Source organism: Burkholderia gladioli (assembly GCF_000959725.1).
Taxonomy (GTDB): domain Bacteria; phylum Pseudomonadota; class Gammaproteobacteria; order Burkholderiales; family Burkholderiaceae; genus Burkholderia; species Burkholderia gladioli.
In genome coordinates this window covers 3,233,620-3,290,429 of record NZ_CP009323.1, presented here as the reverse complement: position 1 = coordinate 3,290,429, position 56,810 = coordinate 3,233,620, and the positions used below count along the sequence as shown (strand labels likewise).

Annotated in this window: 47 protein-coding genes and 1 pseudogene (2 of these 48 only partly in view); 17 read left to right on the top strand and 31 right to left on the bottom strand. The window is 69.4% G+C overall.

All coding sequences use genetic code 11. The features are described 5' to 3' along the window. Positions 1-1,284, bottom strand: partial view of a UvrD-helicase domain-containing protein gene (locus tag BM43_RS31550; protein ID WP_036051832.1) — the 5' portion only. It extends 1,086 nt beyond the left edge of the window; the window shows 1,284 of its 2,370 coding nt (coding positions 1-1,284); its start codon is at positions 1,282-1,284; its stop codon lies off the left edge, out of view. 342 nt (positions 1,285-1,626) lie between these two features. Between BM43_RS31550 and BM43_RS31545 the strand changes: the two genes are divergently transcribed. Continuing rightward, entirely contained in the window at positions 1,627-4,494 is a 2,868-nt protein-coding gene (locus tag BM43_RS31545) for a valine--tRNA ligase (RefSeq protein WP_017921636.1), read from the top strand. A 132-nt stretch (positions 4,495-4,626) separates the two neighbouring features. Continuing rightward, entirely contained in the window at positions 4,627-5,508 is an 882-nt protein-coding gene (gene galU / locus BM43_RS31540; RefSeq protein WP_013697727.1) for a UTP--glucose-1-phosphate uridylyltransferase GalU, read from the top strand. Positions 5,509-5,611: 103 nt separating this feature from the next. Here galU and BM43_RS31535 read toward each other — a convergent pair whose 3' ends face one another. From BM43_RS31535 to BM43_RS31485, 11 genes and pseudogenes are all read right to left on the bottom strand, one after another. Further along, the gene (locus BM43_RS31535) at positions 5,612-6,268 is read right to left on the bottom strand and encodes a DUF4136 domain-containing protein (RefSeq protein WP_036051833.1); all 657 of its coding nucleotides are present in this window, start codon (positions 6,266-6,268) and stop codon (positions 5,612-5,614) included. Positions 6,269-6,357: 89 nt separating this feature from the next. Next, the gene (locus BM43_RS31530) at positions 6,358-8,883 is read right to left on the bottom strand and encodes a CHASE2 domain-containing protein (protein ID WP_036051834.1); all 2,526 of its coding nucleotides are present in this window, start codon (positions 8,881-8,883) and stop codon (positions 6,358-6,360) included. Between the two features lie 9 nt (positions 8,884-8,892). Further along, complete coding sequence (locus BM43_RS31525) at positions 8,893-10,308, bottom strand: FecR domain-containing protein (RefSeq protein ID WP_036051835.1); 1,416 nt, start codon at positions 10,306-10,308, stop codon at positions 8,893-8,895. Further along, positions 10,305-11,009 (bottom strand): response regulator transcription factor, encoded by a 705-nt coding sequence (locus BM43_RS31520; protein WP_013697723.1) that lies wholly within the window; start codon positions 11,007-11,009, stop codon positions 10,305-10,307. Before BM43_RS31520 ends, BM43_RS31525 begins: the two co-directional genes overlap by 4 nt. 402 nt (positions 11,010-11,411) lie before the next feature. Continuing rightward, positions 11,412-11,771: pseudogene (locus BM43_RS31515) on the bottom strand (hypothetical protein); the annotation flags it as partial. Positions 11,772-12,302: 531 nt separating this feature from the next. After that, entirely contained in the window at positions 12,303-12,788 is a 486-nt protein-coding gene (locus tag BM43_RS31510) for an SRPBCC family protein (protein WP_036051837.1), read from the bottom strand. Next, positions 12,760-13,164, bottom strand: coding sequence for an ArsR/SmtB family transcription factor (locus BM43_RS31505; RefSeq protein ID WP_042283666.1), 405 nt, complete (start codon positions 13,162-13,164; stop codon positions 12,760-12,762). The genes BM43_RS31510 and BM43_RS31505 overlap by 29 nt, the downstream gene beginning before the upstream one ends. Before the next feature lie 121 nt (positions 13,165-13,285). After that, on the bottom strand, positions 13,286-13,513 hold the full coding sequence (locus tag BM43_RS31500) for a sulfurtransferase TusA family protein (protein WP_013697719.1): 228 nt from the start codon (positions 13,511-13,513) through the stop codon (positions 13,286-13,288). Positions 13,514-13,671: 158 nt separating this feature from the next. Continuing rightward, the gene (locus BM43_RS31495; protein ID WP_036051838.1) at positions 13,672-14,709 is read right to left on the bottom strand and encodes a Gfo/Idh/MocA family oxidoreductase; all 1,038 of its coding nucleotides are present in this window, start codon (positions 14,707-14,709) and stop codon (positions 13,672-13,674) included. 10 nt (positions 14,710-14,719) lie between these two features. Continuing rightward, entirely contained in the window at positions 14,720-15,739 is a 1,020-nt protein-coding gene (gene iolG, locus BM43_RS31490; RefSeq protein ID WP_036051839.1) for an inositol 2-dehydrogenase, read from the bottom strand. Continuing rightward, positions 15,732-16,616, bottom strand: a complete 885-nt coding sequence (locus BM43_RS31485; RefSeq protein WP_036051840.1) for a MurR/RpiR family transcriptional regulator — start codon at positions 16,614-16,616, stop codon at positions 15,732-15,734. Before BM43_RS31485 ends, iolG begins: the two co-directional genes overlap by 8 nt. Before the next feature lie 215 nt (positions 16,617-16,831). Here BM43_RS31485 and BM43_RS31480 point away from each other — a divergent pair, with 215 nt between their 5' ends. The 7 genes from BM43_RS31480 to iolB all read left to right on the top strand — a co-directional run bounded on the left by BM43_RS31480 (position 16,832) and on the right by iolB (position 25,695). Then, complete coding sequence (locus tag BM43_RS31480; protein ID WP_036051841.1) at positions 16,832-17,908, top strand: sugar ABC transporter substrate-binding protein; 1,077 nt, start codon at positions 16,832-16,834, stop codon at positions 17,906-17,908. Positions 17,909-18,004: 96 nt separating this feature from the next. Further along, entirely contained in the window at positions 18,005-19,150 is a 1,146-nt protein-coding gene (locus BM43_RS31475) for an ABC transporter permease (protein ID WP_013697714.1), read from the top strand. 11 nt (positions 19,151-19,161) lie between these two features. Beyond that, complete coding sequence (locus BM43_RS31470; RefSeq protein WP_036051842.1) at positions 19,162-19,962, top strand: ATP-binding cassette domain-containing protein; 801 nt, start codon at positions 19,162-19,164, stop codon at positions 19,960-19,962. Between the two features lie 12 nt (positions 19,963-19,974). After that, positions 19,975-21,951 carry a bifunctional 5-dehydro-2-deoxygluconokinase/5-dehydro-2-deoxyphosphogluconate aldolase gene (locus BM43_RS31465; RefSeq protein WP_036051843.1) on the top strand — a complete coding sequence of 659 codons (1,977 nt, stop codon included), beginning with the start codon at positions 19,975-19,977 and terminating at the stop codon, positions 21,949-21,951. An 11-nt stretch (positions 21,952-21,962) separates the two neighbouring features. Then, a complete protein-coding gene (gene iolD / locus BM43_RS31460) occupies positions 21,963-23,924 on the top strand; it encodes a 3D-(3,5/4)-trihydroxycyclohexane-1,2-dione acylhydrolase (decyclizing) (RefSeq protein WP_036051844.1) in 1,962 nt (653 codons plus the stop codon). Continuing rightward, entirely contained in the window at positions 23,921-24,841 is a 921-nt protein-coding gene (iolE, locus tag BM43_RS31455) for a myo-inosose-2 dehydratase (protein WP_036051845.1), read from the top strand. Before iolD ends, iolE begins: the two co-directional genes overlap by 4 nt. Continuing rightward, a complete protein-coding gene (iolB, locus tag BM43_RS31450; RefSeq protein ID WP_036051846.1) occupies positions 24,841-25,695 on the top strand; it encodes a 5-deoxy-glucuronate isomerase in 855 nt (284 codons plus the stop codon). Before iolE ends, iolB begins: the two co-directional genes overlap by 1 nt. A gap of 104 nt (positions 25,696-25,799) precedes the next feature. On the opposite strand, the gene BM43_RS31445 is transcribed toward iolB, so the two are convergent. From BM43_RS31445 to BM43_RS31425, 5 genes are read right to left on the bottom strand one after another with little or no spacing between them, the layout of a single operon-like run. Further along, positions 25,800-26,507 carry an ABC transporter ATP-binding protein gene (locus tag BM43_RS31445; RefSeq protein WP_036051847.1) on the bottom strand — a complete coding sequence of 236 codons (708 nt, stop codon included), beginning with the start codon at positions 26,505-26,507 and terminating at the stop codon, positions 25,800-25,802. Beyond that, the gene (locus BM43_RS31440) at positions 26,504-28,798 is read right to left on the bottom strand and encodes a branched-chain amino acid ABC transporter ATP-binding protein/permease (RefSeq protein ID WP_036051848.1); all 2,295 of its coding nucleotides are present in this window, start codon (positions 28,796-28,798) and stop codon (positions 26,504-26,506) included. Before BM43_RS31440 ends, BM43_RS31445 begins: the two co-directional genes overlap by 4 nt. Further along, entirely contained in the window at positions 28,791-29,726 is a 936-nt protein-coding gene (locus tag BM43_RS31435; RefSeq protein WP_036051849.1) for a branched-chain amino acid ABC transporter permease, read from the bottom strand. The genes BM43_RS31440 and BM43_RS31435 overlap by 8 nt, the downstream gene beginning before the upstream one ends. A gap of 7 nt (positions 29,727-29,733) precedes the next feature. Next, positions 29,734-30,180, bottom strand: a complete 447-nt coding sequence (locus BM43_RS31430; protein WP_036051850.1) for an acyl-CoA thioesterase — start codon at positions 30,178-30,180, stop codon at positions 29,734-29,736. Positions 30,181-30,219: 39 nt separating this feature from the next. Continuing rightward, the gene (locus BM43_RS31425; RefSeq protein ID WP_036051851.1) at positions 30,220-30,450 is read right to left on the bottom strand and encodes a hypothetical protein; all 231 of its coding nucleotides are present in this window, start codon (positions 30,448-30,450) and stop codon (positions 30,220-30,222) included. A 185-nt stretch (positions 30,451-30,635) separates the two neighbouring features. Here BM43_RS31425 and BM43_RS31420 point away from each other — a divergent pair, with 185 nt between their 5' ends. Next, positions 30,636-30,977, top strand: a complete 342-nt coding sequence (locus BM43_RS31420; RefSeq protein ID WP_013697703.1) for a YbjQ family protein — start codon at positions 30,636-30,638, stop codon at positions 30,975-30,977. A gap of 100 nt (positions 30,978-31,077) precedes the next feature. On the opposite strand, the gene BM43_RS31415 is transcribed toward BM43_RS31420, so the two are convergent. Beyond that, positions 31,078-31,614 (bottom strand): NUDIX domain-containing protein, encoded by a 537-nt coding sequence (locus BM43_RS31415; RefSeq protein WP_013697702.1) that lies wholly within the window; start codon positions 31,612-31,614, stop codon positions 31,078-31,080. Positions 31,615-31,932: 318 nt separating this feature from the next. After that, positions 31,933-33,279, bottom strand: coding sequence for a YbfB/YjiJ family MFS transporter (locus tag BM43_RS31405; RefSeq protein WP_036051853.1), 1,347 nt, complete (start codon positions 33,277-33,279; stop codon positions 31,933-31,935). Positions 33,280-33,397: 118 nt separating this feature from the next. Here BM43_RS31405 and BM43_RS31400 point away from each other — a divergent pair, with 118 nt between their 5' ends. Then, positions 33,398-34,369: a LysR family transcriptional regulator gene (locus BM43_RS31400; protein ID WP_036051854.1), complete on the top strand. Its 972-nt coding sequence runs from the start codon at positions 33,398-33,400 to the stop codon at positions 34,367-34,369. Positions 34,370-34,420: 51 nt separating this feature from the next. Here BM43_RS31400 and xylB read toward each other — a convergent pair whose 3' ends face one another. The 4 genes from xylB to xylF all read right to left on the bottom strand — a co-directional run bounded on the left by xylB (position 34,421) and on the right by xylF (position 39,071). Continuing rightward, the gene (xylB, locus tag BM43_RS31395) at positions 34,421-35,188 is read right to left on the bottom strand and encodes a D-xylose 1-dehydrogenase (RefSeq protein ID WP_036051855.1); all 768 of its coding nucleotides are present in this window, start codon (positions 35,186-35,188) and stop codon (positions 34,421-34,423) included. Between the two features lie 63 nt (positions 35,189-35,251). Then, positions 35,252-36,454, bottom strand: coding sequence for a sugar ABC transporter permease (locus BM43_RS31390; RefSeq protein ID WP_013697698.1), 1,203 nt, complete (start codon positions 36,452-36,454; stop codon positions 35,252-35,254). After that, on the bottom strand, positions 36,451-38,010 hold the full coding sequence (gene xylG / locus BM43_RS31385; protein WP_017920101.1) for a D-xylose ABC transporter ATP-binding protein: 1,560 nt from the start codon (positions 38,008-38,010) through the stop codon (positions 36,451-36,453). Before xylG ends, BM43_RS31390 begins: the two co-directional genes overlap by 4 nt. Positions 38,011-38,042: 32 nt before the next feature. Next, complete coding sequence (gene xylF, locus BM43_RS31380) at positions 38,043-39,071, bottom strand: D-xylose ABC transporter substrate-binding protein (protein WP_013697696.1); 1,029 nt, start codon at positions 39,069-39,071, stop codon at positions 38,043-38,045. A gap of 344 nt (positions 39,072-39,415) precedes the next feature. Here xylF and BM43_RS31375 point away from each other — a divergent pair, with 344 nt between their 5' ends. After that, positions 39,416-40,639, top strand: coding sequence for a XylR family transcriptional regulator (locus BM43_RS31375; RefSeq protein WP_013697695.1), 1,224 nt, complete (start codon positions 39,416-39,418; stop codon positions 40,637-40,639). Next, complete coding sequence (locus BM43_RS31370) at positions 40,636-41,718, top strand: aldose epimerase family protein (RefSeq protein ID WP_036051856.1); 1,083 nt, start codon at positions 40,636-40,638, stop codon at positions 41,716-41,718. The genes BM43_RS31375 and BM43_RS31370 overlap by 4 nt, the downstream gene beginning before the upstream one ends. A 100-nt stretch (positions 41,719-41,818) precedes the next feature. Here the strand turns inward: BM43_RS31370 and BM43_RS31365 are convergent, their stop codons facing one another. Continuing rightward, positions 41,819-43,237: an aldehyde dehydrogenase family protein gene (locus BM43_RS31365; RefSeq protein WP_036051857.1), complete on the bottom strand. Its 1,419-nt coding sequence runs from the start codon at positions 43,235-43,237 to the stop codon at positions 41,819-41,821. Positions 43,238-43,366: 129 nt separating this feature from the next. Here BM43_RS31365 and BM43_RS31360 point away from each other — a divergent pair, with 129 nt between their 5' ends. After that, positions 43,367-44,311: a LysR family transcriptional regulator gene (locus tag BM43_RS31360; protein ID WP_036032282.1), complete on the top strand. Its 945-nt coding sequence runs from the start codon at positions 43,367-43,369 to the stop codon at positions 44,309-44,311. Between the two features lie 96 nt (positions 44,312-44,407). On the opposite strand, the gene alaS is transcribed toward BM43_RS31360, so the two are convergent. After that, positions 44,408-47,032, bottom strand: a complete 2,625-nt coding sequence (gene alaS / locus BM43_RS31355; RefSeq protein ID WP_036051858.1) for an alanine--tRNA ligase — start codon at positions 47,030-47,032, stop codon at positions 44,408-44,410. Between the two features lie 386 nt (positions 47,033-47,418). Here alaS and BM43_RS31350 point away from each other — a divergent pair, with 386 nt between their 5' ends. Next, the gene (locus tag BM43_RS31350) at positions 47,419-48,639 is read left to right on the top strand and encodes a CaiB/BaiF CoA transferase family protein (RefSeq protein ID WP_013697690.1); all 1,221 of its coding nucleotides are present in this window, start codon (positions 47,419-47,421) and stop codon (positions 48,637-48,639) included. A gap of 369 nt (positions 48,640-49,008) precedes the next feature. Here the strand turns inward: BM43_RS31350 and BM43_RS31345 are convergent, their stop codons facing one another. After that, the gene (locus tag BM43_RS31345) at positions 49,009-49,218 is read right to left on the bottom strand and encodes an ornithine acetyltransferase (RefSeq protein WP_025099792.1); all 210 of its coding nucleotides are present in this window, start codon (positions 49,216-49,218) and stop codon (positions 49,009-49,011) included. 224 nt (positions 49,219-49,442) lie between these two features. Between BM43_RS31345 and BM43_RS31340 the strand changes: the two genes are divergently transcribed. After that, positions 49,443-51,149, top strand: coding sequence for a glutamine--tRNA ligase/YqeY domain fusion protein (locus tag BM43_RS31340; RefSeq protein WP_036051859.1), 1,707 nt, complete (start codon positions 49,443-49,445; stop codon positions 51,147-51,149). A 93-nt stretch (positions 51,150-51,242) separates the two neighbouring features. Here BM43_RS31340 and BM43_RS31335 read toward each other — a convergent pair whose 3' ends face one another. The 3 genes from BM43_RS31335 to BM43_RS31325 form a co-directional block, all read right to left on the bottom strand. Then, positions 51,243-51,719 (bottom strand): NUDIX domain-containing protein, encoded by a 477-nt coding sequence (locus tag BM43_RS31335; protein WP_036051860.1) that lies wholly within the window; start codon positions 51,717-51,719, stop codon positions 51,243-51,245. 5 nt (positions 51,720-51,724) lie between these two features. After that, a complete protein-coding gene (locus tag BM43_RS31330; RefSeq protein ID WP_029950839.1) occupies positions 51,725-52,105 on the bottom strand; it encodes a hypothetical protein in 381 nt (126 codons plus the stop codon). Between the two features lie 106 nt (positions 52,106-52,211). Then, positions 52,212-53,609: a cytochrome-c peroxidase gene (locus BM43_RS31325; protein ID WP_036051861.1), complete on the bottom strand. Its 1,398-nt coding sequence runs from the start codon at positions 53,607-53,609 to the stop codon at positions 52,212-52,214. A gap of 200 nt (positions 53,610-53,809) precedes the next feature. On the opposite strand from BM43_RS31325, the gene BM43_RS31320 reads away from it, so the two are divergent. Beyond that, positions 53,810-55,435 carry an acid phosphatase gene (locus BM43_RS31320; RefSeq protein WP_036051862.1) on the top strand — a complete coding sequence of 542 codons (1,626 nt, stop codon included), beginning with the start codon at positions 53,810-53,812 and terminating at the stop codon, positions 55,433-55,435. Between the two features lie 106 nt (positions 55,436-55,541). Here the strand turns inward: BM43_RS31320 and BM43_RS31315 are convergent, their stop codons facing one another. Both BM43_RS31315 and BM43_RS31310 read right to left on the bottom strand, forming a co-directional pair. Beyond that, on the bottom strand, positions 55,542-56,039 hold the full coding sequence (locus tag BM43_RS31315; RefSeq protein WP_230676335.1) for an ATP phosphoribosyltransferase regulatory subunit: 498 nt from the start codon (positions 56,037-56,039) through the stop codon (positions 55,542-55,544). Positions 56,040-56,425: 386 nt separating this feature from the next. Next, positions 56,426-56,810, bottom strand: the 3' portion of a protein-coding gene (locus BM43_RS31310) for an ester cyclase (RefSeq protein ID WP_036051864.1). 2 nt of this gene lie beyond the right edge of the window; the window shows 385 of its 387 coding nt (coding positions 3-387); its start codon straddles the right edge of the window (only 1 of its three bases is visible, at position 56,810); it ends in the stop codon at positions 56,426-56,428.

Sequence of the window (56,810 nt, the reverse complement as noted above, 5' to 3'; positions counted from 1 at the left end):
GCGCGCGGCGTCGGCCAGTTGCTCGATCGAGCGCGCGCCGATCCCGCGCGTGGGGAAGTTGACCACTCGCGCGAAGGCGGTGTCGTCGCTCGGATTGTCGATCAGGCGCAGGTAGGCCAGCGCGTGCTTGATTTCCTGGCGCTCGAAGAAGCGCAGGCCGCCATAGACGCGATAGGCAATCCCCGCCGTCATCAGGGTGTGCTCGATCGCGCGCGACTGCGCGTTGCTGCGATAGAGCACCGCCACCTCGCTGCGCGCCATGCCGCCGTTGATCAGCGAGCGAATCTCCTCGACGATCCAGCCCGCTTCCTGCGAATCGGTGGCCGCCTCGTAGACGCGCACCGGCTCGCCGTGCCCCGCGTCGGTGCGCAGGTTCTTGCCGAGCCGATGCGAATTGTGCGAGATCAGGTGGTTGGCCGCATCGAGGATGTTGCCGTGCGAGCGGTAGTTCTGCTCCAGCTTGATCAGGTTGCGCACCCGGAACTCGTCCTCGAAGTCGCGCATGTTGCCGACGTTCGCGCCGCGAAAGGCGTAGATCGACTGGTCGTCGTCGCCCACCGCGAAGATCGCGTTCTGGCCGCCCGCCAGCAGCTTGAGCCAGGCGTACTGCAGCTTGTTCGTATCCTGGAACTCGTCGACCAGGATGTGTCGGAAGCGCGCCTGGTAATGCGCGCGCAGCGGCGCGTTCAGGCTCAGCAGCTCGTAGCAGCGCAGCAGCAGCTCGGGGAAGTCGACCACGCCCTCGCGCTGGCATTGCTGGTCGTAGGCCTGGTAGAGCTCGACGAACATCCGGTTGAAGTTGTCGGTGGCGTCCACCTTGTCCGGGCGCAGGCCTTGCTCCTTGGCATTGTTGATGAAGTACTGGACGTTCTTCGACGGGTACTTCTCGTCGTCGATGTTCGAGGCCTTCATCAGGCGCTTGATCGCCGAGAGCTGGTCGGCCGTGTCGAGGATCTGGAAGGTCTGCGGCAGGCCGGCGTCGCGATAGTGCGCGCGCAGCATGCGGTTGCAGAGGCCGTGGAAGGTGCCGATCCACATGCCGCGCGTGTCGATCGGCATCATCGCCGACAGGCGCGAGAGCATCTCGCGCGCGGCCTTGTTGGTGAAGGTCACGGCCAGCACGGTGGGCGGCGAGGCGAAACCCTGCTGGATCAGCCAGGCGATCCGCGTGATCAGCACGCGCGTCTTGCCGCTGCCCGCACCAGCGAGGATCAGCGCCGGCTCGTTCGGCAGCGTGACGGCAGCGTATTGTTCGGGGTTCAGGTTGGCGAGCAGATCGGGCATGAAGAAGCGGGTATCGAGCGGGACGGAAGAAGGGAGGTGAAGCGCCAGGGCCGCCATTATAGAACGGTCGCGCCGGCACGATCGGGCCGCCGCGGCGAGCGGTTCGCGGGCCGCCGGGCCGCGCCCGATCCGGGCACGAGCCAGGCACCATCCAGGCACGACCCGGGCCCGGCGCGAGCTCGCAATCGACCCCGCGATCGCCCCTGCAAGCAGGCCCCTCGACCCGCCCCGCCACCGCCGCGCGCGCCCGGCCCGACGCCGCGCCGGCCCCGGCGCGATGCGCATCCATTTATAATTGCCGGTTTCCGCATCAATCACGCATTCTTTCAGGCATTTCCGACCATGAGCGACAGCACGCTGGCGAAGAGTTTCGAGCCCCAGACCATCGAATCCCATTGGGGGCCGGAGTGGGAAAAGCGCGGCTACGCCGCCCCGAAGATCGATCCGGCCAAGCCGGATTTCGCGATCCAGCTCCCGCCGCCGAACGTCACCGGCACGCTGCACATGGGGCACGCGTTCAACCAGACCATCATGGACGGCCTGACGCGCTACCACCGCATGCGCGGCGACAACACGCTGTGGGTGCCCGGCACCGACCACGCCGGCATCGCCACGCAGATCGTGGTGGAGCGCCAGCTCGACGCGCAGAAGATCTCGCGCCACGACCTGGGCCGCGAGAAGTTCGTCGAGCGCGTCTGGGAGTGGAAGGAGAAATCGGGCTCGACGATCACCGGCCAGGTGCGCCGGCTCGGCGCCTCCACCGACTGGAGCCGCGAATACTTCACGATGGACGACAAGCTCTCGAGCGTGGTGCGCGAGGTGTTCGTGCAGCTCTACGAGCAAGGCCTGATCTATCGCGGCAAGCGCCTGGTCAACTGGGACCCGGTGCTGATGACGGCCGTCTCCGACCTGGAGGTGGTGAGCGAAGAAGAGGACGGCAGCCTCTGGCACATCAACTACCCGCTGGTCTCGGGCGAGGGCCACCTGACGGTGGCCACCACGCGCCCGGAAACCATGCTCGGCGACGTCGCCGTGATGGTGCACCCGGAAGACGAGCGCTATCGCCACCTGATCGGCCAGTCGGTGCGCCTGCCGCTGTCGAACCGCGAGATCCCGATCATCGCCGACGACTACGTCGATCGCGAGTTCGGCACCGGCGTGGTCAAGGTCACGCCCGCGCACGACCTCAACGACTACCAGGTCGGCCAGCGCCACCAGTTGCCGCAGATCGAGATCCTCACGCTCGACGCGAAGATCAACGACAACGCGCCCGAGGCCTATCGCGGCCTGGACCGCTTCGAGGCGCGCAAGCGCGTGGTGGCCGACCTGGAAGCGGCCGGCGCGCTCGACTCGGTCAAGCCGCACAAGCTGATGGTGCCGCGCGGCGACCGCACCGGCGTGGTGATCGAGCCGATGCTGACCGACCAGTGGTTCGTGGCGATGACCAAGCCGGCGCCGGAAGGCAGCTTCCACCCGGGCAAGTCGATCACCGAGGTGTCGCTCGAGGTGGTGCGCGACGGCCAGATCAAGTTCGTGCCGGAGAACTGGACCACCACCTACTACCAGTGGCTGGAAAACATCCAGGACTGGTGCATCTCGCGTCAGCTCTGGTGGGGCCACCAGATCCCGGCCTGGTACGGCGAGAACGGCGAGATCTTCGTCGCCCGCGACGAGGCCGGCGCGCGCGCCAAGGCCGACGCGGCCGGCTACGCCGGCGCGCTCAAGCGCGACGAGGACGTGCTCGACACCTGGTTCTCCTCGGCCCTGGTGCCGTTCTCCTCGCTCGGCTGGCCCAGCGAGACGCCCGAGCTGAAGCACTTCCTGCCCTCCTCGGTGCTGGTCAGCGGCTTCGACATCATTTTCTTCTGGGTCGCCCGGATGGTCATGATGACGACGCATTTCACCGGCAAGGTGCCGTTCCACACCGTCTACATGCATGGGCTGGTGCGTGACGCGGAAGGCCAGAAGATGTCGAAGAGCAAGGGCAACACGCTCGACCCGATCGACATCATCGACGGCATCGGCCTGGAGGAGTTGGTCGCCAAGCGCACCACGGGCCTGATGAACCCGAAGCAGGCGGCCTCGATCGAGAAGAAGACGCGCAAGGAATTCGCCGACGGCATCCCCGCCTTCGGCACCGACGCGCTGCGCTTCACGATGGCCTCGATGGCCACGCTCGGGCGCAACGTCAACTTCGACCTGGCGCGCTGCGAGGGCTACCGCAACTTCTGCAACAAGCTCTGGAACGCCACGCGCTTCGTGCTGATGAACTGCGAGGGCCACGATTGCGGCACCGCCAAGCCGGAGCTTTGCGGCGCCGGCGACTGCGGCCCCGGCGGCTACCTGGACTTCTCGGCGGCCGACCGCTGGATCGTCTCGCTGCTGCAACGCGTGGAAGCCGACATCGCCAAGGGCTTCGACGACTACCGCTTCGACAACATCGCCAACAGCATCTACAAGTTCGTCTGGGACGAGTACTGCGACTGGTACGTCGAGCTGGCCAAGGTGCAGATCCAGAACGGCACGCCCGAGCAGCAGCGCGCCACGCGGCGCACCCTGCTGCGCGTGCTGGAGACGGTGCTGCGCCTGGCGCACCCGGTGATCCCGTTCATCACCGAGGCGCTCTGGCAGAAGGTCGCGCCGCTGGCGGGCCGCTACCCGGCCGGCGCGGCCGAGGGCGAGGCCTCGCTGATGGTGCAGGCCTACCCGGTGGCGGACCTCGCCAAGCTCGACGAGCAATCCGAGCAATGGGCGCTCGAGCTGAAGGCGGTGGTCGACGCCTGCCGCAACCTGCGCGGCGAGATGAACCTGTCGCCGGCCACCCGCGTGCCGCTGCTGGCCACCGGCGAACTGGAGCGCCTCACCAGCTTCGCGCCCTACCTGAAGGCGCTGGCGCGCCTGTCGGACGTCACCATCGTGGCCGACGAGGCCGCGCTCGACAGCGAGGCGCAGGGCGCGCCGATCGCCATCGTCGGCGCGAACAAGCTGGTGCTGAAGGTCGAGATCGACGTGAAGGCCGAACGCGAGCGCCTGTCGAAGGAAGTCGCGCGGCTCGAGAACGAGATCCGCAAGTGCGAGGCCAAGCTCGGCAACGAGGCCTTCGTGGCCAAGGCCCCGCCGGCGGTGGTCGAACAGGAGCAGAAGCGGATCGCCGAATTCCGCGGCACGCTCGACAAGCTGGCCGCGCAGTTGGCCCGTTTGCCGGCATAAGAGGACGTTTTCCGGCCATTTGCAGGCGCAATGGCCGGCGTAACAAAGGGTAAGCTCGCTTGCACGGACCGTGCCAGCCCAATCACCATGGGCGGCACGAATGAATCAATCCAAGGATGAAAGGTCGATCACATGCTGAAAGTCACTAAGGCGGTATTTCCGGTTGCCGGTCTCGGCACCCGCTTCCTGCCGGCGACGAAGGCAAGCCCGAAAGAAATGCTGCCCGTCGTCGACAAGCCCTTGATCCAGTATGCCGTCGAGGAGGCGATCGCGGCCGGCATCACCGAGATGATCTTCGTCACCGGGCGCAGCAAGCGCGCCATCGAGGATCACTTCGACAAGTCCTACGAAGTCGAGGCCGAACTCGAGGCACGCGGCAAGGAGAAGCTGCTCGAGCTGGTGCGCAGCATCAAGCCCGCCAATGTCGACTGCTTCTACGTGCGCCAGCCCGAGGCGCTCGGCCTCGGCCACGCCGTGCTCTGCGCCGAGAAGCTGGTCGGCGACAATCCCTTCGCCGTGATCCTTGCCGACGATCTGCTCGACGGGCAGCCGCCCGTCATGAAGCAGATGGTCGATACCTTCGACCACTACCACAGCTCGATCATCGGCGTGGAGGAGATCCCCGCCTCGGACACCAAGTCCTACGGGATCGTCGACGGCAAGGAGTGGGAGGAGTCGATCGTCAAGCTCTCGGGCATCGTCGAGAAGCCGGCGCCCGAGGATGCGCCCTCGAACCTCGGCGTGGTCGGCCGCTACATCCTGAAGCCGCGCATCTTCGAGCACCTGCGCGCGATCAAGCCCGGCGCCGGCGGCGAGATCCAGCTGACCGACGCGATCCAGGCCCTGCTGGCCGACGAACAGGTGCTGGCCTACAAGTACGAAGGCACGCGCTTCGACTGCGGCAGCAAGCTCGGCTACCTGAAGGCGACCGTCGAGTTCGCGCTGCGCCACCCGGAAGTGCGCGACGAGTTCGAGCAGTATCTGCGCGAACGCGGCACCTCGCAGTCGGTGTAATCAATCGGGGCTCGCGCCCTGCCCGCTCCACCGGCGGGAATCCAAAAAGCGCCGCTTCATGCGGCGCTTTTTGCTGTGCCGGCGCATTGGCCCGGCTCGCTGGCTACTTCGGCTCGGCGGGTTTCACCGATACCACCCCCGGCATGCCGCCCGCCGCATCCGGCCGGGTCCGCACCAGCCAGCCGGTGCCGCCCTGGTAAGGCAGCTTCGCCAGCGCGCTGCGCACCAGGTTCGGCATCGCCGCGAGCGGATCGGCCTGCCGGTCGCGCGAGGATGCCGTGACCTGGTAGGCCGTCTCGCCGTTGCGCGAGTCGACGAAACGCAGCGTCAGCAGGTGCCGGTAGACCGGCCCCGCGAACGGCAAGGCGAGCGGCGCGGAGCCGTCCACGCGCACGCCCGGCGACGCGGCGCCCGACGTGGCGGACGCGCCCGACGCGGCGCCCGCGCCGAGCGCGAGCGCGCCCGGCTGGGTGGCATAGGCGATCGCCAGCCGGTAGGGCGCGCCGTCCGGCTGCTCGTGATAACCCTGCCGGGCCAGCTCGTCGCGCACCAGCGATTCGACGCGCCGGTATTGCCGCGTCGCGTCGTCGTCCTGGCCGTCGCCGTCCTGCGACTCGGTGCGCGCGAACGCGTAGTTCCGGGCATCCGCGCCGAAACCGGCCGCCCGGCCCGCGACACTCACGCCCGTGGTCGGCGCCGCGCAACCGCCCAGCAGCGCCAGCGCGAGGGCGATGGCGGCCCCTGTCCCGATCGTCTTCATGAGAACTCTCCCCTGCATGCCGTTGTCCGGCGAATTCAGTCCCGCGCGCCTGGCACGGACGCACGAGCCTGCGATTGATAGGGTCCCGCTCAGGCCGCGGGCTCGTCCAGGCGCGGCAGCGTGATCGAGATCGCGGTGCCGGCGCCGACCGCGCTGTCCACCGCGATGCTGCCGCCATGCCGCGTCACCACGGTCTTCACGAACACCATGCCGAGCCCGGTGCCGCTCACCTCCGGGCGCTCGCTGGCATGGAAGCGCCGGAACCGCTCGAACAAATGCGCCTGGTCCTCGGGCGCGATCCCGTAACCCTGGTCGCGGATCGTGCAGGTCACGCGCGGCGGCCCCTCCTCGGTGGCGAAGCTACAGCTGATCAGCGTATCGGCCGGGCTGTACTTGACCGCGTTGTTCAGCAGGTTCACCAGCGCGCGCGCCATCAGCGAGCGATCCGCGCCGATCCAGTAGGGCTCGCCGCCGAGCGCCGTGTCGATGCGGATGCGCTTGGCCTGCGCCTGCGGCCAGACCTCGTCGCTGGCGTCGATCAGCAGGTCGGCGAAGCTGGCCGTGTCGATCCGGTAGGTCTGCGATTCGGCGCGCGCGAGCTGGACGAATTCGTCGGCCAGCGTCAGCGCGCGCTGCGCGTGCCGCTCGATGCGGCCGAACAGCTCGCGCTGCGGCGCCGAGGCATCGCCGCGCTGGCGCTCGATCTGCACCAGCGCGAGGATCGAGGCCTGCGGCGAGCGCATGTCGTGCGACAGCAGGTGCAGCGCCTCCTCGCGCTGGCGCTCCGCCGCGTGCAGCGCCGTGACGTCGACCAGGCCCGCGATCCAGCCGATCGCGCGGCCCTCGGCATTGGTGCACGGCGCGTAGCGTAGCAGATGGTCGAGCCCGTCGGCATCGCGCACTTCCAGGCCGCTGACCAGCAGCGCCGGCGCCTCGCCGCGGGTCGGATCGAGCGCGGCCGGCCAGGCCGCGCGCAGCTCCGGCTCGCGCTCGGGATGCGCCACCGTCTTGACGAATTCGAGCGCGCCGAGCGCCCCCTGCAGCGAGCGCCCCTCCGGCGCGTTGACGCCGACCCGCGCGCAATAGCGCTTGGCCGCGTGGTTGGCGATCAGCACCGTGCCCTTCACGTCGGTCACGAAGATCGGCTCGGGCATGCTGTCCAGGCTGTCCCACACGAAGCGCTTCATGTCCTGCACGCGGCGCGCGGCCTGCGCCATCAGGTTCATCTGCCGCTCCAGCACGTCGCCGCCGAACTCGGCGCGCTGGGCCGGATCGCGCGGCGCCTCGGGCAGCAGGTGCGGCTCGGCGGCGAGCCGCTCGAGCTCGCCGCGCAGGTAGGTCATGGTCATCTCCAGCCGCCGCCAGTTCCACAGCAGGTAGACCACGATCAGGCCGAGGATGGCGGGCGCGGGCGAACCCCAGCAGCGCCCGCCGAACAGCAGCGCGGCGCTGCCGGCCACCGCCAGCACGGTCAGCGAGGCCGCCAGCAGCAGCGCGCGCAGCGGCGAGAGCAGCAGGATGCCGGTCAGCAGCGCGGCCAGCACCGGCAGCGAGGCGAGCAGCAGCCAGCCCGGCGAGGCCAGCGTGATGGCGCGGCCGGTCAGCAGCATGTCGAGCACGCTGGCATGCAGGTAGACGCCCGGCAGGGTGCCGAAGTCGCCCGAGATCGGCGTGGCGAAGCGATCGTAGAGACCCGCGGCGGTCACCCCGACCACCACGATCTTGCCGCGCAGCGCCGCCTCGGGCACCTTGCCGGCCAGCACGTCGGACAGCGAATAGGCCGGGTAGTCGAGCGTCGAGCGGCTGAACGGGATCAGGTAGCGCCCGGGCGCGGGCAAGGCCGCCTTCACCAGGCGCGACACGACCGCCGAGGCGAAGGCGGCCGGCGCTGCGGCGGCCGGGGAAGTCGAGGCGGTGGAGGCCGAAGTCGAAGCGGTCGAGGCGGTCGAAGCGGCGATCGACGATGCCGCCGAGGCCGCCGAAGCCGCGTCGAGCGCGCCCTGCCCTGCCCCGCCCGCCGGCGCATCCAGCGCGCGCGCCACCGACAGCATCAGTTGCGGCCAGTCGTGCCGGCCGTCGCTCTCGGCAAGCGCCACGCTGCGCACGATGCCGTCCGGATCGACCTCGAAATTGATATGACCAGTGCCGGCCAGCCGCGCGGCCAGCTCGGGCACGGGCGGGCTCACCTCGCGCGTGCCGTCGGCGGCCTCGGGGCTCAGCAGCACCGGCAGCCAGGCGGGCACGCGGGCGAGCGCCTGGCCGAGTTCGGCATCGTCGGGGGAAGCTTCGATGAACAGCACGTCGTAGACCACCGCGGCCGGCCGCGCGCGCGCCAGCTCGTCGAGCAGGCGCGCATGGACGCTGCGCGGCCAGGGCCAGCGGCCGAGCCGGTCGACGCTGGCGTTGTCGATCTGCACCACCACGATGTCGGGATCGAGCGCGAGATGGCGCACGCCGAGCAGATGGTCGTAGATCAGGCGATCGACGCTCGCGGTGGCCTGCCAGAACACGCCTGCGCAGATCGCCGCCACGCCCAGGCAGCCGATCGCGAGCCACTCGACCAGGAAGCGCCGGCCGAGTGGCCGGCGCCGCCGGGAGCCGGATTCAGGCTTCATCGGCGGGCGTCAGCGCGCGAGCGTGAAGCTGCTGACGGCGCCAGCCTTGTCGTAGAACCGGCCGTTCGAGAACTGCTCGGCGATCACGCGCCAGTAGTAGTCGCCGGGCGGCAGGTGCGAGAGCACCAGCCGCGTGTCGGTCAGGCCCGGCTGGTCGACGATCGGGTTCGACAGGTCGCGCGCGGCCGACAGCACGAAGCGGTAATGGGTGGCCGCCTCGCCCTGCGCGCCGCTCGGCATCCAGCGGAACGCGTAACCGCCCGCGGCCGGCCCGGCCTCGCTGCGCAGGCCGAAGCGGCGGCGCTCGAAGCCGTAGGTGCGCGGCTGGCCTTCCAGGCCGTTCGCGTCGATCGCGGCGATGCGCACGAAATAGCTGTCGTCGGGCAGCGCATCGAAGCTCGCGCGCGGCGTGTCGACTCGCGTCTCGCGGATCAGGTCGAGGAAGCCCGCATCGCTGGCGAGTTCCACGTGCCAACTGCGCGCGCCCTCCTGCGGCACCAGCTCGAAGCTCACCTGCGCCTCGTCCTGCACGCGGCCCGGCTTGACCAGGCTCGGCGGCGCCAGCAACGGCACCGGCGCGCCCACCTGCCCGTCGGCGCCCGCCACGCTGCCGAAGTTGGCCTGCACCAGGGTCGCGTCGGCGCGGCTACGCCCCGGCGCGACGCCGACCGTGCCGTCCAGCACCTCGACGCGCGTCAGCGCCTGCCCGTCGGCATCGTAGTTGACGCGAAAGCGGGTGCCGCGCACGCCGGCCACCACCGAGGGCGAGCGGATCTGGAAGCGGTCGTCCGGCTTCTTCATGTGGCTCACGTCGCTGTCGACCGAGCCGCGCCTGAGGTCGATCACGCGCTCCAGGGTGCCGGTCAGCACGGTGCGGCGCAGCGCGGCCACGTCGATCTGGCTGCCCGGCGGCAGGCTCAGGTGCGTGCCGTCGGCCAGCTCCAGCGTGACGAAGCCGTCGGTGCCGGTGCGCAGGCGATCGCCCTCGCCGAGCGTGGCATTCGGCGTGAGCGCCACGAACGCGGCATCGCGCCCGGCGCGCTCGACCGTGCCGTGGCTGGCGACCACGCGCGCGGTCAGCGGCTCCTTGCGCAGGCGCGCGGCCGGCAGGCGGATCTCGATGCCGCGCTGCAGGCGCTTGGGCGCCGGCACGCCGTTCATCTTCGCCACCAGGCGCCAGTCGTCGGCGCCCTGCAGATACTGCCGCGAAATCTCGTAGAGCGTGTCGCCGTCGCGCGTCACATAGGTGACGATGCCGCCCGCGACGCGTTCCGACGAGGGCCGCGTCATGCTCGCCAGCGAGGGGGCCGAGGCGGCCTGCGCCCAGGCGCTGCCCGTGCCGACCCAACCGCCGGCGGCGAGCGCCAGGCAGGCGGCCGCGATCGCGCGGCGCAGGCCGCGCGGGTAACCCGGCGCGGCGCTCACTCGGCGGCCCCTTGCGGCAGCCGCTCGAGGCGATAGCCGTAGCCGTAGATCGGCGCGAGCCGGTAGCCGTTCTCGGGCCGCAGCGCGAGCTTGGTGCGCAGCATCGAGATATGCGTGTCCATGGTCCGCGAGGGGATGTCGGTCGCCTGCTTCCAGACCAGGTCGAGGATGTGCGCGCGAGAGAGCGGCTGGTCGACGTGCTGGAACAGCAGCAGCGCGAGATCGAATTCCTTCTGCGTGAGACTGACCGCCTGGTCGCCGACGAAGGCCTGCTTCAGGTTGGTGTCGAAGCGGTAGCTGTCGAATTCACGCATCACCGAATCGGTGTTGGCGGGATAGGCGCGGCGCAGCAGCGAGCCGATGCGCGCGCGCAGGATCGGCGCCGATACCGGCTTGACCACGTAGTCGTCGGCGCCCGCGTTGAGGATCTCGGTGATGCCGGCCTCGTCGTCGCGGCTGGTCATGAAGATGATCGGCAGGCGATGTTCGGTCTGGTTCTCGCGCACCCACTTCATCAACTCTTCGCCCGACAGGTCGGGCACGTTCCAGTCGAGCACCAGCAGGTCGAAGGTCTCGCGCTGCAGGCGCTTCTTGAGCACCTTGCCTTCGCTGAACGCATAACACGTGTGACCAACCGCCGTCAGCGTCTGGCTGACGAAGTCCGTCTGCGCCTCGTCGTCGTCCAATACAGCAATTCTCATAACACCCCGCAATGCGGCGACGGCAGGAAGCCGTCCCGCGTTCCACGCCCGATCGCGCGTGCCCGGTGCCGGCCCGTGGCCTCGGGCCGGCAGGCATCGCCGCGCTGGCGGCGCTCCGGACGCTATTGTGTCCGGAGCGCCGCTTTTCTCAAAATCGGGTCGCCTACTACCCAAGGGACCGCGAGCGGGGCTGGCATCGGCACCCGCCGCGACCGCCGCCGCCCGACCGTCGAACGGCCGGGCGAACGTCTTTCAGATCGATCCGGGCGACAGGCGCCGCGCCTTGTCACCGCCGGAAGACGAGCCCGCATCCCGCGGGTCTCGCGATTCAGGTCCGGCGTCGGTTTGCGCCGCCGCGCGGCGACCGCCGTCCTGCCGGCCGTCGCCGCGACCGGCATCGTCGCCGGCCTCGTCCTGCACCTGCCGCGCGAGCGCGGCATGCAATTGCCCGCGCACATGCTCCCATGCGGTGCGCGCATAGTCGGGCTGCTCGGCGGCCCAGGCCTGCGCCAGGTCGAACACCCGCGCGAGGGTCGGCGCGCAGCGCGTGAGCTCCGCCTGCGGCGTGCCGAGCGTGTCGCGCAGCCATTCGGCCAGCCACGGCATGTCGGCCGCGCAGGCATCCGCATAGGCTTCGAGCGCGGCGCGCGCGTGAGGATCGCGCGCCGGGTCGAGCTCGACGCGCTGCATCGCCCGCGCGCGCTCGCGCGCCTTGCCGCGCGAAGCGAACGGTATCCGGACCGTTCCGGGCCTCAAGAACATGATTTCTCCCTGGTGCGGCCGATGCCCATTCGCGTCGCGGCGAAATACGATACCGCCCCGCGACAAAATGCGCACGCCTGCCGTTGCAGCGCAGTATAAGGAGCACCCGGGCGACTGTCGTTTAAGAATTGTCAGATCGTAAATAATCGATGATAAAAAGCCGGTGATTCGATTCGATTCTTTGAAGATGTCTCGAATACTGCCTGCATTTTAGGCATTTCGGCCGATTTTCTACCTCACCGCGCTGGCCGCGATCGCGTGCCCGGCGCGACATCCGGGCGGGCATCCGCCATTTTGTTTCAGCGCGAATCGTCAAGCCGGGCTCGACAATCGTCAATTCGTCGAGGTGAGGAAAGGTGAAATCGGCGAGCCTGGGCGCGCCGGCGTTTTGAAAACCGTCGGCGGCCGGATCGGGAGCCTGCCGATAAAGCCGCTCGCCTGCTGTGTCGATTTGTCGTTTTCCTGTACGGATTTTGTATAAAACGCGAATCGGCCATGCCGGGCGTGCGACGCGCGTCCGGCACCCCGTCCTCAGGCCAGCGTGGCGGCGAACGCCTCGAGCTGGCTGATCACCGTGTTCCAGCCGTCGAAGAAACCGAGCTGCTCGTGCTGCTCGCGCGCCGCCTCATCCAGGTGCATGACGCGGGCCGTGTAGCGGCAGCCAGCGGGATCGTCTTCCATGTCGATCACGGCCGTGAAGCCGAGCCACGGCTTGGCGGGCCGCCAGCCCGCCGTCAGCAGCGAGCTGAACACCAGGCGCGCCTGCGGCACCACCTCGAGGAAGCTGCCGGGATTGTCGCTCACGCCGCCGTCGGGGCCGCGCATGGTGGTATGGAAGGCGCCGCCGGGGCGCAGGTCGAAGGCGACCACCTCGGTGGTCCAGGGTGTCGGGCACCACCACTGAGCGAGCAGCGCGGGTTCGCTCCAGGCTCGCCACAAGGCCGCGCGCGGCGCGCGCAGCACCCGGCTGATGACGAGGTCGCGGGAATCAATCGGTGCGGCGGCGGGCTTTGACATGGGCTTGCTCCTCCTGGTGTAGTCGTTCGACGAAGGCCACCATCCGGTCCGAGCGCGCCTCCCACATCGCGCGCTTCTCGGCCAGCCACTGCTCGGCCTGGGCGAGCCGCGCCGGCACCAGCTCGCAGCGGCGCGTGCGGCCGCTCTTGCTGCTGCGCACCAGCCCCGAGCGCTCCAGCACCCCGAGGTGCTTCATGAACGAGGGCAAGGCCATCTCGAAGGGCTCGGCCAGCACCGAAACCGTCTGCGCGCCGTCCGCCAGCGCGCGCACGATCGCGCAGCGCGTGGGATCGGCCAGCGCCTGGAACAGCTCGCTGATCGAAGCCGGCCGCGAGGCGGGAACGGAAGCCGGCTGAGATGCCGAATAGTTAGCCATGCGGCTAAGTATAAGCGCTCGATATCGAAACGAAAGGCCGCCGGCGAAAAAAATGCCGCCGGGGCCAGGAGCCCGGGCGGCATGCCGACACGACCGGCCGAAGCCGGCCCATGTCGCGTGTTCAGCGGCGGCGCATCAGGAAGGTGAAGATCTTGTCGTGCACCGACGATTCGACGATTTCGTTACCGGTCTGCTTGGCGAACGCGGCGAAATCGCGTTGCGAACCGGGATCGGTCGCGAGGACCTTGAGAACCTGGCCGCTCTCCATGTCGGCGAGCGCCTTTTTCGCGCGCAGGATCGGCAGCGGGCAGTTGAGCCCGCGCGCATCCACTTCCTTGTGAACTTCCATCGGCTTTCGACCTTCGAGTGACGCGCCGGCAAGGCGCGGAGTGAAGGCGAGATTTTACCGCAGGCGGCCCGCTCGCGTGGGCAGGCATGAACGGCGGAGTCGGCGGCTGGCAAGCTGCCAAGCCGCCGCCCCGCCCGCCCACCTCCACACATGCCCGCCTACAGCTCGACGGCCCGCCCCGTGTGCAGCGCCTCGCGCATCGCATGGCCGATGCGGGTGGCCTCCAGCGCGTCGGCCAGCGTCGCGCCGCCCGACTCACCCAGCCCGCGCACCGCGTCGACGAAGGCCTGCGCCTCCACCAGGAAGGCCGCCTCGAACCGGTCGAAGAAGGTCGGCGTGCAGGTATTGCGGATCCCGCTCGCGTCATAGATCTCGACACGATTGGCGCGCGGGTTGCGGCCGATGCTCAGCGCGCCGGCCGTGCCGATCACCTCCGAATGCGAGTCGTTGCCGTGCGCCATGGTGCGCGAGGCATAGAACATCGCCAGCGCGCCGCCCTCGAACTCGCAGATCGCCACGCCGTTGTCGACGTCGCCGCACTCGGCCAGGCCCGGGTGCAGCGCGATGGTGCCGGCCGCGAACACGCGCGTGGCGCGCGGCTTGCCGAGCAGCCAGCGCGCCACGTCGATGTCGTGCACCGAGCAGTCGAGGAAGATGCCGCCCGAGCTCGGCGCGAAACGCACGAAGAAGCCGTCCGGGTCGTTCTGGTCGGTGGTCTGCGAGCGCACCAGGAAGGGCCGGCCGATGCCGCCTTCGGCCACCCGCTCGAAGGCCTCGCGGTAGCTCGGGTCGAAGCGGCGCATGAAGCCGATGGTCGCCTGCAGCTGCGGGCGCGCGTTCGCCTCGGCGATCACGCGCTCGCATTCGGCGATGTCGAGCGACAGCGGCTTCTCGCAGAACACGTGCTTGCCGGCGCGCAGCGCGGCGATGATCTGCTGCGCGTGCAGCGACGAGGGCGTGACGAGCCACAGCGCGTCGAGCGCCGGATCGGCCACCAGCGCCTCGAAGTCCTCGTACAGGCGCGGCACGCCGAGCGTGTCGCGGGCCCAGGCCAGCTCCTCGCCCAGCGGGCTGCAGGCGGCCGCCAGCTCGGCGCCGGCCACCCGGCGCGCGAGATTCTCCGCGTGGCGGCGGCCCAGCCGGCCGAGCCCCGCGATACCGATCCGGACCTTGGCCGGGGAAGTCTGCTCAGGCATCGCCGTCTCCTCAGGCCACCGCTTCGCCGAGCCGCACCGCGCGGCCCTCGCGCCAGGAGCGCGTGGCGGCCTCGGCCAGCTCCAGCGCCTTCACGCCGTCGGCGATGGTGGTGCGCACCGGCTCGCCGCGCGTCACGGCCGCGAAGAAATGCGCGATCTCGCGTGCATAGGCGATGCGGTAGCGCTCCAGGAAAAAGGCTTCCGGCAGGTCGCTCGACACGGCCCTGGCACTGTAGGCGGTCACCTCGGTGGGCCGCACGTTGCCGGCCTGCAGCATGCCGGCGCTGCCGAGCAGCTCGAAGCGCTGGTCGTAGCCGTAGGCGGCGCGCCGCGAGGTGTTGATCTGGCAGAGCCGGCCCGCCTTGGTGCGGATCGTCACGGCGGTCGCATCGACGTCGCCGGCCTCGGCGATGGCCGGGTCGGTCAGGCAACTGCCGGTGGCATGCAGGGTGTCGGCCTCGTCGTCGAGGATCCAGCGGAAGATGTCGAAATCGTGGATCAGCATGTCCTTGAAGATGCCGCCCGAACGCTGGATATAGCTGACCGGCGGCGCGCCCGGATCGCGGCTGGTCACCACCAGCATCTCGGGGGTGCCCACCTCGCCCGCCTCGATGCGCGCCTTGACGGCCTCGAAGGTGGGATCGAAGCGGCGCTGGAAACCGATCATGCAGACCACGCCGGCCTTCGCCACCGCCTGCTCGCAGGCTCGCGCGCGCGCCAGCGCGAGATCGACCGGCTTCTCGCAGAACACGTGCTTGCCCGCCGCGGCCGAGCGCTCGATCAGGTCGGCATGCGTGTCGGTGCTCGAGCAGATCACGCTCGCGCCGATCGCCGCATCGCCCAGGGCTCCTTCCACGTCGGCGACCCGCGCGCCGTGCTCGGCGGCCAGCGCCGCGGCGGCGCCCGCGTCGACGTCGATCACGTACTTCAGGCGCACGCCCGGCTGGCGCGCGAGATTCGCCGCATGAATGCGGCCGATGCGCCCGGCGCCGAACACCGCGACGTCGATCGTCGGAACTGCTTCAGTCATCGTATCCTCCAGTGTCCTTCACTTCTTCCACGTTCAATTCGAGCCGGTACGCGAGCGCGATGAACAGCGCCTGGCACAGGCAGATGGTGCTGGTCAGCGAGCGGAACGCGAACGCGCTCCCCTCCTTGACCAGCAGATGCGCGCTCGCCTCGCGGACCAGCGGCGAGAGCCGGCTGTCCGTGATCACGAGCGTGCTCGCATGGTTGTGACGCGCCGCGCGCAGGCAGTACTGGGTTTCCTTGCCGTAGGGCGCGAAGCTGATCGCGACCACCACGTCCCCCTTCCTCACGCTGCGGATCTGCTCGCGGTACATGCCGCCCAGCCCCGACACCAGGTGCACGCGCTTGGCCGTGTGCTGCAGCGCATAGACGATGTAGCTGGCCACCGGGAACGAGCGGCGCACGCCGATCACGTAGATGTTGTCGGCGCGCTCCAGCATCGAGACCGCCGTGTCGAACTGTGCGTCGTCGAGCCCCGCCGCCAGCTCGTCGAGCCCGGCGCGCGAGGCGTCGATGAACTGGTGCGCCATGGCCGGCACCGACAGCGCACCGGCGGCGCCCTTGTCGTCGATCAGGCTGCGGATGCGCTGCTGGTAGCTCTGCACGCTCGGGTTCTGGCCCGTGTAGGCGTCGCGGAACACCGCCTGCAAATCGGAGAAGCCCGAGAAGCCGAAACGCTGCGCGAAGCGCACCACCGCCGAGGGATGCACGCCGCAACGCTCGGCGATGTCGCTGGTGCGATCCATCATCACGCTCGAGCGGTTCTCGTCGATGTACGAGGCAATGCTCTTGAGCTGCCGCGGCAGCGTGTCGAAAGCCTCGGTGATGCGCTGCAGCAGCGCCTCGACCGGCATGTCGGGTTGCGATGTCTCGTCCATGGTGTGCGGCCCGTGCGCCGCCTGCGCGGGAAGCGCGCGGCGCCGGACTCGATGCTGATGTCGTGAGCCGAGTATAGGCAGTCCCCCGTCGAAATGGAACAAATTTTCCATTTCCAACGTAAATAAAATTTTCTTTGCAATCGCCTGCGAGTTGACCTAATCTTGCTCGTGAACGGCAACGTTCGACCCATAACAGAACCGACACAGGTGGAGACATGAGACTTTGCAATGGCAAGGCCGGCTTTCGCACGCACGGAATCAAGGCGGGTCTTCGGGGCGTGGTCGCGACGCTGGCCGTCGCGGCCGGGCTGGGCGCCGCCGCGCTGCCCGCGCAGGCGGCCGATGCCCGATTCGTGCTGATCAGCCACGCACCCGATTCCGATTCCTGGTGGAACACCATCAAGAACGCGATCAAGCAGGCGGACGAGGATTTCAACGTCACGACCGACTACCGCAATCCCCCCAACGGCGACATCGCCGACATGTCGCGCCTGATCGAACAGGCCGCGGCCCGCGACTACGACGGCGTGATCACCACCATCGCCGACTTCGACGTGCTGAAGAACTCGATCGGCAAGGTCACCGCCAAGAAGATCCCGCTGATCACCATCAATTCCGGCACCGAGGAACAGAGCGCCCAGCTCGGCGCGATCATGCACGTCGGCCAGCCCGAGTACGTGGCGGGCCAGGCGGCCGGCGAGAAGGCCAAGGCCGCCGGCGTGAAGTCCTTCCTGTGCGTGAACCACCTGGCCACCAACCCGGTGTCCTTCGAGCGCTGCCGCGGCTTCGCCGACGCGATCGGCGCCGACATGAAGTCCTCCACCATCGATGCCGGCACCGACCCGACCGAGATCCAGTCGAAGGTCAGCGCCTACCTGCGCAACCATCCCAAGACCCAGGCCGTGCTGACGCTCGGCCCGGTGCCGGCCGCCGCCACGCTCAAGGCGCTGCAGCAGATGGGCCTGTCGGGCAAGGTCTACTTCGCGACCTTCGATTTCTCAGACGATATCGCCAAGGCGATCCGCGCCGGCACGATCCAGTTCGCGATCGACCAGCAGCCCTACCTGCAGGGCTACATCCCGGTGGCCGTGCTGGCGATCGTGAAGAAGGACAAGACCACCGACCCGGTGAAGATCCGCCAGATCCTCGAGGCCAACCCGAAATTCCAGGCGCGCCTGGCCGCCTACGGGCTGCAGCCCTCCTACGGCCCGAAGAACATCCGCTCGGGCCCGGGTTTCATCACCAAGGACAACCTCGACAAGGTCGTGAAGTACGCAGGCCAGTACCGCTAAAAGCAGCACAGGGCATCGTTCACCGCGCGGCGCGAGGCCGCGCCTGTTCACCGGCGCCGCGGGCTGGCCCCGCGCGCCGGGCATCAAGGAGACATCATGGGTGTAGCCGGCAAGCATCTGACAGCGCAGTCCCAGCAAACCCCGCCGCCCGGCACGCGCGCCGACGAACGGCTGCGCGGCGAGGCCTGGTTCTCGCGCTTTCTCAACCGCCCCGAATTCGCCGCGATTTCCGGCACCGTGCTGGTGTTCGCGATCTTCGCGATCGGCGCGGGCGGCTCGGGCATGTTCAATCTCGACGGGATCATGAACTGGTCGCAGGTGGCGGCCTATCTCGGCATCCTCGCGGTGGGCGCCTGCCTGCTGATGGTGGCCGGCGAGTTCGATCTCTCGATCGGTTCGATGATCGGCTTCGCCGGCATGATGGTGGCGATCCCGACCGCGTATTTCCACTGGCCGATCTGGGCCGCGGTGATCTTCGCCTTCGCCGGCTCGATGGCGCTCGGCGCGCTCAACGGCTACCTGGTGATGCGCACCAGGCTGCCCTCCTTCATCGTCACGCTGGCCTTCATGTTCATCCTGCGCGGCCTCACGCTCGCGCTCTCGGTGATGTTCGCCGACCGCACCATCATCTCGGGCCTGGGCGACTACGCCCATGCCGACCCGGTCACCCACCTGCTGTTCCAGGGCGTGGCCTTCCACGGCCTGTTCCGCTGGCTGGCCCATGCCGGCATCGGTGGTGTGCTCGACAACGGCGACCCGCTGGTGCCCGGCATCCCCAAGGTGATCCTCTGGTGGCTGGCGGTCACCGTGATCGGCGCCTTCGTGCTGGCCAAGACGCGCTGGGGCAACTGGATCCTGGCGGTGGGCGGTGACGCCAACGCGGCCAAGAACGTCGGCGTGCCGGTGCGCCGCGTGAAGATCCTGCTGTTCGTGCTGACCGCCTTCTGCGCCTGCCTGTTCGCCGTGCTGCAGGTGGCCGACATCGGCTCGGCCGCGGCCGACCGCGGGCTGCAGAAGGAATTCGAGGCGATCATCGCCGCGGTGATCGGCGGCACCCTGCTCACGGGCGGCTACGGCTCGGTGGTGGGCGCCGCGTTCGGCGCGCTGATCTTCGGCGTGGTGCAGATCGGCATCACCTACACCAACATCAGCTCCGACTGGTTCCGCGTGTTCCTCGGCGTGATGCTGCTGATCGCCGTGCTGTTCAACCACTACGTGCGCCGTCGCGTGGCGCAATCCTGAGGAGCCGAACCATGTCCACGCCCTCCACGCACGACACGATTCTCGAACTCGACAACGTCAGCAAGTTCTTCGGCAAGGTGATCGCGCTGTCCGGCATCAACCTGAAGCTGCGGCGCGGCGAGGTGCATTGCCTGCTCGGCGACAACGGCGCCGGCAAGTCCACCCTGATCAAGACCCTGGCCGGCGTGCACTCGCCCTCCGAGGGCCGCTACCTGGTCGACGGCCAGCCGGTCAGCTTCGAGTCGCCCAAGGACGCGCTCGACCTGGGCATCGCCACCGTCTACCAGGATCTCGCCCTGGTGCCGCTGCTCTCGGTGGCGCGCAATTTCTTCATGGGCCGCGAGCCGAAGAAGAGGCTGTTCGGCTTCATCAACGTGATGGACCTCGACACCAGCGCCGAGATCGCCCGCGCCAAGCTCGCCGAGATGGGCATCAACGTGCGCGACGCGCACCAGCCGATCGGCACCATGTCGGGCGGCGAGCGCCAGTGCCTGGCGATCGCCCGCGCGATCCACTTCGGCGCGCGCGTGCTGATCCTCGACGAGCCCACCGCCGCGCTCGGCGTCAAGCAGAGCTTCAACGTGCTCAAGCTGATCCACACCGCGCGCGCCAAGGGCATCTCGGTGATCTTCATCACCCACAACGTCCACCACGCCTACCCGATCGGCGATTCGTTCACGCTGCTCAACCGCGGCCGCTCGCTCGGCACCTTCACCAAGGACACCATCAGCAAGGACGAGGTGCTGGACATGATGGCGGGCGGCGCCGAAATGCAGAAGATGGTCGCCGAACTCGACGGCGCCGTGATCTAACCAGGAACCGATATGGCTCACTCCCCCTTTCCCTTCGCGCCGAACCGCCCGCTCGACGTGATCTGCATCGGCCGCGTCGCGGTCGACCTGTACGCGGAGCAGATCGGCGCCCGTCTCGAGGACGCGACCAGCTTCGCCAAATACCTGGGCGGCTCGTCCGGCAACATCGCCTTCGGCGCCGCGCGCCTGGGCCTGAAATCCGCCATGCTGGCGCGCGTCGGCAACGACCACATGGGCCGTTTCGTGCGCGACACGCTGGAGCGCGAGGGCTGCGACACCCGCCAGTTGCTGACCGACCCGGAGCGGCTCACCGCCCTGGTGCTGCTCGGCCTGAAGGACCGCGATACCTTCCCGCTGGTGTTCCATCGCGAGAACTGCGCCGACATGGCGATCGACGAGGGCGACATCGACGAGGACTTCATCGCCTCCTCGAAGGCGCTGCTGATCACCGGCACGCACTTCTCGACCGACAAGGTCAACCGCGCCAGCCGCCGCGCGCTCGACTACGCGCGCCGCCACCAGGTGCGCACCGTGCTCGACATCGACTATCGCCCGGTGCTGTGGGGGCTGACCGGCAAGGCCGACGGCGAGACCCGCTTCATCGCCAACGAGGGCGTGACCGCGCATCTGCAACGGATCCTGCCGCTGTTCGACCTGGTGATCGGCACCGAGGAGGAATTCCGCATCGCCGGCGGCAAGGACAACCTGCTCGACGCGCTGGAGATGGTGCGTCGCGTGAGCAGCGCGACCCTGGTGGTCAAGCGCGGCCCGCTCGGCTGCTCGATCGTCGAGTCCGCCGTGCCGAAATCGCTCGATGCGCTCAAGCTGGTGGGCGGCGTCGAGGTCGAGGTGCTCAACGTGCTGGGCGCGGGCGATGCCTTCGCCTCCGGCTTCCTCTCGCAATGGCTGCGCGGCGGCACGCTGGAGGCGGCCGCGCGCGCGGCCAACGCCTGCGGCGCGCTGGTGGTGTCGCGCCACGGCTGCTCGCCTGCCATGCCGACGCCGGCCGAGCTGAGCTACTTCCTGCAGGAAGCCGCGCGCGACCCGCAGCGCATGCGCCGCCCCGATCTCGATGCGACGCTGGCGCGCCTGCATCGCGTCACGCCGCCGCGCAAACAGTGGGAGCAGGTGCTCGGCTTCGCCTTCGATCACCGCAACCAGTTCTTCGAGCTGGCGCAGCAGGCCGGCGCGCCGCTGGAGCGGATTCCGCGATTGAAGCGCCTGTTCGTCGAGGCGGTCGCGCAGACCGAGTCGCAACTGGGCCTGCAAGGCCAGATCGGCGTGCTGATCGACGACCGCTACGGCCAGGACGCGCTCAACGACGCCACCGGCCGCGGCTGGTGGGTGGGCCGCCCGACCGAGCTGCCCGGCTCGCTGCCGCTCGAATTCGACCATGGCCGCTCGATCGGCACCACGCTCGAGACCTGGCCGGCCGAGCACGTCGCCAAGTGCCTGGTGCGCTATCACCCCGACGAGGCACTGGAAACGCGGCTCGAGCAGGAAACCCAGCTGCGCACGCTCTACGACGCGGTGCAGGCCAGCGGCCACGAACTGCTGCTGGAGGTGATCCCGCCGCATCGCGCCGACCTGCCCGCGGGCCCCGACGTGGTCTATCGCGCGCTCAAGCGCCTCTACAACCTCGACATCTACCCGGAATGGTGGAAGCTCGAACCGCTGGACGCCGAGCAGTGGCGCGCGGTCGACCAGCTGATCGCCGAGCGCGACCCGCATTGCCGCGGCGTGGTGCTGCTGGGCCTGTCCGCGCCGGTCGAGCAGTTGATCGGCGGGTTCGCCGCCGCAGCCGCCTCGAACAGCTGCCGCGGCTTCACGGTCGGGCGCACCATCTTCTGGGAGCCGAGCCGCGCCTGGCTGGCCGGCGAGCTCGACGATGCCGGCGTGATCGCCCGCGTGCGCGAGATCTTCGAGACCCTGATCGGCGCCTGGCGCAGCGCGCGCGCCGGCGAGGTCGCGGCCCGCCGCGTCGCCTAGGAGAGCCGACCATGAACCATAGAGCGATCGAATCCGCCGCGCCCTGGCCGGGCGAGGCCACCGCCGAGGCGACCGGCACCGTGCGCCTGACCGCGGCCCAGGCCCTGGTGCGCTACCTGGCCGCCCAGCAGGTGGCCGCCGAGGACGGCAGCGGCCGCACCGAGCCGCTGTTCGGCGGGGTGTTCGCGATCTTCGGCCACGGCAACGTGGCCGGGCTCGGCGAGGCCCTGTACCAGGCGCGCGAGGTGCTGCCCACCTACCGCGCCCACAACGAGCAGGCGATGGCGCACAGCGCGATCGCCTATGCGAAGGCGCATTTTCGCCGTCGCATGATGGCCGTCACCAGCTCGATCGGCCCGGGCGCCACCAACCTGGTGACCGCCGCCGCGCTGGCCCATGTGAACCGCCTGCCGGTGCTGCTGCTGCCCGGCGACATCTTCGTCTCGCGCGCGCCCGATCCGGTGCTGCAGCAGGTCGAAGATTTCCACGACGGCGGGATCTCCGCCAACGACGCGCTCAAGCCCGTGTCGCGCTATTTCGACCGGATCGTGCACCCGGCGCAACTGCTCAACGCCCTGCCGCGCGCGCTGCGCGTGCTGACCGACGCGGCGCTGTGCGGCCCCGTCACGCTGGCGCTGCCGCAGGACGTGCAGGCCATGGCCCATGACTACCCGCTGTCGTTCTTCGCGCCGCGCGTGGTGTCCTTCCATGCCCCGGCGCCTGTCGAGACCGAGCTGGCCGCCGCGCTCGCGGCGCTGCGCGAGGCACGCCGGCCGCTGCTGGTGGCCGGCGGCGGCGCGCTCTACAGCGCGGGCGGCAGCGCCGCGCTGCGCGCCTTCGCGGACCGTCACGGCATCCCCGTGGCCGAGACGCAGGCCGGCAAGAGCAGCCTGCCCTGGAACCACCCGCTCAACGCCGGCGCGCTCGGCGTGACCGGCTCGCCCGCCGCCAACGCGCTGGCCGCCGACGCCGATTGCGTGATCGCCGTCGGCACGCGCCTGCAGGATTTCACCACCGGCTCGAACACGCTGTTCGCGAATACCGCCGTGATCGGCATCAACGCCAATGCCTTCGACGCGCTCAAGCATCGCGCGCTGGCCGTGGAGGCCGATGCGCGGCTCGCCCTCGATGCGCTCGACGCGCGCCTGGCCGGCTGGCGGGCCGAGGACGGCTGGACCACGCGCGCGCAGTCGCTGGCCGCGGCCTGGCGCGACACGGTGCAGACGCTGACCAACGCGCCCGCCCAGCCGGGCACCCTGCCCTACGACGCCGACGTGATCGGCGCCGTGCAGCGCAAGCTGGATGCCTCGGCCGCCGGCGACATCGCGGTGTGCGCGGCCGGCACGCTGCCCGCCGAGCTGCACAAGCTGTGGCGCGCGGCGGTGCCGGGCGGCTACCACGTCGAATACGGCTATTCGTGCATGGGCTACGAGATCGCCGGCGGCCTGGGCGCCAAGCTGGCGCGGCCCGAGCGCGAGGTGATCGTGTTCGTCGGCGACGGCAGCTACCTGATGATGAACAGCGAGCTGGCCACCTCGGTGATGCTGGGCGCCAAGCTGATCGTGGTGGTGCTCGACAACCGCGGCTACGGCTGCATCAACCGCCTGCAGCAGGCCTGCGGCGGCGCGCCCTTCAACAACATGATCGAGGACTGCGTGCAGGGCCCGCTCGGCGCGCCCGAGATCGACTTCGCCGCGCATGCGCGCGCGCTGGGCGCGCTGGCCGAGCACGTCGACGACGTCGCCGCGCTGGACGCCGCGCTCGAACGCGCACGCGCCGCCGATCGCAGCTACCTGATCTGCATCGACACCGATGCCACCCGCACCACCGCCGAGGGCGGCTGGTGGTGGGAGGTGGCGGTGCCCGAGGTGTCCTCGCGCCCGGCCGTGCGCGAGGCGCGCGCGAGCTACGAACGGCAACTGGCCGAGCGCGCCGGCAAGCCCGAACCCCATACTCCGGAAGCATCGACATGAGCGACTACCAGATCCGCATCGGCATCAACCCGCTGTCCTGGATGAACGACGACCTGCCCTCGCTGGGCGGCGAAACCCCGCTGTCGGTCGCGCTGACCGAAGGCCGGCAGATCGGCTACGAGGGCTTCGAGCTCGGCAACAAGTTCCCGCGCGAGCCGCAGGCGCTCAAGGCGCTGCTGGCCGAGTACCAGCTGGCGCTGGTCTCGGGCTGGTACTCGGGACGGCTGGCCGAGCGCGGCGCGCAGGAGGAGATCGACGCCGTCGGCCCGCATCTCGAACTGCTGGCGAAGAACGGCGCGACGGTGATGGTCTACGGCGAGGTGGCCGCCTCGATCCAGGGCTCGGCCGAGGTGCCGCTCTACCAGCGCCCGCGCTTCGTCAGCGAGGCGCAATGGGAGCAGTACGCGCGGCGGCTCGACGAGTTCGCGCGCTTCACGCTCAGCCACGGCGTGCGCACCGCCTATCATCACCACATGGGCGCCTATGTCGAGGCGCCGGCCGACATCGACCGGCTGATGGCCGCCACCAGCGAGGCCGTCGGCCTGCTGTTCGACACCGGCCACGTCACCTTCGGCGGCGGCGATCCGCTCGCCGTGCTCGACAAGCACATCGGCCGCGTCTGCCACGTCCACTGCAAGGACGTGCGCCCCGAGGTGATCCGGCTCGCGCGCAACCGCAACTGGAGCTTCCTGCAATCGGTGATCAACGGCGCCTTCACGGTGCCCGGCGACGGCGCGGTGGATTTCCCGTCCGTCATCGAGCGGCTCAAGCGTCATGGTTATCGCGGCTGGTTCGTGGTCGAGGCCGAGCAGGACCCGGTGATCGCGCCGAGCTACGCCTATGCCGAGAAGGGCTACCGCACGCTGCGCGCGCTGGTGGACGCCCCGCTCGAACCCGCTCGCAAGGAGGCCGCGTGATGAATACCGCCAAGCCCGGACATTCGCAGGACCTGCTGGTCAAGGCCGCCGCCAGCGGCCGCTCGATCGCCACCGTCACGCCGGAATCGGCGCGCTGGAACCACGTGGGCTTCGCCGCCTATCGGCTGAAGGCCGGCGAATCGATGGCGCTGCACGAGGCCGCGCGCGAGACCTGCATCGTGGTGATGGCGGGCCGCGTCGACATCGTCGATGCCGACGGCACGCGCTGGGACGCGCTGGGCTCGCGCGACAGCGTGTTCGAGGACAGCGCGCCCGCCGCGCTCTACCTGCCGCCCGACCGGCGCGTGACGGTCACCGCCACGCGCGATACCGAGCTGGGCGTGGCCAGCGCGCCGGGCACCGGCCGCTTCCCGCCGCGCCGCATCGAGCCGGGCGAGATGAAGCGCTCGGTGCGCGGCATCGGCGCGAACACGCGCTACGTCTGCGACATCCTCCCCCAGACCGAGCCGGCCGAATCGCTGCTGGTGGTCGAGGTGCGCACGCCCTCGGGACACGCCTCGAGCTACCCGCCGCACAAGCACGATACCGACAACGTGCCGGTCGAGAGCTTCCTGGAGGAGACCTACTACCATCGCGTGAACCCGCCGCAGGGTTTCGTGTTCCAGCGCGTCTATACCGACGAGCGCGACATCGACCAGTCGATGGCCGTGTCGAACCACGACGTGGTGATGGTGCCGCGTGGATATCACCCGGTGGTGGTGCCTTATGGCTACGATTCCTACTACCTGAACGTGATGGCCGGGCCGACCCGCGTCTGGCACTTCAAGAACGATCCCGAACACGACTGGATCGCCAAGCGCGACGCGGCGGCAGCGGCGGCCAAGGCGGGCTGAGACGTCGCGGCGGCAACGTCGAAGGCGCAGCACGGCGGCGGACGATGAAGCGGCAAGCGAGCCGTGCCATCGTCGGCCGCCGTTGCGTTTTTCCGGTCGAGGCCTCAACCGGCGCCGAGCCAGCGCGCCTCGTCCTCGCGCGTCAGTGTCCCCGGCGCGCCGTCATGGACGATCCGGCCGCGCTCCATCACGGCGATCCGCGTCGCCAGCGTGGCCGCCAACTGGCGACGCTGCTCGATCAGCAGGATCGCGACGCCGGCCTCGCCCAGCCGCGCCAGCGCCGCGCCCACCACGCGCGCGACCTGCGGCGCCAGGCCCTCGGTGGGCTCGTCGACGATCATCAAGCGCGGCGCGCCCACCATCGCGCGCGCCAGCGCCAGCATCTGCTGCTCGCCGCCCGACAGCACGGCCGCCTTGGCGCGCCAGCGCTCGGCCAGCGCCGGGAACAGCGCCCTCACTTCGTCGAAGGCCCGCTCGCGCGCCGCGCGCGGGCCTTCGCGCCAGCCCAGCCGCAGGTTGTCCTCGACGCTCAGCAGCCCGAACACGTCGCGCCGCTCGGCCACGTAACCGACGCCGCGGCGCGCGATCTCGAAGGTCGGCCGTCCCGCCACTTCCACGCCGTCGATGCGGATCGAACCGCTCGACGCGATCATGCCCATCACCGCCCTGGCCAGCGTCGAGCGGCCCGAGCCGTTGCGGCCCAGCAACGCCAGCACCTCGCCGCGGCCGAGCCTGAGATCGACGCCGTCGAGCACGGGCAAGGCACCATAGGCCGCGCTCACGCCGTGCAGTTCGAGCAGGGGCGCGGTCATGGCCGAGCTCCCGCGCCGACGCGATCACCGCGGTTGTCGAGATCGTCCGTGCCAAGGTAGGCCGCGCGCACCGCGGCGTTCGCGCGAATCTCGGCCGGCGTGCCGGTGGCGATTCGCTCGCCGCGCACCAGCACGGAGATGCGGTCCGCGAAGCCGAACACGGCATCGATGTCGTGCTCGATCATCAGCACCGTGCAGCCGGCCGTGGCCGCGCGGATCAGCGCCAGCGTGGCGCGCGCCTGCTCGCGGTTCATGCCGGCGGTCGGTTCGTCGAACAGGAACACCGAGGCGCCGCCGGCCAGGGCGATGCCGAGATCGAGCGCGCGCTGCTCGGCATAGTCGAGTTCGCCGGCCGGCACCTCGCCGCGCGTGCCCAGGCCGATCGCCTCGAGTGTCTGCCGAGCGGCGCCGTCGAGCGCGGCGGGATCGCGACACCAGCGCAATGGCCCGCGGCGTTGCGCGGGCGCGTGCATGGCCGCGCAGCGCAGGTTGTCGAGCACCGACAGGCGCTCGAACACGCTGGTCTGCTGGAAACCGCGCGCCAGCCCACGCCGCGCGATCGCGTAGGGCGCGCGGCCGGCGATCTCCCGCCCATGCAGGCGGATCGAGCCGCGCGTGGGCCGGCTGCCGCCCGCGATCAGCTCGAACAGCGTCGACTTGCCGGCGCCGTTCGGGCCGATCAGCGCGTGGCGCTCGCCGGGCTCGACGCGCAGGTCGACGCCCTGCAGCACCCGCGTCGCGCCGAAACGCTTCGCGATGCCGCGCAGTTCGAGGGCGGCGAGGGGCGTGGTGGGAGTGATCGCGGCTGGCTTGCCCGTGGCTGGGCTGCTGCGCGAGGCTGGGTCGCTCTCAGTTGAGTCGATCGCAGTTGGATTGCTCGCAGTTGAGTCGATCGCGGCTGGCTTGCTCACGACCGGGTTGTTCTCGGTCGATCTGCTCGCGGCCGGGTCGCTCACGGCAAAGCCGCTCGTCGTCAGGCTGCTCACCGCCGGATGACTCGCGGCCAAGCTGCTCATCGCCGGATGGCGCATGGCCCGATCGTTCGTCGCAGCGGCCCTCGTGCCCTGCTTCGGCGCCGCAGCCACGCCGCCGACAGGCCGGCGTCGCCCGAGCCGACCCAGCGCCGTCGCGGCCAGCGCCAACGCGATCGCGATCACCCAGCCCGGCGCCGAGCCCGCATCGAATTGCCAAACGCCGATGCTGGCGAGCCGCTGCCCGCCCTCGCCGTCGCCTAGCTGCAGCGCGTAGCCGAGCTCGACGCCGAACACGATCGCCAGCACCGCCGCCAGCCACGCCGCCAGCCTGGACAACTGGCGCAGCCGCGCTTCCCGGCCGGCGCCGCGCCAGGCCGCCGCCTGCGCGGCCAGCGCGCCCAGCAAGCCGCCCGGCGCGGCCACCACCACCGCCACGAACAGCAGGCCGAGATAAAACAACCAGGCGCGCGACAGCCCCGCCACGAAGCTGCCGAACGCAGCCATCACCGCCGCGCCGAGCACCGGCCCGAAGAAGCCGCCGCTGCCGCCGATCACGGTCGCGAACAGCACCGTGGCCGAGCGCAGCATCGAGACGCTGTCCGAGGAGGCCAACTCGACGTCGATCAAGGTCAGCGTGCCGGCCACGCCGGCGAAGAACGCGGCGATCACCATCATCAGCAGCCGCAGCCGGCACGGATCGGTGCCGAGCGCGGCGACGCGGCGCGGCTTGTCGCGCACGGCGCGAGCCAGCCGCGCGAACGGGGTGGCCAGCACGACGCGCATCGCCAAGGCCGACAACAGGCACCACGCGGCGATCAGCGCATAGGCCTCGCGATCGTCGCCGAAGCGCCAGGCGCCGAGCGGCGCGCCCGCGGCGCGATCGATCGCGAGGCCGCCGGCGCCGCCGAACCAGTCCGGCACGCTCCAGGCCGCCGCCGCGATCAGCTCGCCCAGGCCCAGCGTGATCATCGCGAAGGCGGTGCCGGCGCGGCGCGTGGCGATCGCGCCGAACAGCAGGCCGAAGCCGGCGCCGCCCAGGCCACCGGCCAGCGGCAGCCAGGGCAGCGCGAACCCGAAGCGGTTGAAGGCATGCGCGGCGACGAAGGCGCCCAGGCCGGCGAAGGCCGCGTGACAGAAGGACAGCAGCCCGGTGCTGCCGAGCAGCAGGTTGTAGGACAGCGCCAGCACCACCAGCGCCGCTGTCTGCGCGAGCCAGGCCAGCACCGCGCCCTGCGGCCAGATCAACGCCGGCAGCACCAGCAGGCCGACCAGCGCGAGCCAGCCGGCCGCTTCGCGCGAGCGGCGCGCCTCAGGCATCCTCGCGCTCCCCGAACAAGCCGCGCGCGCGGCTCACCAGCACCGCCACCAGCAGCAGGTAGGGCACCAGCGGCGCGCACTGGGCCACGCTCAGCGCGCGCCAGGCCTCGGGCAAGGTCGCGCCCAGCGCGTCGGCCAGGCTGCCGAGCGAGGCCGTGCTGGCCACCGCGAAGGTCTGCGCGCAGCCCACCAGCAGCGAGGCGAGAAAGGCCCCGCCCAGCGAGCCGAGCCCGCCGATCACCACCACCGCGAACACCACCGAGCCCACCGTGCCGGCCATCGACGGCTCGACCACCGTCAGCGGCGCGCCGATCGCCCCGGCCAGCGCGGCCAGCGCCGTGCCGGCCGCGAACACCAGGGTGGTCAGGCGCGGCACGTCGTGGCCGAGCGCCTCGACCGCGGCGCGATGGGTGAGCGCCGCGCGCACGATGCGGCCCGTCTGCGAGACGCGCAGCAGCAGGCCCAGCGCCAGCAGCATGGCCACCGAGACCAGCATCACGAAACCGCGATAACGCGGGAAGGCCGCGCCGTAGAGCGTGAACCAGGTGCCGTCGAGCCCGGCGGGCACGGTGGCGGCGAGCGGCGCGGCGCCCCAGGCCAGCTTCGCGCCCTCCGCGATCAGGTAGGCCAGCCCGAAGGTCAGCAGCATCTCGCCGAGATGCCCCTGCGCGCGCACGCGGCGCAGCAGCAGGCGCTCGACCAGCGCGCCGAGCCCGCCCACCAGCAGCGGCGCCAGCACGAAGGCCGCCCAGGGATCGAGCCGCGCCGCCAGCAGCACGCCGAAGTAGGCGCCGAGCAGGTAGAAGCTGGCATGCGCGAAATTGAGCACGCCCAGCAGGCTGAAGATCAGCGTCAGCCCCGCCGACAGCATGAACAGCAGGAGCCCGTAACCGAGGCCCGTCAGCAGGTTGACCAGGAAGGACTGCACGCGCGCGTCAGCCCGCCAGCGGCGCGAGCGCGGCGCGCAGCGCCTCGGGCAGCGGTACCGGGCGCCGGCTCTCGCGGCCCACGTAGACGTGCACGAAATGACCCTGCGCGGCGGGCGCCGCCTCGCCCTCGGCGAACAGGCCGATCTCGTAGCGCACGCTCGAGCTGCCGAGCCGCGCCACGCGCAGGCCGGCCTCGACGCGCTGCGGGAAGGACAGCGAGGCGTAGTAGTTGCACTGCGTCTCGACCACCAGGCCGATGGTCTCGCCGCGCTCGAAATCGAGCACGCCGCGCGCAATCAGGTAGTCGTTGACCACCGTGTCGAAGTAGCTGTAGTAGACGACGTTGTTGACGTGGCCATAGACGTCGTTGTCCATCCAGCGCGTCGGGATGGCGAGGAAATGGCGGTAGGCCTCGCGGCCGAGCGGCGCGGGTTTGCCGACGGATTGATTCATGGGAAACGCGCTCCGTTGGGTGGATGATCGCAAGCTTGCTCAGGCACGCCAGCGCGGCGTCTCGCCGGTGGCCCAGACCACGGCGAGAAACACCGCGCTCAGGACCAGCACCGCCAGCAGGAAGCGCCCCTGCCCGCGCTTGGGCGGGTAGACGAAGGCGGCGCCCGACATCAGCGCGACATAGGCCAGCAGGACCAGCCAGCCCTGCCAGGTGGCGGGTGCACCCCAGCCCCAGCCATGGGTTTTCGCCGGGAACCAGTAAGGATCCATGTCTCGCTCGCGTGCTCGAATTCGTGACGATGCCGGCGATTCTATGGGAGCGTCGGGGTACTGACCAGCCGGGCGGCGACACGAAAAGACACGATGTCCCGGGAATTCGCGCCGGGCGGGCTCGTCGAAACCTGACATCGAGATGACAATCTCGCGATATCGACCACCTGCGCGACGAGGATTCCATGCCCGCTTCCCACCTGATCACCACCGCCTTCGAACTGCCCGGCCAGCGCATCGAGGCCTCGCTCGGCATCGCGCGCGGCATCGTGGTGCGCTCGCGCTCGATCGTAGGCTCGTTCGGCGCCGCGATCCAGACGATCTTCGGCGGCAATATCTCTCTCTATACCTCGTTGTGCGAGCGCGCCCGGCAGGAAGCCTACGACAAGATGCTGGCCCAGGCCGCCGGGCTCGGCGCCAACGCCATCATCGGCATGCGCTACGACGCCACCGAGATCGGCTCGGGCATCACCGAGGTGCTCTGCTACGGCACGGCCGTGCGCGTGGTGCCGGCCGCGGCCGGCTGAGCGGCGGCGGCGGCGCCGCGGGAAACAGGAAAGCAAGAAGGCCGCGCGGGTCGATGCCCGCGCGGCCTTCGTATGTTTGCCGCCGGTTCGGTCGACTGGTTTATTGCCCCGGCCGGTCGACGAAGCTCACCTCGAGGCCGCGCGCGCGCATCCAGTCCGCCACCGCGTAGCCGGTGCCGGCGCGCCAGGGGCGCAGCTTCGGCGGCTCGACCAGGCGGTATTCGAGCAGCTCCGGCGAGAGCCGCACCTCGCCCGAGGCACGCACGTGATAGGCGATGATCAGCTCGTTCTTGCGGATGAATTCATAGACGCCCACTAGCTCGACCGTGTCGGCCCGCAAGGCGGTCTCCTCCAGCACCTCGCGCGCGATCCCTTCTTCCGGCGTCTCGCCGTTCTCGAGGAAACCGGTGATCAGCGCGAACATGCCTTCGGGCCAGGCGGCATTGCGCGCCAGCAGCACCTTGCCGTCGATCTCGACGATCGCGGCCACCACCGGCAAGGGGTTGTTCCAGTGGACATAACCGCATTCGACGTCGGGACAGGCCTGGCGCGTGCGGCCGCCCTCCTCGGGCGAATCGGCGCGGGTCGTGAGCGGGCTCGCGCAGCGCGGGCAGAAACGGTACTCGGCAGTGGTCATCGGAGGGGAGCGCATGCGGCGCGGCCTTGAACCGCCAGGCGCGCCGTCGTTCGAGGAATCGGCGAAGCGCTCATTCTAGCGAGTTTGGCGCTTGCGCATCGGCCGCCGGTTCGCCCTGGCCGAAGGGCCGCGCCGCCGCCTCGTCGGCCCGGCACGCGCCGGTCTCGCCAGCGGCTCCGGAACGCGAGCGGCAGCGAGTCGCCCCGATTGTCCCGGCCGCGCCGCCGCCGGCCTTTGCTGCCCTTTGCTGCCCTTTGCTGCCCTTTGCTGCCCTTTGCTGCTCCTGCTGCTCCTGCTGCTCCTGCCGCCCACGCCGCATCAAACGCCCTGCCCGCCCCGCTCGATCGCCCGGCCGCGCGCCGCCAGCCCCCAGGCCGCGAAACCGGCCGCTCCCGCCAGCAGCACCGCTACCGCGATCCACAGCGCCGGCGTGAACGAGCCGGCGCGTGCCACCACGGGCGCTGCGACCAGCGGCCCGGCGATCTGCCCGAGCCCGTAGCAGGCCGTGGCGTAACCCATCAGGCCCGCCGCGTCGTCGCCGTGCAGGCGGCGCGCCTCGCGCATCGCGAACAGCGTGATCGCCGTGAACGGCAGGCCCAGCAGCGCGCTGCCCAGGGCGAATCCGGCCGCGCTCGGCCAGACGATGCCGAGCACGATCGCCAGCGCCTGCAGCGCGTAGCACAAGGCCAGCAACAGGCGATTGTCCCAGCGCGCGGGCAGCCGCGAGCCGAACACCGCGCCCAGCATCTGCGCCGCGCCGAACATCGGCCAGAAGCGATCGGGCCAGGGCGAGCCGATCGGCAGCGCGCCGCGCGCGATCACCGGCAGGAAGGTGGCCGTGATGATGTAGCCGAAACCGGGCGCGCCATAGAGCAGCACCAGCCGGCGCGCATCGCGACGTGCCACGGCATGCAGGCCCGGCCGGCCGGAAGACTCGGGCCGCCGCATCTTCCCTGCCCTCGCCCGCGCCCCCGCCCTCGGCGCGAACATGCGCCAGATCGGCGCCGCCAGCAGCACCGCGAGCAAGGCGAAGCCGAGCCAGCCGGGCTCGGCGTGCCGGCCGGCCAGGGCGGCACCGACCAGGCCCGTCACCACGATACCGAAGCCCGCTCCGGTGAAGATCACCCCGCCCCATTGCAGCGCGTCCTGCTCGGCGAGCCGGCGCATCCCCCATTGCGCGGCGAACACGAAGGTCCAGGCGCTCACCACGCCGGCCAGGAAACGCACCGGCAGCCAGAACGCGAAGCCGGGCAGCAGGCCCATCGCGGCGGTCAGCGCGATGGTGGCCAGCAGGCCGCCGCGCACCATGCGCGCCTCGTCGATCCGGATCGCCGCGCAGCTCAGGGCGCCGACGAAATAACCGGCGTAGTTCACCGAGGCCAGCCAGCCGCCGTGGCGGATGTCGAGCGCGCCCTGGGCCAGCATCAAGGGCAGCAAGGGCGTGAAGGCGAAGCGGCCCACGCCGAGCGCGACGGCCAGCACGGCGGCGCAGGCCAGCGCGATGCGCAGCGGGCCGGGACCGCGCGCGGCGGCCGGGTCGGTTGCCGTGGAACCGGCCGTGGCGCCCGAAGCGGTCGAGGCACTCGAAGCGATCGAAGTCACCGATGCGGCCGAAACAGTCGAATCGAAGGAAGACGGGGCTGGCGGGGCAAGCGGGCGAGTCATGCGGCTCCGGGTCGGCGAAAGGGCGCGCCGGCCATCCGACGCGTCATTTCATGCTAGCCTGCCCACTTGATCTCGAAAAATGAATAATCGAGAAGCAATTGTTCTCCAGGAGAGAATCATGGATCTGGCGGCATTGGCGATCTTCCGCGCCGTGGTGCGCGAAAACGGCGTCACGCGCGCGGCGGCCAAGCTCAACCGCGTGCAGTCGAACGTGACCACGCGCATCCGCCAGTTGGAGGCGGCGCTCGGCACCGCGCTGTTCGCGCGCGACGGCCGCCGCCTGGTGCTGACCCCGGCCGGCGAGACCCTGCTGCCCTATGCCGAGCGCCTGCTGGCGCTGGCCGACGAGGCGCGGCACGCGGTGCGCGAGGATCATCCTCACGGACGGCTGCGGCTCGGCACCATGGAGAGCACGGCCGCGGCGCGCCTGCCCGAGGTGCTCGCGCGTTATCACCAGCGCTGGCCCGAGGTCGGCCTGGAATTGGTGACGGGCGTGACCCGGCGGTTGATCGAGCAGGTCCGCGATTTCGAGCTCGACGCCGCCCTGCTCGCCACGCCGCCGCAGCCCGAGCTGCTCGACCCGGCCGTGTTCGAGCAGGTGAGCGTCTATCACGAGCCGCTGGCGCTGATCGCGCCGCGCGGCCATCCGCGCATCGTCACCGCGCGCGACCTGCGCGTGCCGACCCTGGTGGCCTTCGAGCGCGGCTGCGCCTATCGCGGTTATGTCGAGCGCTGGTACGCGGCCGCCGAATGCCAGCCCTCGCGCGTGCTCGAACTGGGTTCCTACCACGCGATCCTGGCCTGCGTGGCGGCCGGCGCGGGGGTGGCGATCGCGCCGCGCAACGTGCTGGACGGCTCGCCGATGTCGGCGGCGATGTCGATCCACGCGGTGGCCGACATCGCGCCTGTCGACACCTTGCTGGTATGGCGGCGCGGCCACGGCTCGGCCGCCTTGCTGGCGCTGCGCGACGCGCTGCTCGCACAGGCCGGCGGAACCGACGACCAGGCCCGGGTGACGACGACCGGCGAGGCTGTCGCCGGCAAGCCCAGCCGCACGAGGCGCAAGCGAGCGAGCGCGGCGGCGGCCTGAACGCGGCGGCGCCTCCCGCGCGTCGTCAAGACGAAACGAAACCCGCCCCGCTCAACCGCCGAACCACCCCGCATCGACGTAATACTCGCGCGCGGTGCAGCGCGCCGCGTCGTCGGAGGCGAGGAACAGCGCCATGCTCGCCACGTGCTCCGGCTCCACGCGCAGGTGCAGGCACTGCGCATCCACCAGCCGCGCCTCGCTCTCGGGCGACTGCCACAGCTGCATCTGGCGCGGCGTCCTCACCGCGCCGGGCACGATGCAGTTCACGCGGATGCCGAACTCGCCGAGGTCGCGCGCCAGCCCCCGCGTGAGCCCCTCGATGCCGGCCTTGGCGGTCATGTAGATCGACAGCCCGCGCTCGGCGATATGCCAGGAGATCGAGCCGAGATTGAGGATCACGCCGCGCCCGAGCCGCTTCATGCCGGGCAGCACCGCCTGCGCGCAGAAGAACTGGTGGCGCAGGTTCACCTCCATGCGGCGGTCCCAGTAGTCGGCGCTCACCGCGCCGATCTCGTGGCGATCGTCGTTGGCGGCATTGTTGACGAGCACCTCGACGGGCCCCGCCTCGGCCTCGATCTCGGCTAAGGCCGCGTTCAGCGCCTCGATGTCGCGCAGGTCGCAATGGCGGAACACGGGCGGATGCGCGGCGCCGGCGAGCGAGGCCGCGAGCGCCTCGGAGGCCTCGCGCGCGACGTCGACGAAGCTCACGCGCGCGCCCTGCGCCACGAAGGCCGCGACGATGGCCGCGCCGATGCCGCTGCCGCCGCCGGTGACGAGGACATGGCGGCCGGCCAGGCTCGGATAGATGGCATGGGTCATGGATGTTCCGGAAAAGCGGTCAGGAAAACGTTGATAAGAAAGGAAAGGCTTGCGGCGGCCCGCTCAGCGGCGCCCGGCGCGCGACATCACGTCGATCCACACCGCCAGCACCAGGATCGAGCCCTTGACGATCATCTGCCAGTAGGCGTCGACGTCGAGCATCGACATGCCGTTGTCGAGGCTGGCCATCACCAGCGCGCCGATCAGCGCGCCGTGCACGGTGCCCGCGCCGCCGCGCATCGAGGTGCCGCCGATGAAGCAGGCCGCGATCGCGTCGAGCTCACCCATGTTGCCGGCCGAGGGCGAGCCCGCCGCCAGCCGCGCGGTGTTGACGATGCCGGCGAAGGCGCACATCAGCCCCATCAGCGCGAAGATCGCCAGCTTGACGCGATCGGTGTTGATGCCCGACAGGCGCGTGGCCTCCAGGTTCGAGCCGACCGAGTAGATGCGCCGGCCGAACACGGTCTGGGTGGCAATCCAGGAGAACGCGCCGAGCAGGGCCAGCACGATCAGCACCGGCACGGGGATGCCGCCGTAGCCGTCGAGCGTGGCCACGAAGGCGGCGATGATCAGCCCGGCGGCCACCAGCTTGGCGACGTCCTGCCAGAGCGGCGGCACCGCCAGCTGGTAGCGGCGCCGCGCGCCGCGCTGGCGGATCGCCACGGCCACCAGCAGCGCGAAGATCAGCACCGCCAGCGCGTCGCCGATGCGCGGCGGCAGGTAGGCCTGCCCGATCGCGACGAAACCGTCCGACACGGGCGCGATGGTCGAGCCGTGCGTGAGACCCAGCAGGATGCCGCGATAGGCCAGCATGCCGCCCAGCCCGACGATGAACGAGGGCACGCCGCGATAGGTGGACCACCAGCCGTTGAACAGGCCGATCGCCACGCCCAGCGCCATCACGGTGGGCACGGTGGCGGCCACCGGCCAGCCCAGCACCTGGTCGAGGATCGCCGCCACGCCGCCGAGCAGGCCCAGCAGCGAGCCCACCGACAGGTCGATCTCGCCGGCGATGATCACGAACACCATCCCGCAGGCCAGCATGCCGGTGATCGACATCTGCCGCAGCAGGTTGGAGAGGTTGCGCGGCGTGATGAAGGCGCCGTGCGTGAGGATCGAGAACAGCAGCCAGATCGCCGCCACCGCCACCAGCAGCGCGAGGATCTTGTAGCGCGCGAACAGGCGCCGCAACTGCTGCGCGGAGCCGCTCGCGCCGGCCGCGCGGCCGGTCTGCTCGGCGGCCTGGGAAATCGTCTCGGGTGTCATGCGGGGCTTGCCTCGGTCGAAGTCGTGGAAGAGCGCGCGGGCCGGATCGCCGCGCTGAGGATCTGCTCCTGCGTCAGGCCCTCGTTGGGGAAATCGCCGCGCAGCTCGCCGTCGCCGATCACCAGCACGCGATCGGAGATGCCCAGCACCTCGGGCAGCTCGGAGGAGACCATCACGATCGCCATGCCGCGCTTGGCGAGTTCGCCGATCAGCTTGTAGATCTCGTACTTGGCGCCGACGTCGACGCCGCGCGTGGGCTCGTCGAGGATCAGCACGCGCGGCTCGGTGAGCAACATGCGCGTGAGCACGGCCTTCTGCTGGTTGCCGCCCGACAGGCTCGCGATCGACAGCATCGGGTGCGCCGCGCGCACCGACAGGCGCTGCATCTCGACGCGGATCGCGTCGTGCTCGGCGGCCGCGTCGATCCGGCCGAAGCGCGCGTAGCGCTGCAGCACGGCCAGCGTGATGTTGTGGCCCACGCTCAGCTGCGGGACGATGCCGTGGCGCTTGCGGTCCTCGGGCACCATCGCGATGCCGGCGCGGATCGCGTCGAGCGGCGCGCGGATCCTGAGCGGCTTGCCGTCCAGGCGCAGCTCGGCCTGGCTCGCGCCCGGGTAGCAGCCGAAGATCGCCTGCATCAGCTCGGTGCGCCCGGCGCCGACCAGCCCCGCCACGCCGAGGATCTCGCCGCGCCGCACCGAGAAGGACACGGCATCGACGCGCTTGCGGCGCGGGTTGTTGACATCCAGGCAGGTGACCTCGCGCGCCTCCAGCACCACCTCGCCGATCGGATGCGGCTCGCGCGGGAACAGGTTGGCGATCTCGCGGCCCACCATCTGCGCGATGATGCGATCGGTCGACAGCGTGCGCATCGGCTGGGTCGAGACGTGGCGGCCGTCGCGGATCACGGTGATCGTGTCGCACACGGCCTCGACCTCGTCGAGCTTGTGCGAGATGTAGACGCAAGCGATGCCGCGCGCCTTCAGGTCGCGCACGATGTCGAGCAGGATGCGCGTCTCGGCCGCGGTCAGCGAGGACGAAGGCTCGTCGAGGATCAGCAGCCGCGCGCGCTTGTTGAGCGCCTTGGCGATCTCGATCAGCTGCTGGTGGCCGCCGCCGTAATGCATCACCGGCAGCGCCACGTTGATGCCCTCGATGCCGAGCCCGGCCAGCAGCTCGTCGGCGCGCCGGTACATGGCCGCGTAGTGCATGCGCCCGCCCGGCAGCGTGATCTCGTTGCCGAGGAACAGGTTCTCGGCCACCGACAGCTCGGGCACCAGCATCAGCTCCTGGTGGATGATCACGATGCCGGCGCGCTCGGTGTCGCGAATCCCGGCGGCGTTGAGCGGCTTGCCTTCCCAGCGGATCTCGCCGTCCCAGGTGCCGCTCGGGTAGACGCCCGAGAGCACCTTCATCAGCGTCGACTTGCCGGCGCCGTTCTCGCCGCACAAGCCGACGCATTCGCCCGGGCGCACCACCAGGTCGATGCCGTCGAGCGCCTTCACGCCGCCGAAGCTCTTCACGATGCCGCGCATTTCCAGCAGGGGTTCCGACATGCGTCGTCCTCTTCGGTCTGGTTGCCTGGCGCTTACTGCGCGCCGATCTGCGCCTGGGTGTAGAAGCCGTCCTTGACCACCACGTCGACGTTGTCCTTCGTCAGCAAGGTGGGCTGCAGCAGCACCGTGTCGACCTTCTTGCGGCCGTTGTCGTACTGGGCGTTGTAGGCCGGCTTGCCGCCCTGGGCCAGCGTCACCGCCAGCTTGGCGGCCTCGCTCGCGATCAGCTTGAGCGGCTTGTAGACGGTCATGGTCTGGGTGCCGGCCACCAGGCGCTTGACGGCGGCCAGGTCGGCATCCTGGCCCGAGACCGGCACCTTGCCGGCCAGGTGCTGGGCGGCCAGCGCCTGGATCGCGCCGCCGGCGGTGCCGTCGTTGGAGGCCACCACCGCGTCGATGCGGTTGTTGTTGGCGGTCAGCGCGTTCTCCATGATGCCGAGCGCGGTCGAGGCGCTCCATTCCGGCACCCATTGCTGGCCCACCACCTGGACGTCGCCGCGGTCGATGGCGGGCTTGAGCACCGTCATCTGCCCCTGGCGCAGCATCTTCGCGTTGTTGTCGGTGGGCGCGCCGCCGAGCAGGAAGTAGCGGCCCTTCGGCTTGACCTTGAGGACGCCCTGCGCCTGCAGCTCGCCGACCTTTTCGTTATCGAAGGAGATGTAGGCGTCCACGTCCGCGTCGAGGATCAGGCGGTCGTAGGACACCACCTTGATGCCGGCCTTCTTCGCCTCGGCCACCACGTTGGTCAGCGCCTTCGAATTGAACGGCACGATCACGATCACGTCCACGCCGCGCGAGATCAGGTTCTCGATCTGCGAGATCTGGCGCTCCTCGCTGGCGTCGGCCGACTGCACCGATACCTTCGCGCCGAGCTTCTCGGCGGCCGCCACGAAGTAGTCGCGATCGCGCGACCAGCGCTCGACGCGCAGGTCGTCGATGCAGAAGCCGATTTCGGGGTGATCCTTGCTGGCGTGCGCCAGCGGCGCCATCAGCGTCAGGCCGGCCAGCACGGCGCCGGAAACGAGTGAAGCGAGAACGGAACGACGGCGATTCAGGGGCATGTCTGTCTCCATTTCGGTCTGGTTCTTGTAGGGCGTCTTCACGCCTGGCGTCGCTCGATGCTGCGGCGCACGAAGCGCCCGCGCGGGGCGGGCTGCGCTCCGGCGGGGCCGGCCCGACCCGAGGACAAGCGGCATGGTGCATGCGGGCGCGGCGCAGCGGCAATTACGAAATTGCCCAAGCGCCCTAACATTTCTTGCCGGGCCGCGCGAGAAGGCCCAGCCGGCGCCGCCGCTTGCCACTAGAATGAGCGGGCCGCGGGCAAGAGGCGCCCGCCGCGTCGCGCGACCCGTGCCCAGGTCCGCGGCCAGATGCATAACGACGCCTCGCGAGACACGAACCGACCATGCAACGTGCTTCGTCCGATTCGCCGCAACCGGCGCGCGCGCATCGCATCGCGCTGCTGTTCAATGCGAACAAGGTGTACGACCGCGAGCTGATCACCGGGATCGGCGACTACATGCGCTCCACGCGGGTGAGCTGGGACCTGTTCCTCGAGGACGATTTCCGCTGCCGCGTGCAGGGCATCGAGCGCTTCGACGGCGACGGCATCATCGCCGACTTCGACGACCCGGCGGTGGACGCGGCTTTGCGCGGCTGCCGCCTGCCGGTGGTGGCGGTGGGCTCGTCCTACGAGGACGCGGCGCACTACCCGCCCAGCCTGCCCTACGTGGCGACCGACAACGGCCAGCTGGTGGCGCTGGCCTACACGCACCTGATCGAGGCCGGGCTGGAGCATTTCGCGATGTACAGCCTGCCGCCCGCCGACGAAAACCGCTGGGCCCAGCAGCGCGAGCTGGTCTACACGCGGCTGCGCCGCCACGACGTGCCCGACGTGCCGATCGAGGCCGAGATCTATCGCGGCCTGTCGACCAGCGCGCCGACCTGGCATCACGCCACGCGCCAGTTGACCGACTGGCTGCGCGCGCTGCCCAAGCCGGTCGGCGTGATCGCGGTGACCGACGCGCGCGCGCGGCACCTGCTGCAGGCCTGCGTGGCGGCCGGGCTGGCGGTGCCCGAGGAGATCGCCATCATCGGCATCGACAACGATCCGCTCACGCGCACGCTCAGCCGCATCCCGCTGTCCTCGGTGATCCAGGGCACGGTGGAGATGGGCCGCACCGCCGCCCACCTGCTGCACCAGATGCTCGGCGGCGCGCGCTTCGGCGGCCGGCAGATCCTGGTGCCGCCGGTCGGCATCAACGTGCTGGCCTCGACGCGCCACCAGCCGCTGGCCAGCCCCTACGTGATGCGCGCGCGCCATTTCATCCGCCAGTACGCCTGCCAGGGCATCCGCACCGAGCAGGTGGCCGACTATGTGGGCGTGTCGCGCTCCTCGCTGGAGGAGCATTTCCGCCGCGAGCTGCGCTGCACCGTGCACCAGGAGATCCTGCGCCACAAGCTCGACGCGGCCAAGCAACTGCTGGCCACGCGCGAGCTGGCCACCGCCGAGGTGGCGGTGCGCTGCGGCTTCACCTCGCCGCAATACATGTACGCCGTGTTTCGTCGCGAACTCGACTGCACGCCGCGCGAATACCAGGAACGCACCATGACGGGAGGTCATGCTTGAGCGCGATCGAATCGCAACGAGCCTATGCGCCGGATGCGCGTGGCCTGACGGAACGCCCCTGGGGCCGGCTGCCCGGCGGCGACGCGGTGCGCCTGTTTACGCTGCGCAACGCGCACGGCATGCGCGTGGCGATCAGCGAGCTGGGCGCCACCTTGGTGTCCTGGCAGGCGCCCGACCGCGCCGGCCGGCTCGGCGAGATCCTGCTCAGGCACGACACGCCGGCCGAGTACCTGGCCTCGAACGCCTATTTCGGCGCGCTGGTGGGGCGCTGCGCGAACCGCATCGCCGAGGCGCGCTTCTCGCTCGACGGCATTGACTACCCGCTCGACCGCAACGACGGCGCGCAGTGCCTGCACGGCGGGTTCAGCGGCTTTCATCGGGCCTTGTGGGAAGCCGAGCCGCGCGAGGATGCGCTGCTGATGCGGCTCGCCTCGCCGGAAGGCGAAGGCGGCTTTCCCGGCAACCTGGAGGTGTGCGTGCGCTACGCGCTCGACGACCACGGCACGCTGTCGATCGGCTACGAGGCGCGCGCCGACGCAGCCACCCCGCTCTACCTGACCAGCCATCCCTATTTCAACCTGAGCGGGCGGCCGCACGGCGATATCGGCGGGCATGTGCTGAGCATCGACGCCGATCGCTACCTGGAGGTCGATGCGCGCCTGATCCCGCAGCGCGAGGCCGGCGTGGCCGGCACCGCCTTCGATTTCCGCCACGCCGCGCCGCTCGGCGCGCGGCTCGGCTGGCCGCATGCGCAGCTCGCGCTGGCGGGCGGCTTCGATCACTGCTTCGTGCTGCGCCCCGCCGAGACCGACGAGCAGGGCGCGCCGCGCGTGCGCGAGGTGGCGCGCGTCTACGAACCCGGCAGCGGCCGCGAGCTGAGCGTGCTGACCGACCAGCCGGGTTTGCAGCTCTACACCGGCAACGGGCTGTCGGGCGCGTTCGCGCGGCACGGCGCGCTGTGCCTGGAAGCCAGCGCGTTCCCGAACCAGATCAACTCGCCGCGGGCCGAGGCCGTGGTGCTGCGCCCCGGCCAGGTCTATCGGCAGGACACGCGCTATCGCGTGACGATCGCGCCATGACAAAAACGGCGACGGGACTCGATGCCCCGCCGCCGTTTCCACGTCGGTCGTTCCCGCTATTCGCGGCCGGATCGGCCGGCCGCGAGCTTCAGCCTCGAGCTCATCCCACCAGCAGCGTCTTCGGCTCCAGGTAGGCGGCGATCCCCCACTTGCCCATTTCGCGGCCGAGCCCCGAATGCTTGAAGCCGCCGAACGGCGCGCGCGGCTCGTGGTTCAGCGTGTTGACCAGCACCCGGCCCGAGTCGATGCGCAGCGCCACCCGCTCGCAGCGCTCGCGATCCTTGCCGAGCACCAGCGCGCTCAGGCCGTAGCGCGTGTCGTTGGCGATCGCGATCGCGTCCTCCTCGTCCTCGTAGGCGAGGATCGACAGCACCGGCCCGAAGATCTCCTCGCGCGCGATGCGCATCGCGTTGTTCACGCCCGAGAACAGCGTCGGCTTCACGTACCAGCCCGCCTCCAGCCCGTCGGGGCGACCCTCGCCGCCCGCCAGCAGGCGCGCGCCCTCCTGGCCGCCGAGCCTGATGTAGCCCTGCACGCGCTCCCATTGCTTGCGGCTCACCATCGGCCCAATCTCGGTATCGGCCTCGTGCGGGTTGCCTGACTTGATGCCCGCCACGGCCGCCGCGGCCAGTTGCTCGAACTCGGCGAGCCGCGCGCGCGGCACCAGGATCCGCGTGCCGGCCACGCAGGCCTGGCCGCTGTTCATGAAGCCGGCCTGCAGCACCAGCGGCATCACCTCGGCGAAATCGGCATCGTCGAGCACGATGGTGGGCGACTTGCCGCCCAGCTCCAGCGTGACGCGCTTCATGCCTTCCGCGCCGGCCTCCACCAAGTGCTGGCCGACCGCCGACGAACCCGTGAAGGAGATCTTGGCGACGCGCGGATCGCGCGCGAAGGTCTCGCCGACCACCTCGCCGCGACCGTTGACGATGTTGAACACGCCCGCCGGCAGCTCGGCCGCGTGCAGCGCCTCGATCACCACGCGGGTTTGCCAGCCGCTCATCTCGCTGGGCTTGATCACCGCCGTGCAGCCGGCTGCCAGCGCGGTGGCGAGCTTGTTGCAGATGAAACCGGCATTGCTGTTCCAGGGCGTGATCAGCGCGGCCACGCCCACCGGCGTCATCACCACGCGTGCCGCGCCGGCCTGCTCCTCGAACGGATAGGCCTCCAGCGTCTCGATCGCCTGCTGGACCGTCTGCGCCGGGTACCGGGCCATCCAGCGCGCCCGCGACGAGGGCGCGCCGTATTCGCCGACCACCGCCTCCAGCAGTTCGTCCTCGCGCGCCACCAGTTGCGTGTGGATGCGACGCAGCGCGGCCAGCCGCTCCTGCCGCGTGGTGCGCGACCAGGCCGGGAAGGCCGCGGCGGCCGCGGCGATCGCGCGGCGCGCGTCCTCCTCGTCGCCAAGGCGCAGTTGCCCATTCACCTGCCCGCTGCTCGGGTCGACCAGGTCGAACCATTCCTCGCCATGGGGCACCACGAATTCGCCATTGATGTAGCTGTGCTCGATCCTTTGCATCTGCCTTCTCCGTCTGGTTGGACGCCGCCAGGACGGCGTCGTCTTGCATGGAGTCGAGTGTAGGGATTCGGGACTATTCCGATAAGCCGTCCTATCATGCATGGGTTATCCCGAAAAAAAGGACGATCGATGCATCGCACCGGCCTGACCGAACTCGAGGTGGTGCTGGCCGTGGCCCGCCTCGCCAGCTTCCGCGCCGCCTCGCGCGAGCTGGGGATGTCGACCACGGCCGTCAGCGCGGCGGTGGCCGGGCTCGAGGCGCGCCTGAAGGTGCGCCTGTTCAACCGCTCGACGCGCAGCGTGGCGCTGACCGATGCCGGCCAGCGCTACGTGGAGCGCGTCGCGCCGGCGCTGGCCGAGATCCGCCGCGCCGACGAGGAAGCCGGCACCGGGCCCGACGTGCCGAGCGGCACGCTGCGCCTGAACGCCCCGCCCGAAACCGCCACCATGCTGGTGCAGCCGCTGCTGGCCGAGTATCTGCGCCGTTATCCGCAGGTGCGCGTCGACGTGGTCAGCGACCTGCGGCTGATCGATATCGTCGCCGACGGCTTCGACGCGGGAATCCGGCTGGCCGAATCGGTGCCGCAGGACATGATCGCGGTGCCGCTGACCGACGAGATCCGCATGCGGGTGGTCGCCGCGCCCGGCTACCTGGCGCGCCACGGCACGCCGCGCGAGCCGGCCGAGCTGGTCGACCACCAGTTGATCAGCATGCGGCTGGGGCGCGGCATCTATCACTGGGAGCTGGAGCGCGCGGGCCAGAAGTTCGTCGCCAACCTGCCGATGCGGCTGGTGTTCAGCGACTCGCGCGCGATCCGTCAGGCCACCCTGGCCGGGCTCGGACTGGGCTTCCTGAGCGACTGGTTCGTCAGCGAGGATCTCGCGCGCGGCGCGCTGGTGCCGGTGCTGGACGACTGGTGCCAGCCGTTCGGCGGCTTGCGGCTGTATTACCCGGGGCGGCGCTTCGTGCCGGTGCGCTTGAGGGCCCTGATCGAGCTGGTGCAGGAACGGCGCGCGAACGGGCTGCCGGTGTTTTCGGAGAATTGGACGGCCGCGCCTTGGGAGGCGGGTTGAATATCGCGCGCCCATGAAAAAAGCCGCGAACCTCACGGTTCGCGGCTTTGTCGTTCAGGCTTCAGCCGCCGAAACCGGCCGCGCCCAAGCTGAAGCTCAGAGCTTCGAGGCCACCCAGGCCTGCACGCCCGCCAGCGCGGCCGGCAGGTTCGCCGGCTCGGTGCCGCCGGCCTGGGCCATGTCCGGCCGGCCGCCGCCCTTGCCGCCCACCTGCTGGGCCACGAAGTTGACGAGTTCGCCGGCCTTGACCTGCTTGCTCGCCTCGGCCGTCACGCCGGCGATCAGGCTGACCTTGCCGCCTTCCACCGCGGCCAGCACCACGGCCGCGTGCTTGAGCTTGTCCTTGAGCTTGTCGACGGTTTCGCGCAGCGTCTTCGAATCGGCGCCGTCCAGCGTGGCGGCCAGCACCTGCACGCCCTTGACGTCGACGGCCTGCTGCGCAAGCTCGTCGCCCTGGCTGGAGGCCAGCTTCGACTTCAGCGCGGCCAGCTCCTTCTCGAGCGACTTGACCTGGTCCTGCACCTGACCGATGCGCTGGGTCAGTTCCGCCGGCTGCGCCTTGAGCATCGAGGCGGCCGTGTTCAGGCGCGCGTCGAGCTCCTGCACGTAGCGCAGGGCGTTGTCGCCGGTGATCGCCTCGACGCGGCGGATGCCGGCGGCCACGCCGCCTTCCATCACGATCTTGAAGAAGCCGATGTCGCCGGTGCGGCGCACGTGGGTGCCGCCGCAGAGTTCGCGCGAGAAGCCCAGGTCGAGCACGCGCACTTCATCACCGTACTTCTCGCCGAACAGCGCCATCGCGCCGCCCTTCACCGCGTCGTCGTAGGACATGTTGCTGACGATGCCCGGGGAGTTGGCGAGGATCTCGGCGTTGACGATCGCCTCGACACGGCGGATCTCGTCGTCGCTCATCGGCGCGTTGTGCGCGAAGTCGAAACGCGTCTTGTCGGCGTCGACCAGCGAGCCCTTCTGCTGCACGTGGCTGCCCAGCACCTCGCGCAGCGCCTTGTGCATCAGGTGGGTGACCGAGTGGTTGCGCTCGGTGCGGGCGCGGCGCGCGGCGTCGATCTCGGCGCGCAGCGTGTCGCCCACCTTCAGCGTGCCCTGCTCGACCGTGCCGTGATGGCCGATCACATCGGCCTGCACCTTCAGCGTGTCCTCGACCGCGAAACGCGTGGCCGCGTTGGCCAGCACGCCCTGGTCGCCGACCTGGCCGCCCGATTCGGCGTAGAACGGCGTGTGGTCCAGCACCACCACCGCCTGCTCGCCGGCCTGCGCCTGCTGGACGGCCGTGCCGCCCACGTAGAGCGCGACGATCTTCGCGTCGTCGAAGGCGATGTCCTCGTAGCCGTGGAAGGTGGTCTTGGCGCCCGAGTATTCGAGGCCCTGGGTGGCCTTGAACTTGCCGGCCGCGCGCGCCTGCTCGCGCTGGCGCGCCATGGCGTCGTCGAAGGCCGGCTCGTCGACCGTCATGCCGCGCTCGCGGCAGACGTCGGCCGTCAGGTCCAGCGGGAAACCATACGTGTCGTGCAGCTTGAACGCCAGTTCGCCGTCGAGCTGCTTGGCGCCCTTGGCGTCGAGCTCGGCCAGCGCCGCGTCGAGGATCGTCATGCCGTGCTCGATGGTCTCGAGGAAGCGCTCCTCTTCCTGGCGCAGCACATCGGTCACGCGGCCTTCGGCTTCCTTCAGTTCCGGATAGGCGCCGCCCATCTCGGCCACCAGGTCGGCCACCAGCTTGTGGAAGAAGGCACCCTTGCGGCCCAGCTTGTAGCCGTGGCGGATTGCGCGGCGCACGATGCGGCGCAGCACGTAGCCGCGGCCCTCGTTGCCCGGGATCACGCCGTCGACGATCAGGAACGAGCAGGCGCGGATGTGATCGGCGATCACCTTCAGCGAGTTGTTCGTCAGGTCGGCCACGCCCGTCTCGCGCGCGGCGGCCTTGATCAGGTTCTGGAACAGGTCGATTTCGTAGTTGCTGTGCACGTGCTGCAGCACCGCCGCGATCCGCTCCAGGCCCATGCCGGTGTCGATCGACGGCTTCGGCAGACGCGTCATGTTGCCTTGCGCGTCGCGGTTGAACTGCATGAACACGAGATTCCAGATCTCGATGTAGCGGTCGCCGTCTTCCTCGGGGGATCCCGGCGGGCCGCCCCAGACGTCCGGGCCGTGGTCGTAGAAGATTTCCGAGCAGGGGCCGCAGGGGCCGGTGTCGCCCATCTGCCAGAAGTTGTCCGAGGCGTAGCGCGCGCCCTTGTTGTCGCCGATGCGGATGATGCGCTCGGTCGGCACGCCCACTTCCTTGGCCCAGATGTCGTAGGCCTCGTCATCGTCGTGGTAGACGGTGACCCACAGCTTTTCCTTGGGCAGGCCGTAGACGCTCGTCAGCAATTCCCAGCTGTAGTGGATCGCGTCCTTCTTGAAGTAGTCGCCGAACGAGAAGTTGCCCAGCATCTCGAAGAAGGTGTGATGGCGCGCGGTGTAGCCGACGTTCTCGAGATCGTTGTGCTTGCCGCCCGCGCGCACGCTGCGCTGCGAGGTGGTCGCGCGCGAGTACGGGCGCGATTCGGTGCCGAGGAACACGTCCTTGAACTGCACCATGCCCGAATTGGTGAACAGCAGGGTCGGGTCGTTGCCCGGGACGAGGCTCGACGAACGGACGATCGTATGACCCTTCGATTCGAAGAACTTGAGGAATTTCTCGCGGATTTCGGCGGCTTTCATAGCGTGCGGGAACGGTCCTGCCAGACTGGCTCTGTGGCTATCGGCGCCGTGCGCCGGGGGGATCGGGCGCACGGCGGCTGGTTTCTGAAACGATCGATTATACGGGATCGCGACCCGGGGGCGGCAGGCCCGCGCCGGCGGGGGCGGAACGGCGTCGCGCGGGCCCCGCGCGGGCGCACGGCCCGGGATGGCGCCGGCCCGCGGGCGCCTCGCGACGGGGCGGGCGCCGCGCCCCGTTTGCCGGCGCGCGGCGGCCCAGAGCGGCGCCGCGCCCTCGCCTGGCCCCGCTTTCACGCCGCCGGGGCGGGAATCGCTTTAAGATGCAGCGATCGCCGCCCGGGCGCCGAGGCCCGGGCCCTGCCAGTTCCGAGGGAGACAGACAGCAGATGGGAGCATTGAGTCATATCCGCGTTCTCGACCTGAGCCGCGTGCTCGCCGGCCCGTGGTGCGCGCAGACGCTCGCCGACTTCGGCGCCGACGTGATCAAGATCGAGCGGCCCGGCGCGGGCGACGACACGCGCCACTGGGGGCCGCCCTACCATCGCGCCGCGGACGGCAGCGACACGCGCGAAGCCGCCTACTACCTGGCGGCGAACCGCAACAAGCGCTCGGTGACGGTGGACATCGCCAGCCCGGAAGGCCAGCGCGTGATCCGCGAGCTGGCCGCGCAATGCGACGTGGTGATCGAGAACTACAAGGCCGGCCAGTTGAAGAAATACGGCCTCGACTACGCCAGCCTGCGCGAGCTGAAGCCGGACCTGATCTACTGCTCGGTGACGGGCTTCGGCCAGACCGGCCCCTATGCGCACCGCGCCGGCTACGACTTCATCATCCAGGGCCTGGGCGGCTTCATGAGCATCACCGGCGAGCGCGACAGCGAGCCCGGCGGCGGCCCGCAGAAGGCCGGCGTGGCGATCGCCGACCTCGCCACCGGCCTCTATTCCTCGGTGGCGATCCTCGCCGCGCTGACGCATCGCGACCGCACCGGCGAAGGCCAGCACATCGACATGGCCCTGCTCGACGTGCAGGTGGCCCTGCTCGCCAACATGAACACCAACTACCTGGCCAGCGGCCAGCCGCCGGTGCGCTGGGGCAATGCGCACCCCAACATCGTGCCCTACCAGACCTTCCAGACCAGCGACGGCTGGATCATCGTGGCGGTCGGCAACGACGGGCAGTTCCGCAAGTTCGTGGAGGCCGGCGGGCGCGGCGAGCTGGCCGACGACGAGCGCTTCGCCACCAATCCCGCGCGCGTGCGGCATCGGCCAATCCTGGTGCCGATCCTCGCCGAGATGACGCGCACGCGCGGCAAGCAGGAATGGATCGCCGCGCTGGAGGCGGCCGGCGTGCCCTGTGGGCCGATCAACGACCTGGCCGAGGTGTTCGAGAACGAGCAGGTGGTGGCGCGTGACCTGCAGGTGGAGCTGCCGCATCCGAGCGGCGCGCCGGTCAAGCTGGTGCGCAATCCCGTGAAGATGAGCGCCACGCCGCCCGAGGCGCGCAGCGCGCCGCCGCTGCTGGGCGAGCATACCGAGGCGGTGCTGCGCGAGCTGCTCGGCTACGACGAGGCCGCGATCGCGGCGCTGCGCGACAAGGGAGCCGTCTGAGGCGCCGGTGGCGGCGCAGCCAAGGCAGCCATGAAAAACGCCGGGACATGCATTCGCATGTCCCGGCGCGCTGCGTCGATGGCGAACGAACCGCGAGCGGCCGCTCCCTCGACGTCATGTGTCATCACCCGGCGTCGCCGCCGGTTTCTCCCTGATGCCTGTTGCTGCTGTTCGACCTTGCCGTCTGATGGTCTTCATGCCGCCGTTGCTGGCGTCATGGACGGTTTCCCGGCCGTCGACCGACGCGCGGCGGCGGCCTGGAAACCTTGCATTCGACCCGGCGCCCTCGGGGCACCGGGCCGGAATCACTCGAAGCGATCGATCCGCCGGGCCGGCGGCGCCCAGGCGCCCGCCAGGCCCGGCCCGTGATCAACGATGGACGTTCGCGCCGACGATGCCGCCTGCGGCCGCGCCGGCCACGGTGCCGATCGGGCCGCCCGTCACGAGATAACCGAGCGCGCCGCCGGCGGCCGCGCCGATGCCGGCGTTGCGCTGGGTGCGCGTCATGGTGCAGGCGCCGAGGCTGGCGACGACGAGTGCGATCACGGTGGTGCGAACCAGGAAATGCGTCTTTTTCATTTGAATGTTCATATCGAATCCCTCCTCAGCTCATGCGGCTTGGAACCGGGTGAGCGAATCTTATGAAGCCGCCGGGCGCCCGCCAACGCGTTTTACCTCCCGTTACGACTGATACAGGCGGCCGGGCACCGGGCCGGCGCTCCTCACCCGGCGCCCGGCTCAGGTAGAATCGACGGTTTCAGGCGGCGCAACCGGCGCGCGCCCACCTTTCTTCCTGTTCCCGCATGAGCACCGAACGCAACGACGCCCCCGCGGCATCCAATTTCATTCGCAACACCATCGACGACGACAATCGCTCGGGCAAATGGGGCGGGCGCGTCGAGACGCGCTTCCCGCCGGAGCCGAACGGTTATCTGCACATCGGTCATGCGAAGAGCATCTGCCTGAACTTCGGCGTGGCGCGCGACTACGGCGGCGTCTGCCACCTGCGCTTCGACGACACCAACCCGGAAAAGGAAAGCGTCGAGTACGTGGACTCGATCGTCGACGCCGTGCAATGGCTCGGCTTCGAGTGGCAGAAGGACGGCCGCGATCACACGTACTTCGCCAGCGACTACTACGACAGGCTCTACGAATACGCCGAGCTGCTGATCACGCGCGGCAAGGCCTACGTGGACAGCCAGAGCGCCGAGGAAATGCGCGCCAACCGCGGCTCGGCCACCGAGCCCGGCACGAACTCGCCGTTCCGCGAGCGCCCGGTCGAGGAGAACCTCGACCTGCTGCGCCGCATGAAGGCCGGCGAATTCCCCGAAGGCGCCCATGTGCTGCGCGCGAAGATCGACATGGCCTCGCCGAACTTCAACCTGCGCGACCCGGTGATCTACCGGATCCGCTACGCCCATCATTACCGCACGGGCGACAAGTGGTGCATCTACCCGATGTACGACTACACGCACTGCATCTCGGACGCGCTGGAAGGCATCACGCATTCGCTGTGCACGCTCGAGTTCGAGGATCACCGCCCGCTGTACGACTGGGTGCTGAACGAACTGGCCGAGGCCGGCGTGTTCACGCGTCCGCTGCCGCAACAGATCGAATTCTCGCGCCTGAACCTGACCTACGCGATCACCAGCAAGCGCAAGCTGCTGCAACTGGTGACCGAGAACCACGTGGACGGCTGGGACGATCCGCGCATGCCGACCATCGTCGGCATCCGTCGCCGCGGCTTCACGCCCGAGAGCCTGCTGCTGTTCTGCGAGCGCATCGGCGTGACCAAGGTCGATTCCTGGATCGACATGGGCGTGCTGGAAGGCGCGCTGCGCGACGACCTGGACGAGAAGGCGCCGCGCACCGTGGCCGTGCTCGACCCGCTCAAGCTGGTGATCGACAACTACCCCGAAGGCCAGACCGAGGACTGCACGGCACCCGTGCATCCGCATCATCCGGAACGCGGCGTGCGCACCTTCCCGATCTCGCGCGAGCTGTGGATCGAACGCGAGGACTTCCAGGAAGTGCCGCCCAAGGGTTATTTCCGCCTGTTCCCGGGCAACAAGGTGCGGCTGCGCTACGGCTACGTGATCGAGTGCACGGGCTTCGACAAGGACGAGCAAGGCCACGTCACCGCCGTGCATTGCAACTACTTCCCGGACAGCCGCTCGGGCACCGAAGGCGCGAACAACTACAAGGTCAAGGGCACCATCCATTGGCTCAGCGCGGCCGCGGCCGTGCCGGCCGAGGTGCGGATCTACGACCGCCTGTTCCGCGAAGCCCATCCCGATGCGGGCGGACGCAACTACCTCGAGGCGCTGAACCCCGACTCGAAGAAGATCATGCAGGCCTATGTGGAACCGGGTACCGAAAGCGCGGCGCCCGAGGCGCGCTACCAGTTCGAGCGTCATGGCTACTTCGTGGCCGATCGCCATGATTCGAAGCCGGGCAAGCCGGTGTTCAACCGGATCGTGCCGCTGCGCGATAGCTGGGGCGGGAAGTAAGCGTGCGGCGCGTGGATGAATGAAAAATACCCGGCTTCGGCCGGGTATTTTTTTGCACCTGCTTCGGTGGAGCGAAGAGAATCGCCGGAAATCTCAGCCCGGCAAATCCCGATGCAGGTCCGCCAGCGACAGCGTGGTGGCGAACACCTTCGCCAGGCTGCGGCTCGCGTACTGCCTGACCTCGTCCAATTCGACCCAGCGGAACGCGTCCATTTCGGGGATCGACGCGCCGGTGGTACGGCTCGGGAACATCGAGGTGCAGATGCAATGGGAGAGATCGGTTTCGTCGGCACGCAGGCGCGCCGCGAACAGGTAGAGATCCTTGTCGGGACGGTAGAGGAAGCGGCCCAGGTCGAGCAGCCGCTCGGCCGCCAGCGCGATGCCGGTTTCCTCGAACAGCTCGCGAAGGGCGGCTTCGCGCTCCGATTCGCCGGCATCGTGATGCCCCTTCGGGATGTCCCAATGCGACGTCTCGGTTGCGTGCGCAAGCAACAGCCGCCCTTGTGGATCGAGCAGCACGACCCCGCACGACAACACGCGCGGGGCGTGCGATGGCCGCCTGCCGGCCATCGTCGTCAACGCTTCTGGAATTGCCAGTTGCCCGCCGCCGTCTTGCAGTAGCGCGGACGCAGCGTCATCGACTGGCCCTTGGCATTGATCTCGACGGCGATCTCGCGGCAGCTACGGCCATCCTGCTCGGCGGTGGTGGGGGTGAGCTTCGCCTCGATCGGCGTGCCGCGGCCGTCGTTGCTCCAGGTGGTGGTTTCGCCGTCCTTGCCCTCGTCGCGGGCCTGGTAGACAGCCTTGGTCAGCGAGGCGCGATCGGCCTTGCTGAAATAGGCCATCGGCGTATCGCTCAGGAAGTTCAGGTTGCTCTGCGCCTGCGCGCCCAGCGCGGTGGCGACGAGCACGGCGCCGGCCAGCGCGCGTGCCACGTTCGGGAGAGATGCCCGCATCGTCTTGTTCTCCTTGGAATGGGATTGCCGGACGGGATGCGCAGGAACGCCTGCTGCACGCACATCCCTTCGGCGAGCATATCATGCCCTCCCGCCCCACCCCGGCTCAGCGCGCCGCGACCTTCTGCTGCTGCGCATCGGGTCGGTAGCCGTCCGTGAGCGTGTGCAGGAAGGCGATCACATCCTGGATCTCCGCCTCGTCGAGCGCCGGCTTCTCGCCCTTCTTGCGATCGAAGGGCGGATCGGTATTGATGTTGGCCCAGTAGCGCTTCGGCAGATCGTCGTACTTCTGCACCACGCCGTGACGCACCGGATAGAAGCGCTCGGGGTTGGTATCGCGCTGCACGTAGAAACGCAGCACCTCATCGAGCGAGTGATAGATGCCGTTGTGGAAGAAGGCCTTCTTCAGCACCACGTTGCGCAGCGTCGGCGTGCGGAAGATGCCGCAGAACTCGTCCTCGCCCTTCAGGTCCTGGCGCTCCGGCCCGCAGGCGCCCAGGTCGTGGAACTTCGGATCCTTGTTGACCGCCAGCTCGCGATTGCGCGGCACGCCCAGCGCGATCAGGCCGAAGTCGCTGAACTGCGGCGGCGAGCCGTCGAGCGCACGCTGGCTGATATGGCAGCTCGCGCAATTGCCCTTGCGTTCGTCGTTGAACAGTTCGAGGCCGCGCATCTCGGCGGCCGTCAGCCTGGCCTTGTGGTCGAGGAAGGCGTCGTACTTGCTGGTGTAGGGCGTGAAGACTTCCGGCGTCTGCTCGTAGGTGCCGAGCGCCTGCAGCACCGCGTTGAAGGTGGCCATGTCGTCGGACAGCACCTTGTCGCCGAAGGTCGCGCGAAAATCCGCGAGATAGGACGCGGCGCGCACCGCGCTGGCCACCTTGGCCGGCGTGCTGTTCATCTCGAAGCGCGTGGTCAGCGGAATGCGTGCCTGCTGCTCGCCGCGATCGACGCGGCCATCCCAGGTCAGGCCGCCGGTCGGACCCGCATCGACGCTCTCGTCGCCCTCCTCGTCGGAATCATGGAAGTGCCGCGTGAACGGCGGCACCTTCTGCAGATACATCAGCGTCGGCACGGCGCGGAAACCCTGCTGATGGAGATCGTCGCCGCCCAGTTGCACCGACAGGCCATTAGGCGAACCGAAAGCATGGTCGGGGCTGTGGCAGGAAGCGCATGCAAGCTTTCCGGAACCCGAGAGCGCCGGATCGAAAAACATCTGCTTACCCAGTGCTGTCATTTTCTTGACAGCGGCATAGACCTGCGCGCGCGTCTGCGGCTGGTTCGCGACCACGATCTCATTGCCGGCCGCTTGCGACGCGCCGGCCTGCGCCGTCGATTGCGAGGCGGCCGATGCCGCGGCGGCCTGATCGCCCGCGGCCTGCGGCGCGCGCGAATCGCAGGCGCTCAGCAGGCTGGCGAGCGCAAGCGAGACGATCGCGACCGCCCGGACGGCGAAGGGGTGGCGATCCGGCCAAGGCCGGGCGAGGTCTTCGTGCACGCTGCGCATGTCGATCCGAAAGGCAGGAAAGAAAGGCGCGAGCGTATGTCAGTCAAATGTCAATTCCGTGACTGTGAGCCGATAGTAAAACGAAAGCTGCACTACATTTCGCTGTCAAATGTCGCTTACATAATCCGATCGACTGGCTGTCATTCGTTGTACGGGGGATCGGCCGGTTCCTACGGTACATGTGCGACTAGAGAGACAAGATGAAGAAAACTTTGACCCGCGTAACGCCCATCGCGCTCGCAGCAGCAGCCTTCCTCGCGGGCTGCGGCGGCGGCGACGTCACGACCGCGCCGTCCAGCAGCAACAACAACACCACGCCGCCTGCCGCGCAGACGCTGTCGTCGGTGAAGAACATCGTCGTGATCTACGCGGAAAACCGCAGCTTCGACAACCTCTATGGCGCCTTCCCCGGTGCGAACGGCACGGCCGACCTGAAGGCCTCCGATACGATCCAGCTCGACCGCGACGGCACTGTGCTCGCCACGCTGCCGAAGATCTGGGGCGGCCTGACCGCCGCCGGCGTGACGCCGGCCGTGACCGAAGCGATGACGGCGAACCTGCCGAACCAGCCTTTCGCGATCGACGATCCGAACGGTTTCAACACCGCGCTGAACGTGACGACGCGCGACCTGTATCACCGGTTCTACGAGAACCAGATGCAGATCAACGGCGGCAAGAACAACATGTTCGCGGCCTGGGCGGATTCGGGCGGCCTGGTGATGGGCCACTACAACACCGATTCGTCGAAGCTGCCGCTCTGGAAGATCGCCCAGCAATACACGCTGGCCGACAACTTCTTCATGGGTGCGTTCGGCGGCTCCTTCCTGAACCACCAGTACCTGATCTGTGCCTGCGCGCCGTTCTATCCGAACGCGAACACCAGCCCGGCGTCCAAGTCGATCTCGGCCGTGAACGCCGACGGCGTCTCGCTGACGGTCGACACCGCCAACTCGCCGGCCTCGGCGCTCAACGGCGCACCGAAGTTCGTCAACTCGGGCAACCTGACGCCGGACTTCTTCGCCGTCAACACCATGCAGCCGCCGTACCAGCCGAGCGGCAACAAGGCGCCGAGCAGCGACCCATTGCTGGCCGACCCGAGCGTGGCCACCACACTGCCGCCGCAGACCGCCACCAACATCGGCGACCTGCTGAATGCCGCCAACGTCTCGTGGGCCTGGTACAGCGGCGCGTTCGGCGCGGCGCTGACGGCCTCGCAAGGCGGCACGCCGGCAGCCGCAGCCGACGGCACGACGATCGCCAAGGCGAACTTCCAGTACCACCACCAGCCGTTCAACTACTTCAAGAACCTGGCCCCGGGCACCACGGCACGCGCCACGCACGTGCTCGACGGCGGCATCAACGGCACGGAGTTCATCAAGGCGATCGACGCAGGCACGCTGCCGGCGGTGAGCTTCTACAAGCCGCAGGGCAACCTGAACGAGCATGCCGGCTACACCGACGTGGCCTCGGGCGACGCCCACATCGCGGATGTCATCTCGCACCTGCAGAAGAGCCCGCAGTGGAACAACATGGTGGTGGTCGTCACCTATGACGAAAACGGCGGCTTCTGGGATCACGTCGCGCCGCCGAAGGGCGACCGCTGGGGCCCGGGCACGCGGATTCCGGCACTGGTCATTTCGCCGTACGCGAAGAAGGGTTTCGTCGACCACACGCAATACGACACCGCGTCGATCCTGCGCTTCATCACGCGCCGCTACAACCTGCCGAAGCTCGACGGTATCAAGCAGCGCGACGACGCGCTGGTGAAGAACGGCGGCACGGCGATGGGCGACCTGACGAACACGCTGACGCTGTCGACCAACTGAGCATCAAGGTAAAGCGGCGATTGACCCGTTGGTCGCGGGTTTCGAGTGATTGGGCGGCTTCGGCCGCCCTTTTTTCATGATTGTCCGGATTCGACGCCGGGCCGGGTCAGAGCAATTGCTGGGCCGACAGCGCGAGCAGCAGTCGTTCGATGCCAATGCCGAACCCGGCACCCTCTCGATACGCCCCACCGCCGGCGATCTGCTGCTGCGCCCCCAGTTCCCGGCAGCGAATCTCGAACCCCTGCCCGTTCAGGTAGTAGCTGATACCTCGTCGCGCAGCCCGGTCGAGTTCGTAGCGAAGCCCCAATGAATTCAGGAAGCCGATGGCCATTTCCTGGCTGCATGTCGATGCGCGCTCGAGGTCGGTGCCCAGGCATTCGAAACCGAGCTGGGTGAATTCGCGGTAGCGCCCGGCTTGCGGTCGTTCGTAACGGTAACAGCGCGCAACATAGAAGAAGCGCCGCTCGGGCTGGCCGGCCAACAATTCCCGGCTTCTCTCCTGGAACAGGGCCGTGGCTTCCGGGATCAGGCAACAGGGACGACCTTTCTTGTCGGGAAACGCCCACATCTGCTCGATGATCTCGCTACCGCCGGCCTTTTCGATAAAAGTATCCTGCGACCACAGTGCCGGGACGATCGCTTCTTCAGCGCCAGCCTCAATGAAGGTAGCTCCGGAAACGGGTCTCGAGATTGCGGATCTGGGTGGCGTCCTTGCCGACCACGAAGCGGGTGCCGCGAAGCATGCTCATGTTTTTCTCCGTATGAAAATAAAAAAGGCGCCGATGGCGCCTTGGTTTCGTATCAGCCGGGCGGGACCGCTTGGATCCCGCTCCAGTGTCATGGACGTAACGAACCACGGCGCGATGAAAGGCGGCCGTGATGGTGATGCAGTCGAGTGGGTACGTTACGAAGTTCCATGTCGGCAATACTGACACAAGAGCGGCGGGCTGTGAACTGCTCCGAATTCCGACAATGAAGCGGCATCGGTCGCTATAACTGCCGCTCGATCGCCGCCTTGTCGATGATCGACCAGACCTGCCTGATCCTGCCGTCGTGGAATTCATAGAAGACGTTTTCTGTGAAAGCGACGCGCTTGCCGTTCACGGGCAAGCCGAGGAAGGTACCGATCGGCGAGCAGTCGAAATGCAGGCGGCTGGCGATACGAGGCGGTTCGCATACGAGCAGTTCAATGTCGAAGTGCAGGTCCGGGATCTCGCGGAAGTCCCGCTCGAGCATCTCGCGATAGCCGGACAAGCCGATGCGCTGGTCGTTGTGGATCACCTCATCGCCGACGAACATGCCCAGGCGTGACCAGTCCTGCTGGTTCAGGCAGGCGATGTAGGCGCGGTAGGTTTCGGATAAAGAGAGTTCAGTC

What these genes read in the sequence shown, in the direction of transcription:
- BM43_RS31405 (WP_036051853.1), bottom strand. Translation starts at nt 33,279, where the DNA reads ATGACTCGCCCGCTTGCCCCGCCAGCCCCGTCTTCCTTCGATTCGACT.
- xylB (WP_036051855.1), bottom strand. Translation starts at nt 35,188, where the DNA reads ATGACCCATGCCATCTATCCGAGCCTGGCCGGCCGCCATGTCCTCGTC.
- BM43_RS31510 (WP_036051837.1), bottom strand. Translation starts at nt 12,788, where the DNA reads ATGTCAAAGCCCGCCGCCGCACCGATTGATTCCCGCGACCTCGTCATC.
- iolD (WP_036051844.1), top strand. Translation starts at nt 21,963, where the DNA reads ATGAACCATAGAGCGATCGAATCCGCCGCGCCCTGGCCGGGCGAGGCC.
- xylG (WP_017920101.1), bottom strand. Translation starts at nt 38,010, where the DNA reads ATGTCGGAACCCCTGCTGGAAATGCGCGGCATCGTGAAGAGCTTCGGC.
- BM43_RS31440 (WP_036051848.1), bottom strand. Translation starts at nt 28,798, where the DNA reads ATGCCTGAGGCGCGCCGCTCGCGCGAAGCGGCCGGCTGGCTCGCGCTG.
- BM43_RS31375 (WP_013697695.1), top strand. Translation starts at nt 39,416, where the DNA reads ATGCAACGTGCTTCGTCCGATTCGCCGCAACCGGCGCGCGCGCATCGC.
- BM43_RS31335 (WP_036051860.1), bottom strand. Translation starts at nt 51,719, where the DNA reads ATGGCCGGCAGGCGGCCATCGCACGCCCCGCGCGTGTTGTCGTGCGGG.
- BM43_RS31425 (WP_036051851.1), bottom strand. Translation starts at nt 30,450, where the DNA reads ATGGATCCTTACTGGTTCCCGGCGAAAACCCATGGCTGGGGCTGGGGT.
- BM43_RS31340 (WP_036051859.1), top strand. Translation starts at nt 49,443, where the DNA reads ATGAGCACCGAACGCAACGACGCCCCCGCGGCATCCAATTTCATTCGC.
- BM43_RS31470 (WP_036051842.1), top strand. Translation starts at nt 19,162, where the DNA reads ATGTCCACGCCCTCCACGCACGACACGATTCTCGAACTCGACAACGTC.
- BM43_RS31445 (WP_036051847.1), bottom strand. Translation starts at nt 26,507, where the DNA reads ATGACCGCGCCCCTGCTCGAACTGCACGGCGTGAGCGCGGCCTATGGT.
- BM43_RS31415 (WP_013697702.1), bottom strand. Translation starts at nt 31,614, where the DNA reads ATGACCACTGCCGAGTACCGTTTCTGCCCGCGCTGCGCGAGCCCGCTC.
- BM43_RS31325 (WP_036051861.1), bottom strand. Translation starts at nt 53,609, where the DNA reads ATGCGCAGCGTGCACGAAGACCTCGCCCGGCCTTGGCCGGATCGCCAC.
- BM43_RS31360 (WP_036032282.1), top strand. Translation starts at nt 43,367, where the DNA reads ATGCATCGCACCGGCCTGACCGAACTCGAGGTGGTGCTGGCCGTGGCC.
- BM43_RS31420 (WP_013697703.1), top strand. Translation starts at nt 30,636, where the DNA reads ATGCCCGCTTCCCACCTGATCACCACCGCCTTCGAACTGCCCGGCCAG.
- BM43_RS31390 (WP_013697698.1), bottom strand. Translation starts at nt 36,454, where the DNA reads ATGACACCCGAGACGATTTCCCAGGCCGCCGAGCAGACCGGCCGCGCG.
- BM43_RS31505 (WP_042283666.1), bottom strand. Translation starts at nt 13,164, where the DNA reads ATGGCTAACTATTCGGCATCTCAGCCGGCTTCCGTTCCCGCCTCGCGG.
- BM43_RS31500 (WP_013697719.1), bottom strand. Translation starts at nt 13,513, where the DNA reads ATGGAAGTTCACAAGGAAGTGGATGCGCGCGGGCTCAACTGCCCGCTG.
- BM43_RS31430 (WP_036051850.1), bottom strand. Translation starts at nt 30,180, where the DNA reads ATGAATCAATCCGTCGGCAAACCCGCGCCGCTCGGCCGCGAGGCCTAC.
- BM43_RS31400 (WP_036051854.1), top strand. Translation starts at nt 33,398, where the DNA reads ATGGATCTGGCGGCATTGGCGATCTTCCGCGCCGTGGTGCGCGAAAAC.
- BM43_RS31520 (WP_013697723.1), bottom strand. Translation starts at nt 11,009, where the DNA reads ATGAGAATTGCTGTATTGGACGACGACGAGGCGCAGACGGACTTCGTC.
- galU (WP_013697727.1), top strand. Translation starts at nt 4,627, where the DNA reads ATGCTGAAAGTCACTAAGGCGGTATTTCCGGTTGCCGGTCTCGGCACC.
- BM43_RS31475 (WP_013697714.1), top strand. Translation starts at nt 18,005, where the DNA reads ATGGGTGTAGCCGGCAAGCATCTGACAGCGCAGTCCCAGCAAACCCCG.
- iolB (WP_036051846.1), top strand. Translation starts at nt 24,841, where the DNA reads ATGAATACCGCCAAGCCCGGACATTCGCAGGACCTGCTGGTCAAGGCC.
- BM43_RS31330 (WP_029950839.1), bottom strand. Translation starts at nt 52,105, where the DNA reads ATGCGGGCATCTCTCCCGAACGTGGCACGCGCGCTGGCCGGCGCCGTG.
- xylF (WP_013697696.1), bottom strand. Translation starts at nt 39,071, where the DNA reads ATGCCCCTGAATCGCCGTCGTTCCGTTCTCGCTTCACTCGTTTCCGGC.
- iolE (WP_036051845.1), top strand. Translation starts at nt 23,921, where the DNA reads ATGAGCGACTACCAGATCCGCATCGGCATCAACCCGCTGTCCTGGATG.
- BM43_RS31350 (WP_013697690.1), top strand. Translation starts at nt 47,419, where the DNA reads ATGGGAGCATTGAGTCATATCCGCGTTCTCGACCTGAGCCGCGTGCTC.
- BM43_RS31345 (WP_025099792.1), bottom strand. Translation starts at nt 49,218, where the DNA reads ATGAAAAAGACGCATTTCCTGGTTCGCACCACCGTGATCGCACTCGTC.
- BM43_RS31545 (WP_017921636.1), top strand. Translation starts at nt 1,627, where the DNA reads ATGAGCGACAGCACGCTGGCGAAGAGTTTCGAGCCCCAGACCATCGAA.
- BM43_RS31535 (WP_036051833.1), bottom strand. Translation starts at nt 6,268, where the DNA reads ATGAAGACGATCGGGACAGGGGCCGCCATCGCCCTCGCGCTGGCGCTG.
- BM43_RS31480 (WP_036051841.1), top strand. Translation starts at nt 16,832, where the DNA reads ATGAGACTTTGCAATGGCAAGGCCGGCTTTCGCACGCACGGAATCAAG.
- BM43_RS31485 (WP_036051840.1), bottom strand. Translation starts at nt 16,616, where the DNA reads ATGGACGAGACATCGCAACCCGACATGCCGGTCGAGGCGCTGCTGCAG.
- BM43_RS31465 (WP_036051843.1), top strand. Translation starts at nt 19,975, where the DNA reads ATGGCTCACTCCCCCTTTCCCTTCGCGCCGAACCGCCCGCTCGACGTG.
- BM43_RS31495 (WP_036051838.1), bottom strand. Translation starts at nt 14,709, where the DNA reads ATGCCTGAGCAGACTTCCCCGGCCAAGGTCCGGATCGGTATCGCGGGG.
- BM43_RS31320 (WP_036051862.1), top strand. Translation starts at nt 53,810, where the DNA reads ATGAAGAAAACTTTGACCCGCGTAACGCCCATCGCGCTCGCAGCAGCA.
- BM43_RS31365 (WP_036051857.1), bottom strand. Translation starts at nt 43,237, where the DNA reads ATGCAAAGGATCGAGCACAGCTACATCAATGGCGAATTCGTGGTGCCC.
- iolG (WP_036051839.1), bottom strand. Translation starts at nt 15,739, where the DNA reads ATGACTGAAGCAGTTCCGACGATCGACGTCGCGGTGTTCGGCGCCGGG.
- alaS (WP_036051858.1), bottom strand. Translation starts at nt 47,032, where the DNA reads ATGAAAGCCGCCGAAATCCGCGAGAAATTCCTCAAGTTCTTCGAATCG.
- BM43_RS31530 (WP_036051834.1), bottom strand. Translation starts at nt 8,883, where the DNA reads ATGAAGCCTGAATCCGGCTCCCGGCGGCGCCGGCCACTCGGCCGGCGC.